The organism is Ferdinandcohnia sp. Marseille-Q9671 (assembly GCF_976954385.1).
Genome location: NZ_CDRJTA010000003.1, coordinates 173,014 through 230,684 on the forward strand (window position 1 = coordinate 173,014; position 57,671 = coordinate 230,684).

A 57,671-nucleotide genomic window follows, 5' to 3' on the forward strand; every position below is an offset into this window, starting at 1 on the left:
AAACAGCAAAGCCTCTAACGGAGGAAAAATTTGAAGAACTTCTGGAACCAGGACATCTTGGCCAAATGACATTTACAGGAACACACTTAGAATTTGCGCCACCACCAGAGCATAATCATGGTTCCGATGATTCAGATGCTGAGTCCCATGAAGGGCATGAAGAACATGGGGAAGATCATTCCGAACATCAAGAACATGATGAAGATCATTCAGAGCATAGTGGTCATTAAGAATTGGAAAAAAGTTTTATAAAAGACATAACTTACGTTGTGATGAAGAAAAGTGTATTTGATACTGTGTCTCAAGGACACACCGCATGCTTGAGAGTTGCGAAATGTCTATGAGAGCGGGTCTTAAGGACAGAACACATGATTGAGTGAATTGAAATGTTCATGATACCGCTTCTCAAAGACGAACCGCATACTAAAGAGGTTAGAAATGTCTTTGATAAATCGACTCAAGGACAAACCGCACGCTCGAGTGAATTGAAATGTTCTTAACACCATATCTAAAAAATATAAATTCGAACGGAAATATATACTTCAATTGAAAGGAGTAACAACGGATGGAATTCTTTGAACGATTTGCCATACCACATCCTAGTCCCGCCATATATGCAGCAATGGTAGCGATTGGACTTACTGTAATTGGGATAGTAGCCGGTTTAACCTATTTTAAAAAATGGGGTTACCTATGGCGTGAATGGTTAACAACTGTTGACCACAAGCGTATAGGGATAATGTATTTAATTTCCGCATTACTCATGCTTTTCCGTGGTGGGGTAGATGCGATAATGATGCGTGCACAGCTAGCTGCACCAGAAAATAAATTGTTAGATGCACAGCACTATAATGAGATTTTTACAACACATGGTGTTGTTATGATCCTTTTTATGGCGATGCCGTTCATAATTGCCTTTATGAACTATATTGTACCTTTACAAATAGGTGCCCGCGATGTGGCGTTTCCACGCCTAAATGCCCTTAGCTTCTGGCTATTCTTTATGGGGGCAATGTTATTCAACATCTCTTTCGTTATTGGTGGATCACCTGACGCAGGCTGGACATCTTACTTCCCACTTGCAGGGAATGATTTCAGTGAATCAGTTGGAACGAACTATTACATGATTTCGATTCAGATTGCTGGGCTTGGTACTTTGATGACAGGGATCAACATGATTACGACGATCATGAAAATGAGAGCACCTGGTATGACATTAATGAAGATGCCAATGTTCACATGGTCTACGTTAGTTGCTAACTTAATAATCGTAACTGTTTTCCCAGTATTAACAGTTGCATTAGCAATGGGAACTATGGATCGTCTATTCGGAACACATTTCTTTACAAGTACAAACGGCGGTATGGATATGCTATGGGCCAACCTTTTCTGGGTTTGGGGACATCCTGAGGTATATATCTTAATCCTGCCTGCGTTTGGTATCTATAGTGAGATTATTTCTACATTCTCAGGTAGAAACCTGTATGGTTATAAATCAATGGTCTTTTCAATGGTTATTATCTCTGTTCTTTCCTGTTTTGTTTGGGCTCACCATTTCTTTACAATGGGCCAAGGTGCTGCAGCTAACAGCTTCTTCTCCATTACAACAATGGCGATTGCAGTACCAACAGGTGTTAAGATCTTTAACTGGTTGTTTACACTTTGGAAGGGTAAAATACGTTTCACCGTTCCAATGCTTTATTCAGTAGGATTTATTCCACTATTCACAATTGGTGGGGTAACAGGGGTTATGCTTGCGATGTCAGCGGCTGACTATCAGTACCATAATACAATGTTCCTAGTAGCTCACTTCCATAACACAATTATTCCTGGTGTAGTCTATGCAATGCTTGCAGCCTTCACCTATTATTGGCCGAAAATGTTTGGCTTTATGTTAAATGAACGTATTGGAAAATGGACATTCTGGCTACTTTCAATCGGATTTGTTCTTGCATTCTTCCCGATGTACATTACGGGTCTAGACGGTCAAGCACGACGTATGTACACATATTCTGAAAGTACTGGATTTGGTGCATTAAATATGCTTTCCTTCGTGGGTGCAGGTATTATGGCAATTGCTTTTGCTCTAATCGTGTATAACGTGTACTACAGTATCCGTTACTCTCCGAGAAACATTGGAAGTGACCCATGGGATGCACGTACACTTGAGTGGGCAACACACACACCAATTCCAGAGTATAACTTTGCAATAACACCAAATGTGAATTCATCTGAACCATTCTGGGATGACAAGAAAAAGAAACATAAGCTTTTCCCAGGTAAAATTGAAAAAATTCACATGCCTAACAACAGTGGTGTACCGTTTATCATGAGTAGTATTTTCTTTGTATGGGGCTTCTCGTTCGTTTTTGCGATTTGGCCACTCGTTATCATTTCAACCATTGGAATTTTCGCATGTATGGCGTACCGTTCTGTCGAGAAGGATCATGGTCGATATATTTCTGTTGAAGAAGTGAAGGAAACGGAAGAAAACTTAGGGGGTGCTAAACTATGAAACTAGATCACTCGCAACCTCTTGAATATAGCACGCACCAAAATCAGTTAAATATTTTTGGATTCTGGATTTTCCTAGGTGCTGAAATTATGCTTTTCGCAACATTATTTACATCTTACTTTACACTAGAGAACCGGGTTGGTAGCGGACCATCAGGTGCAGAAATATTTGAAATAACACCTGTACTAATCGAAACGCTATTGCTTTTAACAAGTAGTTTTACAATTGGTCTTGGTATTCATGCGATGCGCCTAGGTAGACAAAAGGCAATGTTAGCTTTCTTTTCAATTACATTGCTGCTTGGTCTAGCATTCCTAGGGGTAGAAATATATGAATTTGTTCACTATGTACACATTGGGGCAGGGCTTCAAACAAGTGCATTTACAGCGATTTTATTAACCACATTAGGAACACACGGAGCTCACGTAACATTTGGATTGATTTGGGGATTATTTATCATCCTTCAAATTAGAAAAAGAGGGTTAACACCTGAAAATGCAGGTAAATCATTTATCTTTTCATTGTACTGGCATTTCTTAGATGTAGTCTGGATCTTCATCTTCAGCTTCATCTATCTGAAAGGAATGATGTAAGATGAGAGAATTATTTCCTGTAAAACAAATCATGGGCTTTGTCTTTTCGTTGGTATTAACTGCTGTTGCACTTTCAGTGTACTTCTTAGATCTCTCTTTTACAGCAGGTCTAACCATCCTTATCATTACAGCGTTTGTTCAAGCATTGCTACAGTTAATTGTGTTCATGCATGCTGGTGAAACGAAGGATAAGTGGACGATATACGGTAATGTTTATTTTATGATTTTTATTGCTTTAGTAACAATCTTTGGTACGTTATTCCTGTTTATTTGGGATATGTAATAGGTTTGTTGAAGGGTGTCTGATCTCAGGCACTCTTTTTCTATGGCATATAGCAGCAACAATACTATAAGTATATGTAAGGAATCAAAAAATGAGGGAAGAGGTGGATACATGCATGCTTCATTTCTTGTCCGTTTCAAAGCCTTTATGATTGATTACCTTCTCATTCTTGGTTATTTAATCTACCTTTTTTGAGTGTAGATCAAAGAGGCACACTTTTGTGCAAAAATAAAAGCTTAGCTCATTTAGGCAGCTAAGCAAAAAAACGTAACGTTTATATAGTTATTCTACTTTTGTCCGTTGTGTTTTAAGTAGGACCTCTTCAGAAGCAATTAAAAATAGCCCCATTAAAAAGATAAAGATTGCTCCCATTACAGTTCCGATACCAATTGGTGTTAACAAACTGGAACCGTTACCAAAGAATCCTAGGCCAAAAAGAATGATCCCAACTATAAGCACTGTTCCCCCAAAATACTTAACAGCCTCAAGCATATTTGATTTCATTTTCCTCATCCTCCTACTATATATTATTCACTTTGTTCACAAAAACGTCAAATATTTTTCACAAAATGTTCGAAAAATCAAATTTGGGCTGGCAGGAGATGCTCGAATCCCACATTTTTTGCTTGTATGTGGTTCAATTAAATCACTCGTGATACACGATCCGTCGCAAACCACCGAAGGATGTACCGCTAGGGCATTCTTGCAGTACACGCTCAAGCAGAAACTGCCGAAGGATGTACCGCTAGAGCGGTCTTACAGTACACGCTCTGGTGTAAAAACTCCTCACTATGTCCCATATGCCAACCAAAATTACCAAATTTATTGTAAAAGACACAGACCTTACTGAATGTTGCCATCTTCAAAAGGGAAAAGTATACCAAAGTCTTATGGAGAGCATTTACAGAAAGCATATGGTACGATAGTGAAAAATAACCAAAATGAGGTGTAAAATATGAAAATTGAGGTATGGTCAGATTTTGTATGTCCATTCTGTTATATAGGTAAACGTCGTCTTGAGGAAGCATTAGCACAGTTTCCGAATCGTGATCAAGTTGAGGTGGAGTTCAAAAGCTTTGAATTAGACCCAAACGCAAAAGAATACTCTGGTAACAGTATTCATGAATTGCTTGCATCTAAATACGGTACGAGCGTTTCACAGGCAAAGCAAATGAATGAGAATGTTGGGCAGCAAGCTAAAGAACTCGGGCTTGATTATAATTTTGATGAAATGAAACATACAAATACATTTGATGCACACCGCCTTGCAAAGTATGCGGCTACTGTAGGTAAAGAGAAGGACGTAACAGAGAAGCTTCTTCAGTCTTACTTTGTCGAAGGTAAACTTATTAGTGACCATGAAGTATTGGCAGATATTGCTGAGACAGTGGGAGTAGAGCGCCAGGCAGCGTTAGATGTGTTGAAGGACGAAACGAAATTTGCCAATGATGTACGAATTGATGAGTCCATTGCTCAACAAATTGGTGTGACAGGGGTTCCGTTTTTTGTTATTAATCAAAAATATTCTATCTCTGGAGCGCAACCAACTTCTACATTCCTGGGCGCCCTTCAACAAGTTTGGAAAGAAGAGAACCCAGCGCCAAAATTACAGGACCTTTCAAGTAGTGAAGGTGCGATTTGTACAGATGAAAGTTGCGAAATTCCAACTGATAAATAATGCAGGTTTCAAAAAGTGCAGGCCATTGGTTCTGCACTTTTTTGCTATTTTTAAAAAAGGAATTGTACACCTAATTCAGAATATAGTAATGTAAAACAAAAAGGGGTGGTACCAATTACTTTTAATTTCGATTTTGATATAAACCTCGTTTCGTTTATTAGTTTAGTGATAGGCTGGGGCACAATCTGTTTTTTTGCCTATCGAATTTATAAAAAACAAGATGTAAAACCGAAATTTTGGAAAATCCTACTTGTTTTAGTTGTTGGCCTTTTTACGTTCTCTTTCAATATGAATATGTTTGAAACACTTATTAAGCTCCCAATCTTGCCCTTAGGTGTATGGATTCTATATTTTTTCCTTAGGTCAAAAGAGGGTCGTTGGGAAAGGTTCCGGCGATATGCGTGGTTAGGCTTCGGTGCAAACTTTCTTTTTCTCGTTTTAACGATTGCTTCGGTTGGATTGCAGAACGTTATATATCCCCCTAGTAATATAGCCACCTATCTTTCTTCTGTAGAAAATGCCAAAATTATTCATACACATCCATCAGCAGACGATATAACATTGCAAAAGAAAACATTGATGAATCATTTGTCTTCCATGAAACAGACAGAGTTTTTTAGTGATCAATGGTATGACGAAACGTACATGAGTGGAGACACAAATACAAGAAAAGAACGATTTCCTTACCAAGTTGTTGGGGTAGAAGGAAAATGGGGTAGTGGAATCCCTACGACTATTTTCATAGAAGAAGATGGAAAAGGTATATTAATAGCGACTCCAAAGAAACAGTATTATTTTCGCTCCGAAGATGTATTTTTGGAAGGAGTGAAAAATTAATGGTAAAGAAAGTAGTAATTGGGACTTTAGTGTTTATAGGTATAGCAATTTCAGTATATTATTTTTACTTAGCCAAACCAAGTAGCTTTTTACCATCAGAAAAAGTATTGGCAGAGTTAAATAGATATTCATATGATTCCACTGTTACTGAGGTACTTGATGTAATTGAAATAGATGAGCGACGTGTCTATGTGCCATTTATAACAGATAAGAATAAGTATGGAACTAGCTTATGGATGTGGGAAAAGCATAAATGGGAACTAGTTGCCGAAAGCGATACTGGAGCACCAAAGGTATGGAAAATTGATACTAAAGATCCGAATAGTTATCAAGTATTTTGGAATATTCATCCGGAGGATCAAATAAGCCATGGAGAATTTTATTTTCTTAAGGATCGAAATTATCATATCACAGCTAATGAACACACCTATTTTCCACGAATTCAATTGAAGTCAATCATCAATTTTAAAGAAAAACCATATGGAATGATGAAGCTTCCAAAAGATTGGCGAACTGTTATGGGAGCGTCAATAAAAGTGGAAAAAGACAGACAGCCTGATTCATTTTTCCCGGACTTCTTTCCTGTGTTACAAGATATGTATTTTGGCTGGATTCCTTATAATCAAAAACATGAGCGACAAGATGCTGATGCAACAATGGGTGGAGGTGGTTCTGCTACTGGAATCGACCTGCATTATGTGATGTATTTGAACGAGGAAGAGCTCGAGTATCTAGATGTGGAATAGTAGAAAAGTTGAAGGAGTACGCATTGGTTACATTTTCTTCTATATTTTTCTCGAAATGAACAAAGGGTTGGAGTATAATATTATTTGTTTCGAAATGTAAGTACTAGAACGGTGGCATTTCCTTCATGGAAGTTTTGAAGAAATCGAGGCTTACAGTATAATAAAATCAGATTTAACATTTGAAAGCGAGTGTTCAAGATGGGACGTAAATGGAACAATATTAAGGAAAAGAAAGCGTCAAAGGATGCAAATACAAGTAGAATCTACGCGAAATTCGGACGTGAGATCTATGTTGCAGCAAAACAGGGTGAGCCTGATCCTGAACTTAACCAACATTTAAGAGTCGTTCTTGAGCGTGCGAAAACATACAATGTACCAAGAGCAATTATCGACCGTGCGATTGAAAAAGCAAAAGGTGGTTCAGAAGAGAATTATGACGAGCTACGTTATGAAGGCTTTGGACCAAATGGATCAATGGTAATCGTTGATGCACTTACAAATAACGTAAACCGTACAGCTTCTGAAGTACGAGCAGCTTTTGGTAAAAATGGTGGAAACATGGGTGTTAGTGGATCTGTAGCCTATATGTTCGATGCGACAGCTGTGTTTGGTATTGAAGGTAAAACTGCAGATGAAGTTCTTGAGCTGTTAATGGAAGCAGATGTTGATGTACGTGATATTTTGGAAGAAGAGGAATCTGTAATTGTGTATGCAGAGCCAGAGCAATTCCATGCTGTACAAGAGGCATTTAAAAATGTAGGAATTACTGATTTCACCGTAGCAGAATTAACAATGCTTGCGCAAAACGATGTAACCCTTCCTGAGGATGCACAAGCGAAATTCGAAAAAATGATTGATGCATTAGAAGACCTAGAAGATGTTCGTCAAGTGTACCACAATGTTGATTTAGGTGAATAAATTGAATTGCAGACCTTTCAGATTAATGCTGGAGGGTCTGTTTTTTTATGGGAAAATGAAACCTTCTTGATTTGGTATGCGTATTCATAGTTACAAAGTAAAGGGGGGAAGGGAGCATGTATCCAGGAGAAATGATGTTTACTATTGTTCCAGTTCTTGTAATGGTGGGCTTTATCATGGTTATTGGACTTATTCTGGTTAATGTCGGAAAAGGGGTTAGTCAGTGGAAGAAAAACGAGGATTCCCCTAAATTAAGTGTTCCTGCAATAGTAAAAACAAAGCGTACTCATGTTAGTAGACATACTCACCATCACGGGGGCGATGTTCACCACCATCACCATTCATCACAAACAAGCTATTATGCCACCTTTGAGTTTGAAAGTGGGGACCGGTCAGAATTCAAAGTAACGGGTAGTGAATATGGTCAGCTTGCTGAGGGAGATATGGGAAAACTAACGTTTCAAGGAACGAAATATCTAGGATTTGAGAGATATCCAAGATAATAGAAGAGGATATTGTCGATATTTCTAGAATAATAGGATATATGTGAATAATGAGGAGGGGTACAATATGACAATCGAGCAATTCTTAGAGGAACAAAATAAAACGGTTAGAGAGTTACATATCAAAAGTGCAGAGGCTTCTTGGATGGCCGCAACCACCGGTGAAGAGGAATGGAATACGAAGGCTGCTGAAGCTGAAACAGCATATACGGTTTATTTTTCAGATGCTGAGCGCTTTGAGGAGGTTAAGAAATACCTTCAGGGAACCGAAGACAAGGTACAAAAACGCCAACTCCAGCTTTTGTATTCAAGTATGGTAGAAAATCAGCTTCCAGAAGAAACCCTCAAAGAAATGGTACAGCTTTCTACTGAATTAATAGGGGTATTTAATACATATCGTGCAACTTTGAATGGAAAGCAAGTGACTGAAAATGACATTCGCCAAATTTTAATCAAAAGCAATGACCTTGAGGAACGTGAACAGGCATGGCGTGCGAGTAAGCAAATTGCAAAAGAAATTGAGGAAAAGTTACTGACTTTGGTTAAGAAGCGTAATGAAGCTGCACGTCAATTAGGATATGATAATTTCCACCAAATGAGCTTTGAAGCGCAAGAGCTTGATCGTGATGAGGTCTTTTCTATTTTCACAAAACTAAAGGAAATCTCTGATGAGCCATTCCGTGAAGTTAAGCGGGAAATGGACGAAGATTTGGCAGAACGTTTTGGCATAAAGGTGGAGGATCTACGGCCTTGGCATTATGCGGACCCATTTTTCCAAGAAGCACCTCCTTCTAAAGAGTTGGACCTCGATCCATTATATGAAGGGAAAAATCTTGAGGAGTTAACAAGCCAGACATTTGCGAAAATGGGTATGGATATATCCGATATGCTTGCTAAAAGTGATTTATATCCAAGAGAAAAGAAGAACCAGCATGCATTCTGTACAGATATTGACAAAGATGGAGATGTTCGCGTCTTATGTAATAACGTATTGTCTGATTACTGGTCTGCGACTATGCTACATGAATATGGGCATGCGGTTTATTTTAAATATATTGATAGTAGCCTGCCGTTTCTATTACGTAGTCCGGCACATACGCTAACTACTGAGGCAATTGCCATGCTTTACGGTCGTTTTGCTAGGAATCCAAAGTGGCTTCAACAATTCTTAGAGTTAGACCAAGAGAAGGTGGATGAAATCACACCACTTATTGAGAAGTCCTTGCGTCGTCAAATGCTCATCGCAGGACGCTGGATTATGACCTTCTCCTTCTTTGAGCGTGAGCTTTATGAAAATCCGGATCAAGATTTAAACCGACTATGGTGGAAGCTTGTGAGTGAAATTCAATTACTAACACCACCAGACAATCAGGATTATCCACATTGGGCTGCTAAGATTCATTTTACATTGGTGCCAGTGTATTACCAAAACTATTTACTAGGTGAATTAACAACCTCTCAATTACAGCAATATATTGAAAGTAATGTATCGAGTGACCTCTTTACTGAAAAAGTAGGAGAGTACCTGTTGAATGACTTCTTTAAACCAGGTGCTTTGTATACTTGGAACGAAAAAATTGAAAAAGCCACTGGTGAAAAATTAAATCCACAGCATTTTGTCGATCAATTTGTAACCGTGAAATAAAATGAGAGAGTTTTTCTCTCATTTTTTATCTTCAAAAAGGAGGAGGAAAGTATGTCATTTTTCTCTTTTTTTGATAAGAAATGTATAATTTGTAAAAGGAAGAGTAGACCATTGCGCAACTATATTGACGATAATGGGAAAACAATTAAGGTATGCATTCCTTGCTCAGAATATGCAGAACGAAGAGCATACAAAATTAGAAATTAAAAGGATGAATCAACTTGTATTTAACAGTGAAAGAAACAGCAGAATACCTATCAATTCCAGAAGAATTGGTACAAAAGTTAATTCAAGAGAAGAAGGTACGTGCCCTTTTTGATGGTGAACAGTACCTTTTATACAAAGAGCAATTCAATACGCATCTCGATCAACTTGCAAAATATAAAAAGCTATACGAGGAATGGCTTAACGAACCAATTCCTGAGGATATCGATGTTAAGGATGAGGATTAAAAATTTACGTTTTGGTAGGAGAGACAGATGGCAAAGGAACAATATATCTACACTCTAAAGTTGATTCCGCGTTTACTCGATGAACAAAACTGGACAGATATCGAAAATCAGATTGTTCAGAAGCATTTTATGAAGTTGAAGGCCTTATTGGAGGAAAACATACTGATACTAGCAGGCAAAACTCAAACACTTGATGAATCGACATTTGGGATTGTCATCCTTCAGGCTGATTCGGTACAAGAAGCTCGTGAGATTATGGAAAATGACCCTGCAGTTAAGGAAGGAATTATGACAGCAGAGCTCTATCCATATCGTATTGCCCTCTTTAATAATGGTTTTCATGAGTAGCTGAAGATATGATTATCGGGAGTCATGGTTTCTGGAGAAGAGTATCTGAAACAGTCCCAATACCCCTAAATCAAAAAGAACCCATGGGATTCCATGGGTTTAACTGTTTAATACCCTTTCTTATAATCAACTACATTATGAGGTAACGCTTCACCACGTACATAGTTTTCAAGATTCGGTATAAAAATATCCTCAATTACACGCTTTGTATAATGTTCAGTAGACCCAGAGGTATGAGGTGTTACGATTACATTTTCAAGATTCCAAAGCGGGCTATCCTCCTGGAGAGGTTCCTTCGTAAAGACATCAAGGCCGGCTCCTGCAATTTCTCCAGATTGTAATGCCTTACTTAACTCTTCTTCAACGACAATCTCGCCTCGTCCAATATTAATGAAAAAGGACGAAGACTTCATCTGTTTAAATTCTTCTGCTCCAAACATATGGTGGGTTTCCGAGGTTAGCGGTAGAGTCACAACGACATAATCACACGTAGGCAGCATATCTGATAATTGATCAGGTGTATACATCTTATCTACAAAATCTACATTTCTACCGGAATGTCTCACTCCAAGTACAGTCATACCAAATGCCTTTGCAATTTTAGCCGTTTCTTTTCCAATTGCCCCGACCCCAATAATACCAATCGTCTTTTCGTGAATTTCAAGTTTCATGTCAGCATGATGCCACTTTTTCTCTTGCTGGTTTCGTACATATGTATGTATCTTTCTCGTTAATCCAAGCATAAGAGCAAAGATGGTCTCAGATATCGGATAGGCATGAACGCCATTCGCACTCGTTAGTAGAATATCTCGATTCTCCATTTCAGCGAGTGGCATACTATTCACCCCTGCACTCCAGCTTTGTAACCAACGAAGCTTCGAATCAGATAAAATGCATTGATCCGCAATTTCCTTTTTCCAGCCAACAATAACCTCAGCATCTCCTAAATGATCCAACCAAACAGATGAATCCCTCCCAGCAACAATTTCCCAACTCGGTACAATAGCCTTGATTTGCTCCAAATGAGACTCTTCAATATCCTGTGTAATAACCAGTTTCCTCATAGTATTCCTCCATTCCAGTGGGACAGTTACCTTGCCCTGGGACAGGGGGACAGGCACCTTGTCCCACCATATTTTTACAGGGACAGGGAACCTGTCCCCGTGACCCATTTGTTTCTAGTATACATAGTATTGAAATTCCAATCTATGTTAAAGTTTGAAGAGTATTCCTAGTTGATATTTTGAACAGTTTTTGAATTAATTGTGACGAAATTTAGTTTTTATATATATTGTGAAATTTTTCACATGATATTTCGTGGAAAAGGGTGTATGATAAGTTTGTAAGGAAGTTTGCTCAGTAGTGAGCAAGATGAATTTAATCAATCAAACATATAAATAAAACCTTGTAATGGAGGTCTTTCATGATGAAAGCATGGACTGGTTTTAAAGAGGGTAAATGGCAAAACGAAGTAGATGTACGTGATTTTATCTTACAAAACTTTACACCTTATGACGGTAATGATGAGTTTTTAGTAGGTCCTACTGAGGCAACTTTAACTTTGTGGGAGCAAGTAATGGAATTAACCAAACAGGAGCGCGACAATGGTGGGGTTCTTGATATGGATACGAAAGTTGTATCTACCATTACCTCACATGGACCTGGATATTTAGATAAAGAGAAGGAAAAAGTAATTGGATTCCAAACAGATAAACCATTTAAACGTTCTCTGCAGCCTTTTGGCGGAATCCGAATGGCGGTCGATTCTGCTAAATCCTATGGATTTGAAATAGATGAGGAAATTGTAAAGATCTTTACTGAATACCGTAAGACCCATAATCAAGGTGTTTTTGATGCCTACACACCAGAAATGAAGCTCGCTAGAAAAGCGGGAATTATAACAGGACTTCCAGATGCTTATGGACGAGGTAGAATTATTGGGGATTATCGTAGAGTAGCACTCTATGGTGTGAACCGTTTAATTGAAGAAAAGAAGAAAGATCTGCTTCATACAGGTAATGGTGAAATGTCAGATGATATTATTCGTGATCGTGAGGAGATTTCTGAACAAATCCGTGCCCTTCAGGAATTAAAAGAGTTAGCAAACTCTTACGGATATGATATTTCAGAGCCGGCAAGCAATACAAAAGAAGCGTTTCAATGGTTATATTTTGCCTATTTAGCTGCTATCAAGGAGCAAAATGGAGCAGCAATGAGTTTAGGACGTGTCTCAACTTTCCTAGATATATATATTGAAAGAGATATAGCGAACGGTTTAGTAACAGAACAGGAAGCTCAGGAGATTGTGGATCATTTTGTTATGAAACTACGTCTTGTGAAGTTTTCAAGAACACCTGATTATAATGAACTGTTTAGTGGAGACCCTACTTGGGTGACGGAATCACTTGGTGGTGTCGCACTTGATGGACGTCCATTGGTCACAAAAAACTCTTTCCGTTTCTTGCACACATTAGATAATTTAGGACCAGCACCAGAACCAAACCTAACAGTCTTATGGTCTGTGAATCTACCGGATAACTATAAAAAGTACTGTGCAAAAATGTCTATTAAAACGAGCTCAATTCAGTATGAAAATGACGATATCATGCGCGAAACCTATGGTGATGACTATGGTATTGCATGCTGCGTATCTGCAATGACGATTGGTAAGCAAATGCAATTCTTCGGAGCAAGAGCAAACCTTGCGAAAGCTTTATTATATGCTATCAATGGTGGCGTTGATGAAAAGCTGAAGATTCAAGTTGGACCAACCTATGCACCAATCACGTCTGAGTACTTGGATTACGAGGAAGTAGTCGAAAAATATGATGTGGTACTTGAATGGCTTGCTGGACTTTATGTGAATACACTAAATATCATTCACTATATGCATGATAAATATAGTTATGAGCGCATAGAAATGGCACTACATGACAGAGAAATTCTCCGTACGATGGCATGCGGTATTGCCGGTTTATCTGTTGTGGCGGATTCACTTAGTGCAATTAAATTTGCCAAAGTACAAACAGTAAGAGATGAAAACGGTATTGTTGTAGATTATAAGATTGAAGGGGATTTCCCTAAATACGGTAACAATGACGATCGGGTGGATGACATTGCGGTTGAGCTTGTAAAACGCTTTATGAATAAAATTAAAAAGCATAAAACATATCGTAACTCTGTTCACACTCAATCTATTTTAACAATCACGTCTAATGTTGTATATGGCAAGAAGACTGGTAACACACCTGATGGACGTAAAGCTGGTGAACCATTTGCACCAGGTGCAAACCCACTTCATGGCCGTGATACAAATGGTACCTTGGCATCTCTAAGCTCTGTAGCGAAGCTCCCTTATGAGTATGCGTTAGATGGAATTTCTAACACGTTCTCAATCGTTCCAAAAGCATTAGGTAGAGAAGAAGAAACAAGAATTAGTAATCTAGCAGGTTTACTTGATGGATATGCAATGAAAAAAGGACATCACTTAAATGTGAACGTGTTTGACCGCGAGACCTTATTAGATGCGATGGAACATCCTGAGCTATATCCACAATTAACAATACGTGTATCTGGATACGCAGTAAACTTTATCAAGTTAACAAGAGAACAACAAATTGATGTGATTAACCGGACATTCCACGAAAGCATGTAAGGAAATGTCTCTGGTGGCGAATCCCTCATGCCCCGATTGTTCTAAGGGAGGTTTCCCTGCAGTTATTAACAGTACACCTTTACAGGGAAACTGCTAGTAACTGTCTTACAAAATCGGACGCATTAAACGGTGGCGCATTTGAACATTTAGGAGGACGATGAACATGAACGGACGCATTCATTCAATAGAAACCTGTGGAACACTAGATGGGCCAGGATTACGATATGTCATATTTACACAGGGGTGCTTGCTCCGTTGTCAGTTTTGTCATAACCCGGATACTTGGAAATTAAATATAGGGAAGGAAATGAGTGTTTCAGAGATTATTAAGGACATCAGTACCTACCTACCTTTCTTTCAAGCTTCAGGCGGTGGTGTTACTGTTAGTGGTGGTGAGCCATTACTACAGTTGGATTTTTTAATAGAGCTATTCAAAGAATGCAAAAAACTCGGCATTCACACCACTATTGACAGCTCTGGCGGATGCTTTAATCGGACTCCTCATTTTATAGAACGTTTAGAGGAATTACTTACACTCACGGATTTGATCCTACTAGATATTAAGGAGATCAATCCCGTTACCCACAAGGAATTAACAGGGATGAGCAACGAACATATACTGGACTTTGCTCACTACTTATCTGAAAAGAAAGTTCCTGTCTGGGTTCGTCATGTGTTAGTTCCAACAATTAGCGATAATGATGAGGACCTTACCAAACTATCCGAATTTATCCGGACCCTGAATAATGTAGAAAAAATCGAGGTTCTTCCTTATCATAAACTCGGAATTTATAAATGGGAAAACCTCGGCCTAGAATACAAACTAAAAAATGTTGAACCACCAACAGACGAACGTGTAAAAAACGCAGAAAGAATCCTAAGAGGATAAGTAGTCACGGGTGGGTCACGGGGACAGGTTCTCTGTCCCACCATTTTTTTACAGTCGTAAACAAATAAGATGGTAAAATACAAAAGCAGTAAGAGAGAACGTAACGTTTTTCTCTTGCTGTTTTTTTTTGTTTAGCAGCTCATGTGTCTTGATTAGCAGGAAAAGTGTGGATGGAGACGAATTGAACTGTAGAAGAGAATAAAAAAGTTTTTGAAAGTGTGAAACAAAAGTACCTTTGAAACGACTTATTCATGACTGGGGGCGAGGCAATGGAGAGTGAGACGTTAGATATAGAACAAATTTATGACATGTACTACCGAGATGTTTATCATTTTGCACTTTTCTACACGAATAACCGTCAAGAGGCTGAGGATATCACGCAAGAAACCTTTATTAAAGTGATGAAGAAGCTCGGTACCTTACAGCATCCTGAAAAAATAAAAACTTGGATCTTTTCGATCGTAAAATACACGGCCATTGATAGGAAGCGAAAGCAGAAATTTTTACAATTTCTCCCGGATTGGTTTGTTGAGAATGAATCGGAGGAATTATCACCTGAAAATCAAGCCATTCAAAAAAAAGAGTGGGAAGAACTCCAAGAGGCATTGACAAAGTTAAAGCCTACGTATCGTTCAGTAGTAATTTTAAGGAGCTTAAAAGAGCTATCAATTAAGGAGACAGCAGAAATCATGGGATGCAGCGAGAGAAAAGTGCGAGTCGATTACCATAGAGCACTTCAGCAAATGAAAAAGCATGTTCAAGTGAACGAAGAAAGGTGGGGACTGCATGAACAATCGAAATGAAGAAAAATGGTTGGATGCATTAAAAAATCGTCCGGATCTTGAACCAGAGCCAATGTTTGTGAGAGAACTAAAAATAACCCTTAAGGAAGAACAGTTGATTAAAAGAAGAAATTTTTCAGGCTTGAAGGTATGGATCCCGCTGACAATGGCAATCATGCTGTTTTCCATTATTACTGTGTCCTATGTGACAAACACACCTAAACAGGGGCAGCAACTACCAGTCGACACTGAGGAGCCATCAAATGCAATCAACTCAGACTTTGATACTTTGTTAGCTCTCAATCCTGGATATAAACAAATTTATGAGTCGGTATTTAAGGTTACGGGTCATGATGTAGCAAGTAAAATGGTGGTCAAATTCTTTGAGGCCCTGCATGTGGAAGATAAAGAGTTTCTTAAGAAACAAGTGTTTTTTGTGGCGAATCCTGAAAAAGAGGTTCAGGTATTACTCGATTTTTATAAAGGGATCGATGTTCAATCGATTCAAATTCAATCCTTTAATCAAAGCCAAGCAGAACCAAGTGTGGAAATAGTCTTTTCATATTTCCAAAATGGTGAGGAAAAACTTCATCACATTCATGTTACCTACTGGGAAGAAGAAATAGCGGAAATTTATGCACCACTCGACGAATATGTTCCAGAGATCAAAAATGACATTGAGCTTAACGAGCAAGAAAGAGCAGCATATGAAGAATTCAAGATTGATCATAATCCTGAGGCGCTAAGAGGAATGGAGCCAATTAGTGTAGCAAAAATATATATCCAGGCAAATGCAGATGGTGACCAAGTAACATCGTATGCCTTATACACAACAAGAGAAGATATGGTCATGTGGTCAAAAGAAGAGGATAAGAAGTACTGGGAGGAAGAAAAAATGGACCCAGAATCATACAAGAAAGCATTTTACGGTTTAGGTTCTGGAATCTTTCATCAAACAAATGAATATCAAGGCTATATCTCCTTCCGAAACAGTACCGGACAAATGGGCTTCCAAATGATAAAAGACGAAACCGGAATATGGAAAGTAGCCTTTATGCCGATTCAATAAACTGGGTCAGGGGGACAGGTCCCTTGACCCGCCATATTTTTACAGGGACAGAGTACCTGTCCCTGTGACCCAAAGAAAGCCTCAACTGAGCCAAAGACATCCGCATCTGGACCAACTTTGTCCCATTATTTTAGTCTAAAACGTTCTTCAAACATGTAATCTTCTGCTTCGTCGTACGTGGCAAAGGCTGCTTCTAGGTTTAGTCCGGAATAGATGTTCCACCAGTCATCCTCAAGGATAAGTATAAGTGTTTGTCCAGCGTCATTAACCCAGCGCTCCTCATGACCATCTCCAATTATGGCACTCTCTCTTGCTGCATCTGAATTGGCTGAGAGTGAGTGAATGGATTCCTTCACGATTCTCCGGAGGTCATCTTCAGAGAAGTCCCGAATATTTACAAAGCCCTTTTCATCCACCTCATAGTTTTGAAGATGCCCAGCATAGACAAAGCCATTTCCATTCGGATGAAGATGTTGAACAACCACCTTTTTGTCAAAAATACTATCATTATAATGAAAGTTTACTCTTTTTAAAGAGACATCCTTTCGCTCTAACTCAGGGAATGATTGAATAATCTCTAATTTTTCTTCAAAGGATAACATGTTTCTGTCCTCATTTCTAAAAGTTTTTGCACCTAACTTACCCTATTATTTCCTTCACACGTCCAACCTGACCATCTTCTAGTCGAACTTTAATCCCATGAGGATGAAAGCTAGACTTTGTTAAAACATCCTTCACAATACCTTTCGTTAGAATACCGGTCCGTTGGTCTTTCTTTAATACTATTTGCACCTGAATTCCAGGTTTTATATCTACGCGATTTTGCCCATTCATAGTGTTGTCCTTCCACAATATATTTATTTCTATAGTTTACCTTACTTTGGGAGATTTATCTTAAAAACGGAATAAATAATCATTGGATACGTCCATGGTTGAACCGAACGTCTGTGAAAATAGCACCATATTTAGTTTGTGAATTAGTATAAAAGGTTGATATACATGGCTTGAACTTTGTGGCAATTTTAAAGTGCGGACAGGATTTTACAATTTTCGAAATATGTAAAAGTTTTATTTAACTTCTGTAAATTCCATTGACCGTGTTCAAGTGTACCAGTATCTTGAAAGCGTACCAAAATCATTTTAGGTAAGGGGAGAAGAATGTGAAAAAGGGCATAGTAAGAAAGTTTCTATCATTATTATTTGTTTTTAGTTTAATAGTGCCTACGACTCTATTAAACTTCGCGCCTCCTGTACATGCTGCAGAAGGAAATGCTGTTGTAACTGAAGAACAATCATCTTTTATTACAGTAGCAGAAGCGATTGCAAATAATACTGGGAAGGCTACAGTACAAGGTTATATCGTGGGGGCGGCTATTAGTGGAACAAATTATGATCAAGTCGCACCATTTGATATTGCCACAAATCTAGGTTTGGCAGACGATCCAAATGAAAGTGATCCTGCTAAAATCTTACCTGTACAGTTACCAAATACTGATATTCGCAAAGAGTTAAACTTAGTAGATCACCCTGAAAACTTTCAAAAGAAAGTAGCTATATCTGGTAGCCTTGAGAAGTATTTTAGCGTACCAGGTTTAAAAAGTGCTTCTTCTTATGAATTTCTTGACGGTGACACCAATCCAGAACCTGAACAACCAACAGTAATTAGCATTGCTGAAGCACGTGCTCAGGGAACAGGTGAAGCAGCAGTTAAAGGTATTGTTACTGCCGTATTAAAAAATACAATTCACATTCAAGATGAGACGGCTGCAATTGCTGTTCGTCCAACATCATTAGACGTTACACTTGGTGATGAAATCACTGTAAGTGGTTCATTACAGGAATATAGAGGATTACTACAATTAAATTCTGCAACGTTGATTGAAAAACTAGAAGACAAAGGCGTGCCGTCTCCAGTTGAATTATCAGGCGCAGCAATTACTGAAGAAAATGAATCTAAACTAGCAATTGTAAAGAATATCGAGCTTGTAAATGTGAATGAAGGTAGCGGCTGGGCTAATTTCACAGCAAAGGCTGAAGATGGTACTGAGTTTTTAGTTCGTGATGAAAATGGTTCATTGGAGTTATCAGTTGGAACTACGTATGATTCAATAACAGGTATTGTTCAACAGTTTGATACAGACTATCAAATTATTCCGCGTGGACAAGCTGATATAGTGGAAGATGCAACAAAAGTGCAGAAAGTTAGTGCTTCTCATCCATCAGGGACAATCCCAACTGGAACGGAAGTAACTCTATCCACAACAACTGAAGGTGCAGACATTTACTATACAATTGATGGAACTGAACCAACAGTTGAAAATGCTCATAAATACAGTGAACCGATTACGGTGGAAGAAGACGTAACAATTAAAGCATTTGCAGTAAAAGCTGGTTTTACTGCTAGCGAAGTAAATGAATTTACGTACAAAGTGTACGATGTAGAAGACATTAAAATCCATGATATTCAAGGCGAATCACATGAATCACCACTTACTGGTACAACAGTTAACAATGTTGAAGGTATTGTTACCTATACGTATAAAATCAGTGGGGCTAACTATTTCCATATGCAAACACCAGATGACCAAAAGGACAACAATCCAAAGACGTCTGAAGGTATTGTCGTATATACAGGCAACCAAGCAAATGTAGAAGTAGGTAATGTAGTGAGTGTAACGGGTACAGTCGATGAATACCATATCGATGGCTATTATGATTCAAAAGCTGAAACGGACTTAGCGGTTACACAAATTAATGCTCGTGATGACCGTGGGGGTATCGTTACAGTTATCGAGGAGAAGGTCGAATTACCTGAAACTACTAAAATTACGAGTGAAAACTTACCAGGTAATGTAATCGATAATGATAGCTTAGGAGAGTTTGATCCAGAAGAAGATGCAATTGATTTCTGGGAAAGTATAGAAGGAATGCTTGTTGAAGTAGGGACAGTGAAGGCTGTATCGCCTCAGGAGCATGGAGATTTAATAACTGTATTGGAAAATAGAGAAACTGATACAATCCATGGTGGCGTTTTATTAACGGAAGACAACGCAAACGCTGACCGTATCCAATTCAAATTGTACGATAACAATGCTGCGAGAGACTTTGAAGTAGCGACAGGGGACAAATTTGAAGGACCAATCACAGGTGTAGTCAATTATGGCTATCAAAACTATAAGATATATGCTGATTTGGAAGACATGATATCAAAACATGTTGTTGGTGAAACAGAACCTGAGACAACAACAATAATCAAAGCGGAAGATAAACTAACAATTGCTTCTTATAATCTAGAAAACTTTTCAAATAATACGTCTGAAACATCAAATGATAAGGCTCAAAAACTAGCAAGAGCTTTTGTAAAAGACATGAACAGTCCTGATATTATTGGCGTCACAGAAGTTCAAGATAACAATGGACAAGATGCTGGAGATTCAGCTGCAAATGAAAGCTATGAACGGTTAATTCAGGAAATTGTGGATGCTGGTGGACCTGAATATGAATACCTAAACATCGATCCTATCAACAATGAAGATGGTGGAGCGCCAAATGCAAACATCCGTGTTGGATTCTTATATAACCCAGATCGCGTTTCCTTGCCAGAAGGAATTCCAGCCGGTGATGCTACAACAGCGGTTGGTTATGCAGAAGGCAAATTAACTCTTAACCCTGGTCGTATTGATCCTACAAATCCTGCATTTGATAATAGTCGTAAACCGTTAGCTGCACAATTTACCTTCAAAGGTGAAGATGTTGTGGTAATTGCAAATCACTGGAACTCTAAATCTGGTGACACTCCATTATTCGGATCTACACAACCACCTGTTTATGGTAGTGAAGAACAACGCAAACAAATTGCAACGATCGTGTATGACTTTGTAGAAGAAGTAAAAGCGGATAACCCAGATGCCAATATCGTATCGGTTGGTGACTATAATGATTATCAATTCTCTGATGCAATGAAATTGTTTGAAGGTGAATTGATGACTAACATGATTAACTATGTAGATGAGAGTGACCGCTATACGTACTTGTTCCAAGGTAACTCACAAGTGTTAGACCATATTGTTGTTTCAAATAACTTAGTACCTGGAACAGAAATTGATATTTTACACATTAATGCTGATTTTACTGACATGGCTGGTCGTGCGAGTGACCATGACCCGGTATTGGTTCAAGTTGACCTAAAAAAGAATTTTGAATTATCCGTTATGCATACAAATGATACACATGCTGCTTTGGATAATATGCCAAAAACAGTAACTGCAGTAAAAGAAGTAAGAGAGGTTAAACCTGATTCGTTACTTCTTCATGCAGGTGATGCATTTACAGGAACCTTATATTTCAATGAATTCCAAGGTGAAGCAGACTTAGCGATGATGAACCTAATGGGCTTTGATGCAATGACATTTGGTAACCATGAATTCGACTTAGGTTCTTCAGCAGAGGGACATCAAAAATTGGCGGAATTTATTCAAGGTGCACAATTCCCATTTGTTAGTGCAAATGTTGATTTCTCAAAGGATGCTACATTTGATGGACTATTCAAAGAATCTATTGCAGCAGATTTTGAAAATGGACAAATATACAATGGAATCATCAAAGAAGTAAACGGTGAAAAAGTAGGTATCTTCGGTTTAACAACAGAAGAAACAGCTGACATCTCAAGTCCAGGTTCCATTGCTTTTGAAAACTATCTTGAAGAAGCAGAAAAAGCTGTCGAAGCTTTTGAAGCAAAAGGTGTTAATAAGATTATTGCATTAACTCACATTGGATATGACGATAACGCAGCTATTGATAACGATTTACTTCTTGCTGAACATGTAGAAGGTATTGACGTAATCGTTGGTGGACATAGTCATACAACGTTGGATGAGCCTGTAGTTGTTGCAAAAGATGCAACGCCAACTGTAATCGTTCAAACTGGGAATGCAAACAGTAACTTAGGCGTTTTAGATGTTGTATTCGATGACAATGGTGTAGTCATTGAACATGCTGGGGAATTAATTTCAATTGGTGACCAAGCCGAAGATCCTCAAGCTGCAGAAATACTTGCCCCTTATAAGGATAGAGTAAATGCTGTTGCTCAAGAAGAAATTGGTGTATCAACTCCAATTGAATTAGAAAACCCACGTACAGACGGTGATAATACAAAACCAAGTGTACGTAAAAACGAAACGATCTTAGGGAACTTAATTACGGATGGAATGCTTGCGAAAGCAAAGTCATTCACCGGTAAAAATGTCGTAATGGCATTACAAAACGGTGGTGGTATCCGTGCAGCTATTAACGAAGGATCTATCACAGTCGGTGAAGTAATTACTGTTCTTCCATTCGGTAATACGTTAGCGACAATGGAACTAACAGGCGCTGAACTGAAAGAAGCTTTCGAAATTTCGGTGAGCAGATACCCTGGTGAAAATGGAGGCTTCTTGCATGTAGCTGGAGGAAAAGTAGAATTTGATTCTTCAAAACCTGCAGGGGAACGAGTAGTTGACGTTTATATCAACGACGATAAAGGAAACCCCATCGCAGTTGATGATTCTACTACGTACACAATCGCAACCAATGCCTTTACTGCAAAAGGCGGAGACGGCTATGATGTATTTGCAAAAGCTTATGAAGAAGGCCGTGTAACTGACTTAGGACTATCCGACTGGGAGAACTTCCGAGATCATCTAGTAAGCATAGGTAGTGAAGGAATTTCAACAGAAACTGAAGGTAGAATTGTAGACATTCATACAACTCCAGGTGAGGAAGAACCACCAGTTGAAAAAGAGCCTCAAGTCGTAGTGGTGACTCCAGAAGTCAAGAATGGCAATAAATATGAAGTTAATGCTGACGATCTAGGGCAATTACAAGATGGAGCTACTGTTATCGTAGAAGTTCCTGAAAAGAAAAATACAATTTTTGTATCATTACCTGCAGAAACGATTGCGAAACTTAAAGCAGCAAATGCAAATCTAGTAATCTCAAATGGGGTTGTAGAACTTAAAATCCCGGCTTCAATCCTGCCTGATGGTGTAACGGAAATTAAAGTAAAAAAAGACAACCGTAAGGATGCTTTAGTTGCTTATGAATTTACTATCAAGTCTGAAGGAAAAGGATATCACAAGTTCAAAGAGGAAGTCACAATGACTTTTTCAGTTGACCCTAAATTGGTGAAGAATGAAGATAAAGTCAAAGTCTTCTATTGGAACCCAGAAAGTAGAGAGTGGGAAGTAATCGGTGGGGAACTGAAAGATGGAAAGATCACTGCCACAACTGATCACTTCAGTACATTTGGTGTCCGAGAAGTTGACGTTGAGGACAAAAAAGAAGATGTAGATACTGATGAGATTATTTCTGATGAAAAGGATGTTCAAGGTGGGAATAAGCTACCTGTTACAGCGACTAATCATGCTAACCTGTTAGTTGCAGGAATTGTACTAATCCTTTTGGCAGCGAGTATCATCTATTTGAGCAGAAGAACACAGCTGAAAAAAGCATAACTACAAAACAAAGACCATAGGATTTCTTCTATGGTCTTTGTTCATTTTATTTATGGAAGGAGGAATCCCCTTTACCTGTAATTAAAAGAGTTGAATCGGGTGCATCGAAGACTCTAATGCCTCAAATTGATATCCTTGATCACGTAAATAGTCTAATAGTTTCGGTAAATGCTCGAGTGTTTCAGGTCGTTCGTGTAGTAAAATAACAATTGGTTCATTGACCCGATTGAGCTTATTTAACTGTTCAATCACACTGTCGACATAGCGGCTGTCTCTAAACTGCCAATCACGGCTATCAATATTCCAATCCCACAGTTTATATCCCGATGCATCAACGGCTTCCTTATAAGCATCAGTCATATGTGGAGCGCTTCCAAACGGTGTGCGTATTAAATCCGTTTCAATACCTGTCAGCTCCAAAATCGTCTGTTGTGTTTGGTTCATCTCACCTAAAACAGATTGAGAAGATTGATAGAATTTATGCTTATCGTGGGTTACTCCGTGAAGACCTAAACTATGCCCTTTATCGACCATTTCCTTGACTGCTTCTGGATACTGTTTGATATTATTGTCTAACATAAAGAAAGTTGCTTTCGCGTCGTATTGATCTAATAAAGCTAAAATGTCTTTTGAAACCTTATGAGGACCATCATCAAATGTTAGATATACTGCTCTCGATGGCGCAGCTGGTGTTTCTTTTGGTGCATCCTGCGTATCGTCTGTTTCGGGACTTGGGTGTTTTGCAGTATTCGGTTCCGGAGTTGGACTGACTTCAGGTTCTTTTGTGGGTGTGGGTTCCTCGATAGTGGGTTTATCTACTATTTCATTACTTTTCGGTTTATCGTGCACGCTCAAATCATCATCCTTGGGTTCAGTTTTTACTGGTTTCTCAACAGTCTTTTCAACACCTGCAACAGATTCAGAGGCATCTGCTTCAAGAAAAAACTTAGATTGTAAGAGAAAAAAAGAATACAAGAGTAATAGGACAGTAAAGGCTAGAAAAGCGATAATCTTAATAATGTTTCCCTTCCTTACTTTTTTCGCACTCCCCATTATGCATACCTTCTTTGCTGAGATATTCTTCACTATATTTGACGTATATGTTGCAGAAATGTTTCACTTTTATTACGAAATTTACAAGCTATATTATGGTACCACACCAAGAGAGCGTACGGAAGGAGAAAAGTAGGAAAAAGGTAATGGGAGGCTCGTAGGCTAATAGTCTGTTATAACAAGTAGAGGATGCTAAGAAATCCTCTGAGCATCCTCTGTAATTTATTTATTCCTCACAACTAAAAAATATTTACTATTAACAACTAATAAAACAACTGCCATAAGGATTATTGAAAATGTCTGTGAATGATCCCCAGTAACAGAGTAGACAGTAGAAAGTGTAATTGCAATAATTAGGGAAATGTTTAATAAGTTGTATGATCTATACAGCCCATCTAATATGACATGTTTTTCACCATCGTCTGCATAGTTTAGGAAGTTTTGAGCATATTCTGGGTCGGAAGCACTTGGTATATTCCGCTCTGGGTTACTTTGTTTCATAAAATGTGTCATGTATTGAATCATGAAATAGGCAATGATAATGAGCCCAATTGCAGCTAACTTGAACAGTAAGTTTTGATCCGTTATTAAACACAAACTAAGCAACAGTATAGAAAAAACGAAACTTGAGTTTGTAAATAGGGAATAATCTGCTGCTAGTTTATATTTTCTATCCTCGACTTCATCCTCTTCATCACCACTAAATGTTTGTTTGTTTAAGGATTTAATCTGTTGAATCCTAAACAAACTCAGGGCAATTAGAATGATAGAGATTACAAGTAAGCTGATAACTGTAATTTCTCCTGAGAAAGTAAACTCAGAAAAATTCATCAAAGCATACGCGACAACGAAACCAACAAGTCCTCCAACTATAAACTGCAAGATAAGTTTCATTTATAATTCCTCCTCTTCAAATTGAAATACATTCTCAACTGGTTCATGAAAAATACGTGCAATTCGAACGGCGATAAGTAGTGAAGGCATATATTCTTCGCGTTCAATTAAACTTATCGTTTGTCTAGATACTTTTGCGAGCTTAGCAAGCTGAGTTTGATTATAGCCATCACGTGCCCGAAGCTCTTTTAAGCGACTTCTCAAACAACATCACCTTCAATTCTTTAAATCTTATTTGTATTGTAAAATATATTTATTAAAATGTAAACTATTATTGTCAAAAATATAATAATTGTAGTCAAATAGTCGTGTGACTAATACAAGCTGTTTTGTGATTTCGTTACACACTTTGCTTGTTATGGCGTAGAATGAAATCATTAACGAAAAGTACCAAAACAATTTACTTGTTAATAATATAAAAATATATAATAATCCACTTATAACAAACTTAGAATTAAAGGGGGATCTCAATTTGAAAATAAGGGTTTCAGCCGTTCAATATCATCTTCATACAATTGGTTCATTTGAGGAATTTGCTTCACAAGTTGAACATTATATAAAAACAGCAATGGAGTTTGATGCAGAATTTATCTTATTTCCTGAATTCTTTACAACTCAGCTTTTATCGATAGGTGGCGAGGATGGTAAAAGCCTTACAATAGACGACCTGCCAAATTTTACTGAACAATACCGAGAGCTTTTTTCTAATCTTGCCAATCAATACAATGTCCACATTATTGGTGGTACACATGTCATTCGAAAAGGGAATCACCTAAATAATGTGGCTCATTTGTTCTATCCAGATGGTCGAATTGGAGAGCAGGCAAAATTACACATTACCCCTACAGAAGTGAACGAATGGAATATGTCACCTGGTGAGGATTTTAAAGTGTTTGATACAGATAAGGGACGTATTGCGATGTTAACCTGCTATGATATTGAGTTCCCTGAAATCGTAAGAATGGCTAAAGCAAAAGGTGCGGATGTCATTTTTTGTCCATCTTGTACAGATGACCGTCATGGATTTCATCGTGTTCGTTATACGAGCCATGCAAGAGCAGTGGAAAATCAAGTTTATGTGGTGGGAACGGGAACAGTTGGTTCTCTTCCAACAGTTGATTTTATGCGTGCTAACTTTGGACAGGCGGCAGTACTTACGCCAAACGATATCCCATTTCCACCGAAAGGGATATTAGTAGAGGGCGAGATTAATAATGACATGATCGTAACAGCCGATCTAGATTTAGACCTTCTATATGAGGTTCGTGAACGCGGATCTGTTACAACGTGGCGAGATCGAAGAACAGACCTTTACCCAGATTGGAAATAAGAGAAAAAGGAGTGAATGAGTATGGAGTATAGAAGAATAACAAGTATCAATGATCCGTTGTTTTTTAAAATGCATGAGCTTATGAAAGAGGTTTTTCCGAAAGAAGAAGTGTTAGATTTTGAACTTTGGAAGGAACCTTTGGAAGACCCAAGTATTCGTGTATTCGTTGCAGTATTGGATGATCAAGTAGTAGGAGCAACGGAATATCGCTATTATCCAGATTGGAATATAGCAATGACAGACTTCACAATTATAGGTCAACCTGGATTAAGCATTGGTCGCTTCTTAGCTCAAAATCGTAGCGTAGATTTACAGGAGCTTGCAAAGGCAAACGGAAAAGAGTTATTTGGAATGTTTGCAGAAATCTATGATCCTTATAAGGTAGCGCACTATGAATTTGGAACAGTGAAGCCTATGGATCCGTTTGTGCGTCGTGAGGTATTGTCACACCTTGGCTATAAACGGTTAGACTTAGCGTATGTTCATCCATCTTGGAACAATGATGGAGAGGCAGTAAAGGGACTTGATTTATGCTTTATGCCCACTGATGACAGGGTAAATGAGCTTCCAAGTCAATTGGTAGTCGACTTCCTGACAACCTACTATACTGTTCTTCCAAACAAACCAACTGAATGGATTGAAATGGTTAATGAAGTAAGAGAGAAAGAAACGATCGGTTTATTACCTTTATAAAAAGACTACGTCCATATTTAATCGTGTATCAATCGGTTAGATATGGACTTTTTATGTCCACTTTTTGTCTGAAAATCAACATGTGATATAAATCATATACCTAAAGGAAGGTAGGAATTACAATGAATATATACATGTGTGTTTAAAGAAGAAACCTCGTTGTTGAAGCTCTATAACACTCAAAATAACGACTATCCAAAAAGTTGGTGACGAGATGATTAGTCAGATATTAGATGGTTTTAGTTTTCACGCCCAATGGAATGGCGGAATTATCTTTTTTACATTGATTTTAAGTGTATTGTATATGTTCTTATTACCTACACCTCAAGGACACAAATTATATAAAACGATATCCTTTGTTGGGAGTATGTTACTTATCCTTTTAGCCGTCGGAAGTCCGCTCAATCTATTAGGACGAATGTTATTTCGAGCCCACATTATACAGATTGTCGCAATCCTTCTAATAGCAGCCCCTTTACTTGTAGTTGGAGTAAAGACTGAATTACTACAAAAGACGTTAACAAATAATGGAATCAAAAAAATATATCGTTTTTTCACTCATCCTCTTTTTGCAATTGTACTATTTCACGGTTTGTTTATTGGATATCACATACCGGTAGTGTTTGATTGGATTCGGACTGGGTATTTTACAAATTATTTCTTTTTAATAGGATTGATTGTAGCTGCGGTGTTCCTATGGTGGCCGATTATTGGACCGATACCCGAACATGATCCATTGAGCCTACGTCAAAAGCTGACGTATATTGTGGTGAATATTGTATTGTTTGTACCAGTGACTGTATTCCTATTGCTTGCGAATGGTGAACTATATACTGTATACAGTGATACTAGCCAAATGCTAGCTGCTATTGCATTGTGTATGCCACTTGGAGAAGAGGTTCCACCAGATCTACTGGAAACGCTACTCCCATATCCGCCATTAAGTGAACAAAAAAATGGGGCGATTATACTCTTTGTTTCACAGGCTTTAATCTTTGGGTTGAGTGCAATCTGGTTAGTAATGAAAAATAGAAAAAAAGCATAGTAAGAAGGCAGAAGGGCGAATGCTCTCCTGCCTTTTTGCCTCTAGTCGAGTTTTCCAATGTAGGCTAAATCTTTAACATCATGTGAGTCAGTTGTGCCATCGAGAATTTTACGAATATCCTGTAAGGAGTCTTGTAAACTGATCGTTTCTCCCTTTTTACCTGTGAAGGCTTCAGCTACATAAAAGGGCTGTGTCAAATATGCTTCCAAGCGTTCACCTCGATTATAGGTTTGTACCTCTGTTTCAGGGAGTTTTTCAACTCCATGTACCGTAACGAGGGAACGAAGCTCGCGGTATCTTCGCAGTAGTTTCTTTGCTCGTTGTTGGATGGTAAAATGTGTTTGGTCAAGGTGTGCAAGGTGTGCCCCTTCAAGAACAGAAGAGGTTGAATAAACTGGGTTAACGGCAGGATATTGATGTCTAGCAGTGAGGTCAGCGTCAAATTGCCACAGCGTTTCAAGAGGTCCATATGGAACGTCGTCGTCTACAACTTCTCCTTTTAAATCTACCAGAATAGTCGTGACAGAATCAATTCCAGCATTATGAAGTTTCTCCTGTAAGCTTTGGATTTCTCCTGTAATAACATGGGTACGATCAGCTGCAAAGGCAACTTCTTTGGATGCATCAAGCTTTGCAATTTCTTCATATGCTTCGTTGATTGTTCTTACTTGGATTTGAACTTCATCTAAAAGATCATTTACTTCTGGATGATCTCCATCTGGCAATAGCAAAACGGTGGTAAAATCATTCTTACGTAGGCGATGGAAAAGTTCAGCTAGCACAACAAGTTGCCCCATCCCTGGACGTGCCACAAGTCCAACTGTCCCCCCTTTTGCTAATGGAGCAAAAACATCAAGCGTTTTAATTCCAGTTTCAATCATTTCAATCTTCTCCCCTCTAATAAGCAATTCATCCAAACTACATTCAGCTAAATCGGCAAGTGCCACCAAGGTACGTACTTCCGCACGACCAACCGGTATTTTTCCAGTACAAAGGTTAGAAACTGTTGCAGGACGTAACCCAACAGCACGCGCTGCAGTTGTTAAATTTGGTACTTTTCTACGGAGTAAAGAAACATTTAATCGAATATCTTCCAAAAATTTCACCTCCTGTTACTTTTTAGAGTAAAATATTTTGCTTTTGAATGCAATAAGTAATTTCGCTTTGAGGTAATTTTTTTTACGTTTGAAGATTATGGACCTCCTAAAAGTCCATAACAAGGAACATTGTTTAAAAAAAGATTGAAGTCATTTTCGAACCTTCAAAATCAAAAACGGATCAAGTGACGGTACGCAAACGCAGTAATCGTACCTTCAAAATTAAAAACGGAGCAAGTGACGGTATGCAAATGCAGTAATCGTACCTTCAAATTGAAAAACGGATCAAGTGACGGTACGCAAATGCAGTAATCGTACCTTCAAAATCAAAAACGGATCAAGTGACGGTATGCAAATACACGTAATGTACCCTCTTAAACCAGATTCACAACTAATGATGGTATGGAATCCCGATCCCTGCTACAAATCATACAAGCTAACATAACAAAGAATACATACCGTCCTATACACGAATAATAAACCAAAATGCCTAAATGGAGTTGAGTCCCATGAACCCAATCCTACCTGAATCATTTTTCCATCAACCAACATTAGAACTCGCAAAGGCGCTTCTCGGCTGTAAGCTTGTAAAGCGTACAGAGGATGGTCTCGCATCGGGCTATATCGTCGAAACCGAAGCCTATAAAGGGCCGGAAGACCGGGCAGCGCACTCCTTTGAAAACAAAAGAACGAAACGAACTGAGGTAATGTTTGGTGAGCCTGGGTACGTATACACCTATCAAATGCACACTCATACTCTTGTTAACGTAGTAAGTGGTGAGTTAGATAAGCCTGAGGCAGTGCTAATTAGAGCGGTTGAACCTGATGAAGGCATTGAACTCATGTATAACAGAAGAGGGAATATAGACAAGCGCAATCTTACAAACGGTCCAGGTAAGTTGACGAAAGCGTTAGGGATTTCAATGGAGGATTATGGTCGTCCCTTTTTCGAGCCGCCTATTTATATTGAAGAAGGATATACGCCTCTTGAAATTTCGACTGGGGCACGAATTGGCATTGAAAATACTGGAGAGGCAAAGGATTATCCATGGAGATTTTGGATTACGGGAAACCCTTTTGTTTCGCGAAAAGATAAGGTCTACTCACATTGAGTGGACCATTTTTTATGTGAAGCTTATCTCTCCTAAGCCTGAAGTCTTAGTGAAAAATATATCTGGGGCTCATTATGACGAAACGCGATACAGGATAAGATGGAAACATGAAAGGAGGAAGTAAACATGAAAAAATTCGGATTGTTTATTCTTGGAGGTATCGCAGCGATTGTGCTTCTATCACAGCTTGGCCCAATGATTGGTTTGGTGATAAGCCTAGCGATCCTGTACTTCGCATTTAAGAAGTTTGTAAAATCAGATTCTATATCAAGCAAGGTGCTATGGGCAATTATTGGAGTGATCGCATTAACAGCTTCCGCTTCAAATGTACCAGCAATCTTAGGCATCGTTGCAGCATACATCCTTTACGTAGTTATTAAAAACTGGAAAAAAGAAAAGCAAGAAGTTATCTCTGATACAGCAGACCCGTTCACAAATTTTGAAAAACAATGGGCTGAATTAAACAAACAGTAATCGTTATAAGAATCACCCAGTTAATGGTAAAAGAAGGACGTATTCAATGGTAAACCCGTTCAAAGAGATGTTCAATACCGAGATGAAGGGCTATTCCAAGTAGTCACAGTCCCTAAGGACTTAATACGAGACTAACAATATAGATAATTTTTTTAAAAGGAGAATGATACAAATGGCAAACCTATTTACTCGATTAAAGGATACAGTTATGGCAGACTTTCATGAATTACTAGATGAAAAAGAAAAGAAAAATCCAATTGCATTGCTCAACCAGTATTTACGTCAATGTGAGGCAGAGGTAGAGAAAGTACGTAAGCTTGTGGAACGTCAACATTCGCTTAAGGATCAGTTTGCAAGAGAACATCGTGTAGCAGTTGCACTTGTTGAAAAGCGTAAACACCAAGCAAGTGTCGCACAAGAAGCTGGAGAAAATGAACTGTATGAGTTTGCAATTCAAGAGCAAACTGCCTATGAAGAACGTTCAGCAAAATTGCAGGAAATGCTAACGAATGCAAGTGCCAATTTAATTGAACTTGAAAGAAAGTATGAAGAAATGAAACATAAGTTAAAAGACATGCATATCAAGCGTATGGAGTTAATGGGTCGTGAAAATATAGCTCGTGCTAACCACCGAATGAACCAGGTACTTGATACAAATGCATATACAGGTAAAGCTTCAAGAACCTTTGAAGAGATGGAATATTATTTAGAGCGCCTAGAGCATCAAGTTAATTCCTCTTACCATCGCAATACAATAGATGCTAGGATTGCTCAGCTTGAAAAAGAAGGAAAAAAAGAAGAAACTCATTCAATTTCCTAGTAGAAACATGGTATTCTAAGAAGGCGTAGACTATCTACGTCTTCTTATTCAAATCAAATGAACTTTGGCTTTTTTGGCCAAACACTACTTACGGTTAATAATCAATATATTCAATGTGAGGGGAGGCCAGCGCCTTGTTAGATAAAATGAAGTCAGACTATCTTAATGTTATTTTTCTTCTCGGAATCATTCTTTTAATTATCGAAGTTTCCTTTTTTGATGGCGGGATCCTCTTTTCTTTAGTCATTTCGATTGGATGTATTTATATTGGTCGTAAAAAGCTTCCACGAACATTTGGCAAGATTCTTTTCTGGTTCGGCTGGATAAGCTTAGCTCTTACAATCTTTAGCATGATGACAGTGAAGTTTTTTCTACTAGCTATTTTTATCTACGTATTAATTCAATTTTTTCAATCAAAGAAAAATCCAGCATATATAAAACCTGATATAAAACAAACGGTAAAAACTTCCGTTCAGGAACCTGTATTGAAGCGTAAACCGTTGTTCCAAAATCTTATCTTTGGACAGCAAAAGACGCCTGAGTATGTCTATGAATGGAATGATGTAAATATCCAATCAGGGATTGGAGATAGCATTATTGATTTAAGCTATACGGTTCTTCCAAAGGGTGAATCAGTCATCTATATTCGGAATCTGATTGGAAATGTTCAAGTATTTGTTCCCTATGAGGTAGAGGTTAAGGTGAGTCATTCTGTCCTATATGGCTCTACAACCATTTTCGAAAATCATGATTTAAAAACCTATAACCAGGCTCTTCAGTATCAAACCGAACAATACGACAATGAGGAATACAAACTGAAAATCATAACCTCAATTGGAGTGGGAGACCTTGAGGTGAAACGAGTATGAGTACAATACAAAAACAAATTGTAGTTGGACTATGTGTTTCTGTATGTTTATTTATACTTTCTCATGTTATATCGTTCATGGCTTTCCCTCTAGCAAATTGGTCGGCCTTATGGCAAACAGAATTGATGGATCTTCCCTATATCATACTTGCAATAAGTTTTAGCCTATTAGGTGGGCTGATTTTTGGTATTGTATCAGGTGTACTTTGGAGAAAACAACTGTTAACAGTTTCTGATGCGATTTATCAGATTGAGCAAGGTAGAACTGTTACGCATATACCTGAAAATCAATCAGCAGAAATGAATACGATATGGGAACGAATAAAAAAGGTTCAAACCCATATCTCAGAACAAATCAAATTGTCTCAGAAGTTGGCTAATGAAAAGGCGGAAGATCAAGAAAAACGGATCCAGAAAATTGTTTCAGAGGAACGTAACCGATTGGCGAGGGAACTCCACGATTCGGTAAGTCAACAATTGTTTGCTGCATCCATGTTGATGTCAGCAATCAATGAAACAAATCCGCCGGCAGAAAACCGACAAACGAAACAGCTTAAATTGGTGGAGGAAATGATTCATCAATCACAATTAGAAATGAGAGCCCTCCTACTTCATTTACGTCCTGTAGCGTTAAAAGGAAAAACATTACAGGAAGGAATCAAGGAGCTACTAGTCGAATTAGCACAAAAGGTTCCTGTAACAGTGGAAACGAAAATTGAGGACTTTCCAATTGATAAAGGGGTAGAGGATCATTTATTTCGTATTCTTCAAGAGTCTGTATCAAACACCCTCCGACATGCAAAAGCAAATCAATTAGAAGTCCTATTAATTAAAAGGGATGATTTTGTCATTTTACGTATTGTGGATGATGGAATTGGCTTTGATGTGGAAGTTGCAAAAGCAGGTTCATACGGACTTCAAAATATGTATGAACGTGCAGTAGAAATTGGTGGAACGATGAGAATTGTAAGTATCAATAATAAAGGAACAAGGATTGAAGTCAAGGTTCCTATGCTAAAGCTAGAGGGTGGAGAAGATGATTAAAGTATTATTTGTCGATGATCATGAAATGGTGAGAATAGGTGTTTCTTCCTATTTATCAGCGCAATCGGATATTGATGTCATTGGAGAAGCAGATGATGGAAAAAGGGCGGTCGAGCTTGCTTTAGAATTACGACCTGACATTATTTTAATGGACCTTGTGATGAAGGAAATGGATGGAATAGAGGCAACTAGGCAAATCATTCAAAGCTGGCCCGAGGCGAAGATCATTATCGTAACAAGCTTTATTGATGACGAGAAGGTATATCCAGCATTAGAGGCGGGAGCAACAAGCTATATGCTCAAGACATCGAAGGCAAGTGAAATAGCGGAGGCTGTTCGTAAGACATACCATGGTCAATCTGTACTAGAGCCTGAAGTTACAGGTAAAATGATGGTTCGTATGAGACAAAAGGATACACATCTACCACACGAAGAACTAACAAATAGAGAAATGGAGATCCTACTCTTAATCGCTGACGGTAAAACAAATCAAGAGATAGCGGATGAACTGTTTATTGCGTTAAAGACTGTGAAAGTACATGTAAGTAATATACTAAGTAAACTAGAGGTTCAGGATCGAACGCAAGCGGTTATCTATGCTTTTAAACATTCACTTGTCAAGTGAGAATATACCATAAAAATTTCAAAGAAAAAGCACAGAAATTGTATCTGTGCTTTTTTGTTATGTAGGAAATACTCTCTATATAGGTATTTATACCTATATTATGTTTTCCAGTATTTATATTATTTAGGAAGAATTTTGTACCTAATTAACTATTTAGTTTGTGGGTCAAATGGTTTATAATTGAAAAGTCGATATTTGACGAATCTCGTCTGAGACTTTAGTACCTTTTTTGTAAAAATTAAAGGTTTTTTGTGTGTTTATATAGAAATATTAGAAAAAATGGGGAAAAATGTGATGCAGAAAATGAATAAAAGCTCGGCATTTTTATATGAAGAAAAAAGGACTGTTACTTGGTTTAGTACATTATTTTTTATCATACTATTTGGCTATGATATCTTTTATTATTTTATTTATCCTAGTTATGATTCTGTAGTATCTTATGGATTCCCTACTGATTTTGTATACGTAATGTATTTTTTTCTATTGTTACTTCTTCCTTTAATATTTTTTAATAATAGGAGAGATAAACAGCATTATACTAAATACTATTTTTTCTTTACTTATGTAATTCTAAGTCTTATAAACGAACTCTTTATTTTCTGGAATAGACCAGAATCCCTATCTACAGGTAATGCAGTAGAGGTTTTCTTCGTATTGTTTTCTCCAATTTTTGTGAATAAAAAGTATTTCTGGACAGTTGTAATAGGGTTGGTCGTAAAATACGCATTATTAGGTGGAATGCTCCTAAATATATTAGTAGCTTTTCCAATCGTAATCACAATTGTACTCGCAATAATAGCTTATATATTCTTAAATAGATTCCAAAGTTATATCAATGCTTTAAGTACCTCTTATGATCAACAAATGGAGGGAATTGTAAAAGGTGTGATTGCAGCACTTGAATTAAAGGACCCTTATACAAGAGGTCATAGTGAACGAGTAGCAAAGTATGCAATGGTACTGGCAAAAGAGATAGATGTATTTTCGAAGGATGAATTGAAGTCTTTTAATTATGCTTGTTTACTACACGATATCGGTAAAGTGAATATTCCCGATTCAATACTTATGAAGCCTGCTAAATTAACAACTGATGAATATGAGGTTATAAAAACACACCCAGTTGTAGGGGAAGAAGCTGTAAAAAGTGTTGAAGGTCTTGGTACAAGCTTAAGCATAATAAGATCACATCACGAAAGATGGGATGGTAAAGGCTATCCTGATAAACTTAAAGAAAATAACATTCCATTAAAAGCTCGAATAGTAGCGATTGCAGATGCTTTTGATGCAATGACATCTTCTCGTTCATATCGAGGAGCACTGCCAGTGGAAGAGGCCTATAATCGAATTCTTCAAGGAGAGGGAACCCAATTTGATCCCGATCTAGTAGCAAGATTTAAAAAAGTGTACCCTCAATGGATTGATATACAACAAAAATCTTGAAAAATAAGAAAAGGAATGCGGAGGTGAGAATATGCAAATCAAGAAGCTAAAAAGAATTAAAGCTACTTGCTGGTGGTGTATATTTGTACCAGGAGGCCCAAGAGGATAATCAATAGATGAGTAGGATGCTTTCTTTGAATAGAGCATCCTTTTATTATGAAAAAAAGTAGGTGTGAACATGAACTTAACAGCTGAATCCACTTTACAATTACATGAGTTGGAGATTCATAAAGACAATAAGAATTATATTATTGAAGATTTGATAACTCATGAATTTTATGAAATGTCAGAGGTATGTATAGATGGTATTCGCTTAATTAATGATGGTTTGTCACTTGTTGAAGTAGAGCGCCTGCTGATTGATAAATATCCAAATGAGAATATAAACTTACTAGATTTTGGTCAGCAATTACTGGAACTAGAACTAGTTGACATGATTGATGGTACAAAAGTAAGTATAGAAAATACACGTAATTATGAAGAACTAGGACTAAGATGGATACCTGCTAAATTAGGAAAATTTTTCTTTAATAGATTTACTCGTTTTATCTATCCTTTATTATTATTAAGCAATATCATTCTGTTCATTACTAATACAAGTCTCTTTCCCGGCTACAAAGATATATTCGTTTTTAATACAATGATGTTTAATATCCTTTTATACGCAGGAATATCGGTGATTCTATTACTTGTACACGAAAGCGGCCATATTTTAGCTATACGTTCATTCAATCTTCCTACACGATTACAAATAGGAAGTCGATTGTTCTTTGTAGTCCTTGAAACAGATCTTACACAAGCATGGAAGCTTTCCTCTAAAGAAAGAATCCTCTTATTTCTAGCGGGAGTTTATTTTGATAGTGTACTTCTTTTTATAGCCTTATTCTTAAAAACGATAATCCCGTTCTCTTATGTAATAGTAGACGGAATACTAGGTCTCATCGTCTTTGATATTGTAATAAGAATCATTTATCAATGTTGTATCTATATGAAAACAGATCTTTATTATGTCATTGAAAACAGTACAGGGAACTATAACTTAATGGAGAGTGGGAAAGAACTTATTAAAAGTATTTCCAGGCGTGTTAGAGTTTCTGTAGAAAATAGGGTGATAGTACTTTATTCTTTTCTATATTTTATTGGCCTTGTAATGACTTTTACGGTGTTTATTATTTACTATATTCCTCAACTAGTATATATAATGAAAAAGGTTCTTCCTGGGTTTTCGGAATCAATCTCTTCTCTTCAATTTTGGGATGCAGCCATTTTTAGTGCGCAGTTATTGCTTTTTATAGTACTTTTACTTTATTCATGGGCAAAAAAATATAAGGAGAAGAAAAGTTATAGTACAATATACCCAGGTGAGGAAAATAGTATATAATGATGACATTATGTCCTTTTACTAAGTGAGGAAAAAATATGAAATACCCAAATTTAAATCCTAATTCTCAGCTAATCCATGAAGAAAAAAAAGCCCTTCGTATATATATATTATTGTTTTATAGCGTGTTAATGCTCTATGATGTTTTTTATTACTTTTTGTATCCTCTATTCATTACTCAGACCGAGGTTGGTTTACCTACAGTAGCAGGTTATTGGGTATATTTAATCTTGTTTTCATTAATACCTATATCGTTTTACCTTTTCAAAATGAATAAACTTCATGCAATAAAATATATGTATGTGATCGTATATTTATCTGTTACTGCCTTAGATGATATAATTTCCTTTTTGGGAAGAGATATAATATATCAAAATGGAAATGCTGCTGAAATTGTTTTTTTGTTATTTTCACCTATTTTTATAAATAAGAAATTCTTTTGGACTATCTTCTTTTCGCTAATTTTTAAATATGGATTAATTGGTATAGTGTTAAATACTGTAAATACCATGCTGCCAATTCTATTAGTTGTAATTTTCTCTATCGTCGCCTATATCCTATTAACCAGGTTTTCTTCTTATATTGAAGCTTTAACAGATACACACGAGGAGCTTCGGCATAAGGAGAAGCTTGCATTTGTTGGGCAAATGGCCACGACGATTGGACATGAGATACGCAATCCGCTTGCTTCTCTCAAGGGGTTCACACAGCTTCAGCGGGAAAAGCATAAAGAAGATGAAGCTCATTACTCGATTATGGAGCAAGAGATAGATCGGATTGATTCAATCTTGAATGACGTACTCGTCATTGGTAAGCCGAAGAGTTTACATGTTTCCCAATGTAATCTAGAGGAACTCATTAATTATGTTATTTCCATAACGGAACAATCGGAACAGGGTAAAAATTGTGAGATAGACGTGCAAATTGAAAACTCCCTGCCTCTTATTGAATGTGATGAGAAACAGATGAAGCAGGTGTTTCTAAACCTGATTAAAAATGGTGTAGAGTCAGTTCCTGATGATGGAAAATTAACGATTGAATGTCGAAATGAATCAAATAATTGGGTGTTGATTCGCATTTGTGATAAGGGTTGCGGAATACCTAAGATTGTACAAGAAAAACTGTTTGAACCATTTTTCACTACCAAGGATTATGGAACTGGGCTAGGTCTGATGGTTTCGAAGAAAATTATTGAGGATCACCATGGAACAATTCAAATTGCTAGTGAAGAAGGAAAAGGGACTGAAGTTACAATTACATTACCCATTACTCAATAGACAAAAAAGCTGACTTCAAAGGGAGTCAGCTTTTGTTCGTACAACTATTTCATTTCAGCTTCTGTTTCTTCAGCGCTCTTGTTTTCATGCCACATTTTGAGATGTGTTAAAATCGAGAAGGCAAAAAAGAAATTCATTGCGAGAACGCTTAGTAAAAGCTGCAGATTTCCTAAATCAATAGCTGTATACCCTTTTATTTTCATAACAATAAAGCCTTCAAAAATAAGTAAAAAGAAACTTAAGAACAAGGCTATCCCCGTCCGAATCATTGTATGATCCCCCTATGTAAACCAAAATGTTTTATTTTTGAACAAATTGTGAACTTAGTTAAATTATACAATATGAATGTTATTTTCGAAAGATGGAAACGCTTAATTAAATGTGAACTTTTTAGAGTTAGATCATCCAACAAAGGAAAAAAATGGGTTGCTATCGCTGCAAGGCTATACTATAATCAAAAATACGTCTTTTACATAAATCAAATAAAACTTTGTTCTGTTTACACACATACATTCACCATGGATTTTTATTGATTCATGGTCTTTTCATTTTTTCATAGGCTCAGGAGGTGTTATACCAAATGGTAGAGAAACATAAGGATTTTGAAACTGAGGCAGAGAGATTGGAATTCACAAAGCAGTATATGGAAATTGTCATTCGTGCATCTGAGTCGACCGAGGAGAACTTCCGTGAAGATTTGAAGGGTGCGCTTGAAGGGACGGACTTCAAGGATAGTAGTTTAAGTTATTTAAATATGTTAACGAATTCAACTTTACTAAGAAGGACTCATGAAGAGGTCCGTAATTTAAAACGAAATCGCAGCAAACCTTATTTTGCCCGGATTAATTTCAAAAGGGATGAAACGGGTAATGAGGAAGTCTTGTATTTTGGAAAAGTATCACTCTTTGACAAGGAAACTCAACAGCCAATTATCGTTGACTGGCGTTCCCCTGTTGCCAATCTGTATTATGATGGACGGTTAGGCGAGGTTTCTTACGAGGCAGAAGGTGAGGAATATAAAGGATATTTGTCCTTAAAGCGTCAATTAATAATCGAACAAGGAGAGCTTGAGGAAATTAGGGATGTTGATTTAACAACAACAGATGAACTTTTGCAAAAATCTTTGTCCGAAAGCGCGAGCAACCGATTAACAGATATTGTCTCAACGATTCAGGAAGAGCAAAATAATATTATTCGTGCAGACTTAAATAAGCCAATCATTGTACAGGGAGCAGCAGGAAGTGGAAAAACCACAATCGCTCTTCATCGAATTTCTTATTTTATCTATACCTATGCAGAGTATTTTACCCCTGAGCAACTAATGATTCTTGCTCCGAATAGACTTTTCATTGATTATATTTCTGAGGTACTCCCTGAATTAGGTGTTGATCACATTCTACAAACTACGTTAGTGGACTTCGTGAAAAAGTGTATTGGGAAACCGATAAAACTAACCAAACCAGAAGGAAAGCTACTAGGTTTTATACATGAAGAATATGAAGATCCTGAAATGATAGGATGGATTTCCTCTTTTAAGGGATCACTTGAATATAGAGATATACTAGAGCATTATATTGAAGATATTTTACAAACCTTATTACCTCAAGAAGACTTTTTTGTATCAAAGTTTCGTCTATACAAAGCCAGGGATATTCATCATTTACTGACCTATGAATATCGCTATCTTCCATATTACAAGCGAATAGAAAAGATAAAAAAGGTTCTACAAAATACGGTTCGTTTGGAAAAGAAGAAAATGCTTCATAAGGTATCAAACTTTTATGATAAGAAGCTTGATGATGTTCTATTCAAGACACAGATTGATCCTGAGAAGCGGCGCCGCTATGTGTCCAAAGCACTCGATAAGAAGGCAGAATTAATTGAAGAGATTACAAAGCAATCCCGCACAGCAGTAAATTCCTATATAAAAAAGATTCCACATCATGATATATTCTACTATTATAAAAAATTTGTAGTAGAACTTTTTCCTACCTATGCGTCAGGCATCATCACTGAAGAACAGATACAATTTTTTGTGCAGTATCAATCAAAGCTTCAAAAAGAAAAGCAGTATGAACTGGAAGATCTGGCATCGCTTTTGTACATTCAAGCCAAGCTATACGGAATTAAGAAGGAACTGAAAGCGAGAAATATTGTGATTGATGAAGCACAGGATTATAGCTATTTCCAGCTTGCTGCATTAAAAACAGCACTGGAAACGGATATGTTTACGATTGTGGGTGATTTGGCACAAGGGATTCATTCTTATCGTGGCATTAACAATTGGACCCCTGTTCTTGAAGAGATATTCCCAAGAGCTACCTACAAAACACTACAAAAAAGCTACCGGACAACAATTGAAATAATGAATACCGCCAACCAATTGCTTCAGCTTTTGCAGTTGGAATTACCTTTGGTGGAGCCAGTTGTTCGACATGGAGACAAACCTTCTTTTCATTATACGAACAACTCTGAAAAAGAAACCGTGGTGGCGATATCAAAGGAGATTTGCGCTCTCTATCATGAAAATATGAAAACAGTAGCCATTATCGGTAAGACGCATAAGGAATGCCAAAAGCTTGCAAAAGCATTTAAAAAATATAGCGATCTCCCAGTTCAACTATTAATAGAGAATGAAGAAATTAATAAGGAAGAAGTAGTCATTGTAAGTTCCCATTTATCAAAGGGTTTAGAATTTGATGCTGTCATCATTTATTCCAACGATGAAAGGTTTACGAAAAATGAAATCGACATAAAGCTTCTTTATGTATCCATGACAAGGCCATTACACAGGTTGCATTTTTTTGGAAAGGATATTAGGGATTTTTTGTTGGATGAAGTTGACTCGGAGTTATATCTTGTAAAATAGAAAGAAACGCAAAACACGTCATATGTTTTGCGTTTCTTTAATTTTAAAATACCTTTGTTGTCCAAGACTCAACATTCCAAACATCTGTTACAACATCTTGGTAAAATTCTGGTTCGTGGCAGATTAGAAGCATACTGCCTTTGTATTCTTTTAATGCACGTTTTAATTCGTCCTTTGCATCCACATCGAGATGGTTTGTTGGCTCGTCGAGGAGAAGGATATTTGTATCTCTGTTAATTAATTTACAAAGACGAACTTTTGCTTTTTCTCCACCGCTGAGAACTTCCACTTTGCTTTCGATATGCTTCGTTGTAAGACCACATTTAGCAAGTGCTGCGCGAACCTCATATTGATTAAAGGAAGGAAATTCGCTCCAGATTTCTTCAATACATGTATTGTAGTTAGCCTCTTTGATTTCTTGTTCAAAATAACCGATTTCTTGATTTTCACCAAGTTCAACCATTCCAGAAAGGGGGTTATTCATCCCGAGAATGCTTCGTAACAGAGTTGTTTTACCAATCCCGTTAGCACCTACTAATGCAATTTTTTGTCCTCTTTCCATACGGAGATTAAGTGGTTTTGAAAGTGGTTCATCATAGCCAATGACAAGATCCTTTGTTTCAAAGATAAGCTTACTCGATGTTTTACCAATTCTGAAATTAAACTCGGGTTTTGGCTTTTCCTTAGCAAGCTCAATAACTTCCATCTTATCAAGCTTCTTTTGTCGAGACATCGCCATATTTCTAGTAGAAACACGTGCCTTGTTACGGGCAACAAAGTCTTTTAGCTCAGAGATTTCCTGCTGCTGCTTTTTAAATGCCGCCTCTAATTGTTGCTTTTTCACTTCGTATACCTTTTGGAAGTTATCATAGTCCCCAACATACCGATTAAGTTCTTGATTTTCCATATGATAAATCAGATTGATAACACTATTCAAGAAAGGAATATCATGTGAAATGAGGATAAAGGCATTTTCATATTCTTGAAGATAGCGTCGTAACCAGATAATATGCTGCTCATCTAAATAGTTAGTCGGCTCATCCAGTAATAGAATATCAGGCTTTTCGAGTAATAGCTTCGCAAGCAATACCTTTGTACGCTGACCACCACTTAAATCCTGCACATCACGTTCAAGGCCAATATCCTCTAAGCCCAATCCTCGTGCAATCTCATCGACCTTCGCATCAATAATATAAAAATCATTATTAGTAAGTGTGTCTTGAATGGTCCCAACATCCTCAAGCATTTTTTCAAGCTCTTCTGGCGTTGCGTCACCCATTTTTCCATAAACTTCATTCATCTCAGCTTCCATATCAAAGAGATATTTGAAAGCAGTGTTTAATACATCACGTATTGTCATTCCTTTTTCAAGCACAGTGTGTTGGTCAAGGTAACCGACACGTACATTTTTTGACCATTCGATCTTGCCTGCATCAGGCTCAAGCTTTCCTGTGATGATATTCATAAAGGTTGATTTACCTTCACCGTTCGCACCAATTAATCCGATATGCTCACCCTTTAAAAGACGGAACGACACATCATTAAAAATAGCACGATCCCCGAATCCATGGCTCACATTTGATACTGTTAAAATACTCATCTATAAACACCTTTTTCATAAGTTAGTATGTTTAATCATTTACCGAAAAAAATTACACATATAAAGATTATAAACGAGAAAACAAAGGGTTGGAAAGGGAACATTTTTAGTAGTACAGTAAAAATTTTCTTTTGTCCAAATAATCTACGGACTTGTCTCATATTTATAGAGTATCGAATTAAACAGATAAGGGGTTACAAGATGAATACATTTTTTAAAGGAACGTTGTTATTGGTAATTGCTGCATTTATTGGGGAATGTGTTGAGTTTTTAATCAATCTTGTCCTAGCAAAAGAGCTCGGTGGGCACGGGATGGGATTATATATGACAATATTGCCTTCCATCTTCCTTGTTGTTATTTTAGCAAGCTTAGAGCTGCCAATTTCAATCTCCAAATTTATTGCTGAAAAAGAGGAAAAGTACCATCGAAGTATGCTAAAACATGCGACAGTCTTAACGACTGTATTTGCTGCAATCGTTATTTCGTTTTCATTTGTGATTTTGCCGATTATACCTGTCTTTGATGATTATCATCCATTCGTCAGATGGCTAGTGATTTTATTTATACCAATCGTTTCGTTTTTGTCGATTGCAAGAGGCTATTTCATGGGGATTCAGTCAATGGGGCGGATTGCGTTTGCGAACTTTTTGCGTAAAGCCGTTCAATTAATTTTATTGGTTTTTATTTATCAATTATTAGATTTCGAGTTACATACATCAATCCTTATTGCCTTGTGTACCATAGTAGCAAGTGATTTAATTGTATTCGGTTATTTAGGCATTGAGTATATGATTCATTATCGTAGATTAGGGCAGAAGCCTGTTTCAAACTTAAGTGGAAAATTGGTTCGACGAAACCTTCTTGCCGTATCGTTACCAACTACTGGTATGAGGATTTTTCATGCTATATCTCACGCCGTACAGCCTTTCTTAATTAAAGCAGCACTTTTAAAAGCGGGACTACCAGCAGCTGTAGCAACGGAGCATTTTGGGTTAATGACTGGGGTTGCATTAACAATTGGATTTTTCCCAGCTTTTATTGCACATTCCTTACTTATTGTATTAATACCGACCGTTTCTGAGGCTTATGCCAAACGTGATATTCCGTTACTTCGAACTTTGCTTCAGCAGGTAATGAAGATGACAATTTTATACGGTGTCCCTGCGTGTGTGATTTTCTACTATTTTGCAGAGCCGTTGACTCATATATTCTTTGAATCTGCGTCAGCAACCATTTATTTGCAAATGCTTTGGCCATACTTCTTGTTCCATTTCTTTTTAATCCCGATGCAAGCTTATCTAATCGGACTTGGACTCGTTAAGGATGCGTTTATTCACAATGTGTTGTCGACAGTCGTTTCATTTTCAATCATGTTTGTACTAGGCTCACTCCAAACCTTACAGATGGAGGGAATCATTATTGGGATGAACATGGGAGCAGTGTTACTAGCCCTACTTCATTACGTAACTATTTGTAGAAAGATAGGTATATCGGTGTTTCTAACAAAGGTTTTACATCCCATTACGTAATGGCGTTATAGCTAGAATTGATTTTAATTGTTTAATAACAAACTTCGTGATATAATGAGCAAGATTAACGTCTAGCTGTCGTTATTCTAACGATTTTTACAAACTTAAATTTAGCATATTAAATGTATATTATACCTTTGAAAATGGTAAATGGTAGAATAATAAAATGTCTAACCGTGGCCTAACTTCTAAATATTATATTTGGAGGCTAGGCCATTTTTTATTGCACTTAGGGGGATTAAGGTCCAATGTCAAGGAGTCATGTTGCAAAGCAGGAAGAATTAACGCATATTAGCAGTTTCGTGAGCAAGCTTATCAAAACTAAGTTTGGAAAAGGTCCGGAAACATGCTTTACAACCATTTCTGATCACTATATTTTGGTCCACATAAAGAAGTTTATGACAAAGATAGAATTCGAATTGGTAAATATGGATGATATCGAAACGGCTAATCTGATACGTACGAAGATTATGAAAGACTTGTTTGATCCATTACAAGAAACGTTAGAGGAGCTATGTGAGAAGAAAATTTCTCACCTTTATCAAGATTGGGATTTCGAAAAAAATACTGGTGTATTACTTCTAATAGTCGATGTAGGTGAAAAGGTTAATACGGAAAACACTCTTGAGTTTATGTTGCTTCGAAATGAAGTTAGTAGACAAAGTGAGTTCTATCAGTATCAGCCCAATGATTTAGATATGGTGAAAATTGGAGCAAGCGTTTATATCATAAGATGCTCTGGCTACTTACTTCCGATTGAACGATTACTCATGGAAAAGGGTATGCATCTATTGGAAGAGAGAGAAAATAACGTTCGGAAAAACTACCAAACCAATATTACTCGATTTAATAAAATTATCAACAAGGAAATTGATGATATTTTTATGATTTGGGATTATGAGAAAGATGTTAGCTATAAAATTTTTTATTGTAAATAATGTTGTTTTGATAATTTCTTATTTAGTTACACAAACTATATGGGGAATGATGGAAAGTAAGGGGAAATCATGCTACGATAAAAGAGGCTGATGAATAAAAGTCATTGGTTATTGTGGTTTTTCCCTAAAGGTGGGAACAACATGAATTTACAAGAAAAACTTACATACATAAGTAGTTACACAAGTAAACTGTTACGAAATAAATTCGGACGAGGACCTGAATCTTGTTTTGCAGCTACTGCAGATCATTTTTTAGTTCTACATATTCGCGGTTTTATTTCTCCTATGGAAGAAGTACTATTGGAGCAACACCAGCATATTCACGTAGACATTGCTAGGAATATTGTGATAAGTAGTATTATATCCGAGTTAAAAGGTGTGTTTCAAGTTACATTGGAATCAGAGATACGTACCTTTTATCATGATTGGAACTATCCGAATAATACGGGTGTAATTATAGCTGTTTTAGAAAACTCGTTGAATAGTATGGAGAAAAGTACTGAAGTTGATTTCTCTCTTCTTGAATCAGAGGTAGTTAGAATAAGCACAGAAGTCCAGAAACCTCCTCAAGAGGTTACTAGCTTTCAGATTTCTCCAAGGATATGTATTGTTAAACGTGAAGGTATCTTAGTACCGATTGAAAAGGCACTTATTGAAAATGGCTTCCAAAAAGAGCTTTACTTTACAAAGGATGAACTCGAAAAAGGCTATTTACACAGACAAGGCACTTTCGATCAGGTGTTTCAAAAGAAAGTTGCAGACATCTTTGTCGACTGGGATTTTAAAGAAGATAACAGTTTAATTTGTTTTATTTTAAAATAAATAAAATTATGGTAAATGTGCGGATGTCTCTTTATTCTAGACAAGCCGTCAACATGGCCTAACTTCTACTATGAGGTTAGGCCTTTTCATTTTACGTAATAGGTTGGGGGATGAAATGGGTAGAAAAAGATGGAAGGCATTAAATTTTGCTGTTCTTTTATGTTGTATTGTCTTAATAATTGGCCAAGTGTTTTACGTGAGGACAATGAATCAGTGGGAAATATATATTTTACTATTGGCTTTACTTGCTTTGTTGATAATGTTTCGTGAAACAAGAAAAAATAGAGAATTCCGCTTTTTGGTTGAAAATGCTCCATACGCAATTATTCTCACAAAGCAAAGTGGTGAAATAATGTATATGAATGACACAAGTAAATACTTACTTGGTGCTTCAGATGAAAGGTCCGTTATTGGCCATTCAATGGAGGAATACGTTCAATTTGATTCTAAGGAGCCTACGCGTAAAACTGAAAAAGGACATAAATTCAAAAGGATATCTGAGGCTAAAATCAATCATCCGAAATTAGATGAAATATCAGTTGAAGTAAAGTCAATGCCGATTACATATCGAGGAGAATGTTGTCAATATATTGTGATTCGAGACATAACCGAGGTTAAGAAAAGCCAGGAGCTCATTCAACAAACGGATAAGTTGTCAATGGTCGGGGAAATGGCGGCAGGAATTGCACATGAGATCCGTAATCCGCTGACAAGCTTAAAGGGATTTGCTCAACTGTTGCAAAGTGAACATACACCAAAGATGATAAATGGATATTCTGACATTATGGTGTCAGAAATAGACCGAATAAATGGAATAGTGGATGAAATGTTATTGTTAGCTAAGCCAAAGAAGCTTAACCTGCATAAACAAAAGATAACCACTATCTTAAACGATGTTGTCTTTTTACTAGATACCCAGGCCATTCTTCATAATATACAAATTCAGACAGAGTATCATGAAGCATGTAAAAATATCTATATACTCTGTGAAGAAAATAAACTTAAGCAGGTATTTATAAACCTCCTTAAAAACAGTATCGAGGCAATGGAAAGTGGGGGGCTCATTGATGTTTCGTTGTATCCAAGAGAGAAGAATATGATTATACGCGTTACTGATAATGGATGCGGTATTCCAAAGGAGAAACTTGAAAAGCTTGGAAAGGCATTTTTTACTACAAAGGAAAAAGGCACGGGATTGGGAATCATGATATGTCAAAATATTATTCATGAGCACGGCGGAGAAATGAAGATAGACAGTGAAGAAAATAGAGGGACAACCGTGGAGATTTTATTGCCAGTTTACAAGAATTAGGGTGATATATAGGAAGGGTAAGGACCATTTAGTAATGGATCCTTACCTTTTGCTGTTTTATATACGATTAATCCTGTTTATCACTATGTTTTACGACTTTCAATCCGTCATCAGCGTGGTTCTCAGCTATATGCTTTAATATAGAAAGTTTGTTACCCCAGAATTGGTCAAAATAGGATAACCACTCATGGAGTTCAGAAAATGAATCGGGCTGGAGACGATAGCGTTTTTCTCTGCCTACTTTTTCACCAATTACTAAATTAGCCTCGGATAAAATATGGAGATGCTTTGCAACAGCCGTTCGACTCATTGAAAAGTGTCCCGTGATTTCAGAAATCGGAAGCTCCTGTTTAGAGAGGATTCGTAAAACCTCTCTGCGCGTTGGATCAGCGATGGCTTGAAATACATCATATTTTTGTGCAGATTCTCCCACTAGTTAACAGCCACTTCACGAAGCTTTTCAAGGATGCCTGTCCAACCGCTATTCATTGTTTCACGAATCTCAGCAGCACTACGTTGTGCTTTTTCAACTTTTTCTTCGGAATCCTTCCAACCACCATGAACAAGAGTGAATTCTGTTCTTCCCTCGATTTCCTTAAGAAGAAACTCTACAAACCAGCCGTCTGTATCCCAAGAAAAGGTAAGGCGATTTGGTGGATCTACCTCAAGAACCTTACAAGGAGACGGGCCGAACGGTGATTGGATATGGAATTCATGACCTTCTTTTGGTTCTAAATTATTCGGCATGAACCAAGTTCCAATTCCTTCTCCAGTCGAAACTAGCTCCCATACCTTTTGAATTGGTGCATCAATCACAATTGTTTGTTTTATATCTTGTACTTTTGCCATTATAAATCTCCTTCTCGTTAAAAATAGAACCATTTGGTTTCACTTTTGATTATATAAAACCAAATGGTTTCGTGTCAACTTGGCTCAGACATAGTTTACCCCAGGATTCCTTTGGATAATTCTGGAGACTTTTCATACAAGATTCTTGTAACAATAAATTGAAAATGGAAAAAAAGAGGAGTACTATTAGTAGGTAATGAAATTTTACTATTTTACTATATTTATAGTTGAGGGGGGATTGACCCTATGGATATGCTGAACATACTTGGACTAGCCATATCTTCAGGAGCTACAATCGCTTTATTAAAAATTATTGCAATTGATATTATTCTATCTGGGGATAATGCTGTTGTGATTGCTATGGCAACCAGAAACCTTCCAAAGGATCAGCAAAACAAAGCAATATTTTGGGGGACAGCCGGTGCTGTTATTTTACGTATCTTGTTTGCAGCGATCATTGTTTATTTACTCAAAATCCCTTATGTAAATGTAATCGGCGGAGTATTGCTTCTTTTTATTGCCTATAAGGTATTAGTTGAGGAAGAAGGGGACGCTCATATAAAATCCTCAACAGGCTTATCAGCAGCAATTGGCACAATTATCATGGCAGATGCTGTCATGAGTCTTGATAATGTTGTTGCAGTTGCTGGGGCAGCAGACGGTCACATTGGCATGGTTGCGCTTGGAGTTGCTATTAGTATTCCAATTATGATTTTTGGTTCCAAATTTATCGTAAAGGCAATGAACAAATATGCTTGGATATCTTATATTGGATCAGGTATTCTTGCGTGGACAGCTGGTGAAATGGTCATGAAGGATAAGGGCTTTACTGAATTCCTTCATATTCAGCATGGACCAGTTTCATACGTAATTACTGCTGTTATAACAATTCTTGTCTTAGGTCTCGGGTATCAAAAAAATAAAAAGATTGCTGAAAGACGGGACAAGCTTCAACAATCCGCTTAGTAGAAAAACACCATCCGAGGATGGTGTTTTGTTATTTTGCAATCTTATGCAGTTTATTAATAATACTTAAGGAGCGACCTGTACCTATCGCAACAGATTCTAGTGGGTTTGGTGCAAGGTGTACAGGAACAAATATTTCTTGACTAAGCCACTCCTGCATTCCATTTAACAACGCACCGCCACCTGTTAGAATTACACCACGATCAACAATATCACCACTTAATTCAGGAGGGCAATCCTCTAAAGTTGCACGGATAGCTTCAAGAATGTGTAGTAAAGATTCGCGTAATGTTTCTTGAACTTCAGTTGAACGTAATGTAATAGTTTTTGGAAGTCCAGTGACCAAATCACGTCCGCGTATATCCATTGTTTTTTCTTCATGATCAACAAGAGCGTATCCAATCTCAATTTTCACTTGTTCTGACGTATGCTCACCAATGAGTACATTGTATTTTTTACGTACATATTGAATGATGTCTTCATCAAACTGGTCTCCACCAATTCGAACAGAATTACAGGTAACCACTCCACCAAAGGAAATAATGGCTACCTCTGTATTTCCTCCGCCGATATCTACAATAACATTTGCAACTGGCTCATCAACAGGTAAATCAGATCCGACTGCTGCTGCAACTGGCTCTTCAATTAGATAAACCTGTTTTGCTCCACATTGTTTAATGGCATCCTGAATCGCCCGGCGCTCGACTGACGTTGAACCTGTAGGTGTACAGATAACGACATTAGGCTTACGAAGTGAATACCCTAATTTCTGGCTTACCTTTTTCATGATGTGTCGAAGCATATCTGCTGTTACATTGAAGTCCGCAATCACTCCTTTTTTTAAAGGGCGAATCGCTACGATTTTTCCTGGAGTTTTCCCGATCATTCTTTTTGCATCAGAACCGACAGCTACCACTTGGTTGTTTTCTGTATCAATTGCAACAACTGATGGTTCATCGATAATGATGCCTTTATTTTTACTATATACCAAAATATTTGCAGTACCTAAGTCAATTCCTATTTCTACATTTGAGAACATGTTATTATCTCCATCCTTCAAAGAGTTTGGGGTTATATATCTAGTAGCCTAGAGTATGTTTGTCCAATACATAAGAGGCTACATAATAAGGCCATTTTTTGATTATGTGTAGTCAATTTAACCCACTTCACATTATAAGGTTCATGAATTTATGTCGATTTTTGGGGGTTGTTGTCACAATGTAACAATTGAAATATAGGAGAAATATAATAGTTCAAATGAAGGAATAGATAATTGATAGAAAAAACCGTAAAATATAAATAGATAAATCACTCCATAGAAGGAGATGTTGACCATGGATTTTTCAAGCATTGTCTCTGAGGATAAAATTCGTAAGGCGTACAAAGACGGAGAATTTGAGAATTTACCAGGATACGGGAAACCACTAAAACTTGATGATGATTCATCGATTCCAGAGGACCTCCGGATGGCCTATCGAGTCATGAAAAATGCAGGATTACTCAATGAAGAGGTTGAAATTAAGAAAGAACTCCTTACGATTGAGAATTTACTAGAAAACTGCCAAGACGAGGAACAACGGGTTATCTATCAGAAAAGGTTAAATGAAAAGCAGTTTCGCTTAAACCAAATTTTAAAGAATCGAAAGACGTCACATACGTCTGCTTTCAAAGACTATCAAATGCAAATGCATAATAAATTTAAGTAAAGATAGGGTATGCATTAGTAATGCTCTTTAAGTCGTTATAAAGATACAAATAGCAGAACAAGTTCTAAATCGGAGGTATGAAGTCCCGAACGGAAGCGGGGGATTAACGAAAAGTCCTTCAACGAGGTGATGAAGACTCGAACGAGGAAGGGTCACCTGTGAAAAGTCCTTCATCAGGGGTATGAAGTCCCGAACGGAAGCGGGGGATTAACGAAAAGTCCTTCAACGAGGTGATGAAGACTCGAATGAGGAAGGGTCACCTGTGAAAAATCCCCATCCGATTGACATAGACAATATGAGCAAAAGAGTAATCCGAAAAGGCCAAAACATTGCGTTTTGTCCTTTTCTTTTTAGAAAGGAGAGAGCATGATCAAAAATTTGGTGCTAAAAAGAATATATGAACAAGCTAATGAGGAGGATGGAAAACGGATCCTAGTAGACCGTATTTGGCCAAGAGGGATTTCAAAAGAATACGCGAAACTTGATACTTGGATGAAGGAGATAGCGCCGAGTACGGAGTTGAGAAAAGAGTTCAACCACAAGCCGGAGAGGTTTCAAGATTTCAAGGAGCATTATATAGAAGAGTTGCGTAGTGAAGTTGAAAAGAGACAAGCTATTAACGTTGTCTTACAAATGTTGAAGGATGGAAAAGTTACTCTCCTATACGGGGCGAAGGACGAGAAACATAACCATGCGACAGTTTTGCAGGAAGTCTTACAGGAGGAAAAAGAGAATTTTTAGCGAGATTCAGTTAGTGACAGTAAATCTCGGCTTAGTGACAGTATTTCAAGAATAGCAGCTGTATTTTTTATATAGTGACAGTATTTTGGAAATAGTGACAGTAAGCATACTGCCTCCAAGCAAAAATCACCTGGGTGTCAGACATTTTGCGCTGTGTGGGATTAAAAACGGCATAGTATGATTTAAATGAGTTACTTTATACAACCTGTAACCCGAAAATTGCTCACCCATCGGTAAGATGGAAGCCCAATCGACAAGAAACCTCAAAAACGATCACTCATCTCTTAATTCTGTAACAAGAGTATACAACAAAACGTACACAGCCTCCCCGTAGAACACAAAAATCGTGTTGCCAATACGGGGCTTTTTTCATTTGACTAACTTGTATATACAAGTTAAACTACTAATGATTCTAAATAACTTCGCTTTGTTTATGAAATACTAACTGAAGTATATACATTGTAAGGTAGAATTCCTTCAAATTACATAACTGAATAACATTTTAGATGGTGGTGTAGGAAATGAAACAACCTTGGTGGAAGAAATCCGTGGTTTATCAAATTTATCCGAAGAGCTTTAATGATACGACAGGCAATGGTGTTGGTGACATACAAGGAATTATTGAAAAGCTAGATTATCTGAAGACATTGGGGATTGATGTTATTTGGTTAACGCCTATTTATAAGTCTCCTCAGCGGGACAATGGGTATGATATTAGTGATTACTTTGCTATTCAGGAAGAGTATGGAACGATGGAGGACTTTGATCGTTTGCTTGAAGAAGCACACACGCGTGGCATTAAAATTATCATGGATATCGTTGTTAATCATACGTCGACAGAAAACGAATGGTTCGTCGAGTCGCGAAAATCAAAGGACAATCCATACCGAGATTTCTATATATGGAAGGATCCCAAAAATGGCCATGAGCCAACCAATTGGGAGTCAAAATTTGGAGGCAATGCGTGGGAATACGATGAACAAACAGGACAGTATTATCTTCACTTATTTGATGTGACACAAGCTGATTTGAATTGGGAAAACGAAGAGGTTCGTAAAAAGGTTTATGACATGATGACCTTTTGGTTTGAAAAAGGCGTAGATGGTTTCCGTCTTGATGTTATTAATCTTATTTCAAAAGATCAAAGCTTTCCTGACGATGATGGATCGGTTCCTCCAGGGGATGGGCGTAAATTTTATACGGATGGACCACGTGTCCACGAGTTCATGCATGAAATGAACCAGCAGGTGTTCTCGAAATACGACAGTATGACAGTCGGGGAAATGTCGTCGACGACAATTGAAGACTGTATCAAATATTCAAATCCAGAACGTGAAGAATTAAGTATGACCTTCAATTTTCATCACTTAAAAGTGGATTATCCGAACGGAGATAAATGGACAATTGCTGACTTTGATTTCCTTGCATTAAAGAGAATTCTTTCAACTTGGCAGGTAGAGATGCACAAGGGTGGCGGTTGGAATGCGCTGTTTTGGTGCAACCATGACCAGCCTCGGATTGTATCGAGATATGGAAATGATGACAAGTATTTAATAGAATCAGCAAAAATGCTTGCAACGACCATTCATATGATGCAGGGAACTCCGTATATTTATCAAGGTGAAGAAATTGGGATGACAAATCCGAAGTTTGATGATATTTCAGAGTATCGAGATGTAGAGTCGACTAATATGTACAATATAAAAAGAGAACAGGGTATGAGTAACGAGCAGATTATCGAGATCTTGAAACATAAATCAAGAGATAATTCTCGGACACCTGTACAATGGGATTCAAGTGAACATGCAGGATTCACTAGCGGGACACCGTGGATCAATGTAGCATCAAATTATCAAACCATCAATGTGGAAAATGCATTAAAGGACAAGAACTCCGTATTTTACCATTATCAAAAATTGATCAAGCTGCGTAAAGAGCACGATATTATTACGTATGGAGATTATGAGTTGCTACTTGAGGAAGATTCTAGGATCTTTGCATATGTACGTAATGGTGAAAATGAGAAGCTCCTAGTGGTAAACAATTTTTACGGGGAAGATACATTGTTTGAAGTTCCACCAAGCCTAGATATCAAGGGGTACATACCCGATTTATTACTTTCCAATTATGACGATTCACAGACAGACCTTTCGAAAGGACTTACACTACGTCCATATGAATCGGTTGTGTATCATCTGAAAAAATAATGAGCCAAACCTTTTTAGGTCTGGCTTTTTTTGTACTCATTATTTTTTTGTTTTCGGAATTGGGTCTATTCTTTTTGAATCATCGGTATCCATCGACGACGAAATGAAGTAGATAAAGAATCCGGCAGAGATAAAAAACAATACGGACATTCCAATGAGTGTTAGCCAAAGTCCTACCAAGTGTATTCCCCCTTATCGATGCTTGGTACTTGCACAAAGCAGTTTGACCAAAAAAAGAGCCTCTTGTAATACATATATGCAGAACGTAAGGGTTATTGACTGAAATTTCGGAAATTAAATTCCAACCAAAAAAATAGCGACCATAGTTGGCCGCCTTTCGTATGTATTATTTATTTTTACGTAAGTTTCCTAGTTCTTCTACAAGTGCTTGCATTTCGTTTGGACTAAACGAGTTTTTTCTCATAACAAGGTCATAAATATCTTTTAATTCCTCATACATTTCCTCATCAAAATGTGATGGTTTAATGGCACCAAGATTAAGCACTTTTAACTTTTCTTTGATCGTTTCAATCATAAACTCTACGTTTTCAACTGACTTATGTGAGAGATCCATATTCTCATCCTTTCGGTTTTCATTGTAAGCTTATTGTATCACGTTTTTAAGAGAATAATATCCTTTGCCTTAATTTCTTACTCATTAATAGCCCGCTTCCATAAGTATTGGAATGGGTGGGTTAAAAGTATACAATGGAATGGGGCAAGTATACCGGAAAGACTTACATAATGAATATAGAAAAACAACAAATGTAGGAGGATTTTGACCATGATAAAAGTATTGTTCGTATGTTTAGGAAATATTTGTAGATCACCAATGGCTGAAGCTATTTTTCGTGATTTGGTAAAAAAGGAAGGTCTCTCAGAGTACATTCAAATCGACTCTGCGGGAACTGGAGATTGGCATATTGGCAGACCACCGCATGAAGGAACACAGACTATCCTTACAAAAAATAATGTATCTTTTGAAGGCATTAAAGCTCGTCAGGTGACGAAAGAGGAACTTAGTCAATTTGATTATATTATTGCAATGGACTCTGAAAATGTAGGGAATTTGCGAAAGATGGCCGGCCTCGAAAAAACAGGAAAGATCCAAAGATTACTCGACTTTGTTGATGAAAGTAAGGTTACGGATGTTCCGGATCCATATTACACTGGAAATTTTGATGAAGTGTATGAGCTTGTAAGTAATGGCTGTAAACGGCTGTTAGAAACGATCAAAAAGGAAAATTTGGTTAAAGGGGAGTAGATTCCATGACGAAGCGAAACAAAATGGTGGAAGGTATGTTGATTGGTGCTGTAATTGGTGCTGCGATTTCTTTATTCGATAAGGAAACAAGAGAGTCATTTTTACATACTAGTAAAAGAGTTAGTAAAAAAACTGTAGATGTCCTGCGAAATCCTCAGGGCTATACAGAACTTGTAAAGGAACAATTCAATACTGTTCGGACGACCATCGAACAGGTCGCCGAAGATGTCCGTATCGTCACCTCTAAGGTCAATGAAATCGTTGAAACAACACCTGAACTTGTAGAAGCTGTAAAGGATACCAAGGACGCAATTATTCATAAAACGGAGGTAATTAGGGACGATAATATAGAGAGGTGAAAAAATGGCCCAAATTCGGACTTTAGATTTGCGGTTTATTAAAGAATTATTTTTGCGGTATAAGGAAGATGAGGTAGGGGGGCTTTCAGCTGAACTTGCCTACTTTTTCTTGTTGTCCTTATTTCCGTTTTTACTCTTTCTAGTTACGTTAATTGGATATTTACCAATCACACAGCTTGATGTTTTAGCCTTTGTCAGTCAATATGCTCCTGAGGGAGTAATGGAACAAATAGAAGAAACACTTACTGTTGTTGTAGGTTCCAATAAGGGTGGGCTTTTATCCGTAGGGATCATTGGTACACTTTGGTCTGCTTCCAACGGTATCAATGCAGTTGTTCGTGCTTTTAATAGAGCGTATGATGTAAAAGAAACTCGGAATTTCTTTGTGACAAGGGGACTTTCGGTTTTATTAACGTTTGGTATGATTTTTGTCATCATTGTGGCTTTATTGTTGCCTGTCTTCGGGAAACAGATTGGAGTGTTTATTTTTTCAACTATGGGGTTGTCTGATGAATTTTTAGATATCTGGAATGGTATTCGCTGGATTGTGAGTGCTGCCATTTTATTTATTGTGTTTACATTTCTATATTGGGTCGCACCAAACCGGAAATTGAAATTGAAAGAAATTATTTCAGGTGCCTTTTTTGCAACCTTTGGCTGGATGTTTGTGTCCCTCGCATTTTCTTATTATGTGAATAGTTTTGGCCACTACTCAACCACATATGGAAGCCTAGGGGGTATCATTGTCTTAATGATTTGGTTTTATTTATCTGGTATGATCATCATCCTCGGAGGCGAGATTAACGCCATCATCAATTGCAAAAGAGTTCGGTCTGGACGTTAATTACCGTAAGTTACCGTAATGGAACCATTCATAGCGAGGGATAATAAATGTGCAAATAAGTTTTCACAAGGAGGCATTTATGATGTCCAAAAAAGACGGTGGAACAAAGCAAAAGGGAAAGAAAAATAGTCCAAAGCAAAAAACAAGTGGATCTGCTAACGGTAGCAACGGGTACCACTAAAAGAAAAAGGACTTGACCATGTATTAGGGTCAAGTCCTTTTCTTATGATTTTAAAAGTCGAAGTCCATTCAAGATTACGAGAATGGTGCTTCCCTCATGTCCAATGACACCGAATGGAAGGTCGATAAATTGAAAGAAGTTCGATAGTATTAACAGCATAATCACGCTAATGGAGAAAATGATATTCTGTTTGATAATTCGATTCATTCTTCTTGAAAGTTTTACGGCTTCAGCAATTCGTGGCAGATCATTTTTCATTAGGACCACATCAGCTGTTTCAAGAGCAACATCTGTACCTTGACCCATCGCAATTCCAACACTTGCAGTAGCTAATGCGGGTGCGTCATTAATTCCGTCACCGACCATGGCCACCGTATTATATTTCGAAATAAGCCCCTTAATGTGGTTCACCTTTGCTTCAGGTAAACATTCAGCGATATGTTGATCAACATGACTTTCAGCAGCAATTGCTTCAGCTGTTTTTTCACCGTCACCTGTTAGCATAACTGTGTAGATGCCTAATTCCTTTAAATCAGAAACTGCTGAGACTGTATCATCTCGGACTACATCCTTAAGGGCAAGAATCCCTGAAATCACGTTATCACATTTTACATATACGATTGTTTTTCCTTCTGATGCTAATTGCCTTGCAATTCCTTTTTGAAAGGATTCCGCTGCTTCTTTTCCAACAAACTCAGATTTACCAATTAACCAACTAGTCCCATCGACCGTGGCTTTCACTCCATATCCAGGCATGTCCTCAATACCATCTATTGGCAGAAGACCTAAGCTATTTGTAGCTTTTGCATGTGACACAATCGATTGTGCAAGAGGATGTGTAGATTGATTTTCAATGGAAGCAACTATTTGTAAAAATTCATTTGAATCCATTGAGTCCATCGCAATTACATCAGTTACAACAGGTT

At 37.4% G+C, this 57,671-nt stretch carries 57 protein-coding genes (2 of these 57 only partly in view); 41 read left to right on the plus strand and 16 right to left on the minus strand.

The annotated features are described in order from the left end of the window. From qoxA to qoxD, 4 genes are all read left to right on the plus strand, one after another. On the plus strand, positions 1-230 hold the 3' portion of the coding sequence (qoxA, locus tag ACWNMY_RS13585; protein ID WP_449538802.1) for a cytochrome aa3 quinol oxidase subunit II. It extends 706 nt beyond the left edge of the window; 230 of the gene's 936 nt are visible here — the last part of the coding sequence; its start codon lies beyond the left edge, outside the window; the stop codon is at positions 228-230. A 335-nt stretch (positions 231-565) separates the two neighbouring features. Next, positions 566-2,515, plus strand: a complete 1,950-nt coding sequence (gene qoxB, locus ACWNMY_RS13590; RefSeq protein ID WP_449538803.1) for a cytochrome aa3 quinol oxidase subunit I — start codon at positions 566-568, stop codon at positions 2,513-2,515. After that, the gene (qoxC, locus tag ACWNMY_RS13595; protein ID WP_449538804.1) at positions 2,512-3,108 is read left to right on the plus strand and encodes a cytochrome aa3 quinol oxidase subunit III; all 597 of its coding nucleotides are present in this window, start codon (positions 2,512-2,514) and stop codon (positions 3,106-3,108) included. The genes qoxB and qoxC overlap by 4 nt, the downstream gene beginning before the upstream one ends. Before the next feature lies 1 nt (position 3,109). Then, a complete protein-coding gene (gene qoxD / locus ACWNMY_RS13600; protein WP_449538805.1) occupies positions 3,110-3,391 on the plus strand; it encodes a cytochrome aa3 quinol oxidase subunit IV in 282 nt (93 codons plus the stop codon). 282 nt (positions 3,392-3,673) lie between these two features. Here qoxD and ACWNMY_RS13605 read toward each other — a convergent pair whose 3' ends face one another. After that, complete coding sequence (locus ACWNMY_RS13605; RefSeq protein ID WP_449538806.1) at positions 3,674-3,895, minus strand: hypothetical protein; 222 nt, start codon at positions 3,893-3,895, stop codon at positions 3,674-3,676. A 451-nt stretch (positions 3,896-4,346) separates the two neighbouring features. Here ACWNMY_RS13605 and ACWNMY_RS13610 point away from each other — a divergent pair, with 451 nt between their 5' ends. The 8 genes from ACWNMY_RS13610 (at position 4,347) to ACWNMY_RS13645 (ending at position 10,518) form a co-directional block, all read left to right on the plus strand. Beyond that, complete coding sequence (locus tag ACWNMY_RS13610) at positions 4,347-5,069, plus strand: DsbA family oxidoreductase (protein WP_449538807.1); 723 nt, start codon at positions 4,347-4,349, stop codon at positions 5,067-5,069. A 105-nt stretch (positions 5,070-5,174) separates the two neighbouring features. Beyond that, on the plus strand, positions 5,175-5,906 hold the full coding sequence (locus ACWNMY_RS13615) for a hypothetical protein (RefSeq protein WP_449538808.1): 732 nt from the start codon (positions 5,175-5,177) through the stop codon (positions 5,904-5,906). Further along, entirely contained in the window at positions 5,906-6,652 is a 747-nt protein-coding gene (locus ACWNMY_RS13620; RefSeq protein ID WP_449538809.1) for a hypothetical protein, read from the plus strand. Before ACWNMY_RS13615 ends, ACWNMY_RS13620 begins: the two co-directional genes overlap by 1 nt. A 198-nt stretch (positions 6,653-6,850) precedes the next feature. Further along, complete coding sequence (locus ACWNMY_RS13625; protein ID WP_449538810.1) at positions 6,851-7,570, plus strand: YebC/PmpR family DNA-binding transcriptional regulator; 720 nt, start codon at positions 6,851-6,853, stop codon at positions 7,568-7,570. A 116-nt stretch (positions 7,571-7,686) separates the two neighbouring features. Beyond that, positions 7,687-8,073: a DUF2500 domain-containing protein gene (locus ACWNMY_RS13630; protein ID WP_449538811.1), complete on the plus strand. Its 387-nt coding sequence runs from the start codon at positions 7,687-7,689 to the stop codon at positions 8,071-8,073. 67 nt (positions 8,074-8,140) lie between these two features. Next, positions 8,141-9,718 carry a M2 family metallopeptidase gene (locus tag ACWNMY_RS13635; protein WP_449538812.1) on the plus strand — a complete coding sequence of 526 codons (1,578 nt, stop codon included), beginning with the start codon at positions 8,141-8,143 and terminating at the stop codon, positions 9,716-9,718. Positions 9,719-9,939: 221 nt separating this feature from the next. Continuing rightward, positions 9,940-10,170, plus strand: a complete 231-nt coding sequence (locus ACWNMY_RS13640) for an excisionase family DNA-binding protein (RefSeq protein WP_449538813.1) — start codon at positions 9,940-9,942, stop codon at positions 10,168-10,170. A 27-nt stretch (positions 10,171-10,197) separates the two neighbouring features. Then, complete coding sequence (locus ACWNMY_RS13645) at positions 10,198-10,518, plus strand: YciI family protein (protein WP_449538814.1); 321 nt, start codon at positions 10,198-10,200, stop codon at positions 10,516-10,518. Between the two features lie 107 nt (positions 10,519-10,625). Here ACWNMY_RS13645 and ACWNMY_RS13650 read toward each other — a convergent pair whose 3' ends face one another. Next, positions 10,626-11,582 (minus strand): D-2-hydroxyacid dehydrogenase, encoded by a 957-nt coding sequence (locus tag ACWNMY_RS13650; RefSeq protein ID WP_449538815.1) that lies wholly within the window; start codon positions 11,580-11,582, stop codon positions 10,626-10,628. 362 nt (positions 11,583-11,944) lie between these two features. Here ACWNMY_RS13650 and pflB point away from each other — a divergent pair, with 362 nt between their 5' ends. The 4 genes from pflB (at position 11,945) to ACWNMY_RS13670 (ending at position 16,913) form a co-directional block, all read left to right on the plus strand. Further along, positions 11,945-14,173 (plus strand): formate C-acetyltransferase, encoded by a 2,229-nt coding sequence (gene pflB / locus ACWNMY_RS13655; RefSeq protein WP_449539128.1) that lies wholly within the window; start codon positions 11,945-11,947, stop codon positions 14,171-14,173. 163 nt (positions 14,174-14,336) lie between these two features. Then, on the plus strand, positions 14,337-15,062 hold the full coding sequence (gene pflA, locus ACWNMY_RS13660; protein ID WP_449538816.1) for a pyruvate formate-lyase-activating protein: 726 nt from the start codon (positions 14,337-14,339) through the stop codon (positions 15,060-15,062). A gap of 269 nt (positions 15,063-15,331) precedes the next feature. Continuing rightward, positions 15,332-15,865 carry an RNA polymerase sigma factor gene (locus tag ACWNMY_RS13665; protein WP_449538817.1) on the plus strand — a complete coding sequence of 178 codons (534 nt, stop codon included), beginning with the start codon at positions 15,332-15,334 and terminating at the stop codon, positions 15,863-15,865. Next, entirely contained in the window at positions 15,849-16,913 is a 1,065-nt protein-coding gene (locus tag ACWNMY_RS13670) for a hypothetical protein (protein ID WP_449538818.1), read from the plus strand. The genes ACWNMY_RS13665 and ACWNMY_RS13670 overlap by 17 nt, the downstream gene beginning before the upstream one ends. A 125-nt stretch (positions 16,914-17,038) precedes the next feature. Here ACWNMY_RS13670 and ACWNMY_RS13675 read toward each other — a convergent pair whose 3' ends face one another. Together ACWNMY_RS13675 and ACWNMY_RS13680 are read right to left on the minus strand one after the other, a co-directional pair. Beyond that, positions 17,039-17,515, minus strand: coding sequence for a hypothetical protein (locus tag ACWNMY_RS13675; RefSeq protein ID WP_449538819.1), 477 nt, complete (start codon positions 17,513-17,515; stop codon positions 17,039-17,041). Between the two features lie 37 nt (positions 17,516-17,552). Beyond that, positions 17,553-17,747, minus strand: coding sequence for a YwbE family protein (locus ACWNMY_RS13680; RefSeq protein ID WP_449538820.1), 195 nt, complete (start codon positions 17,745-17,747; stop codon positions 17,553-17,555). A gap of 326 nt (positions 17,748-18,073) precedes the next feature. On the opposite strand from ACWNMY_RS13680, the gene ACWNMY_RS13685 reads away from it, so the two are divergent. Beyond that, complete coding sequence (locus tag ACWNMY_RS13685) at positions 18,074-23,404, plus strand: 5'-nucleotidase C-terminal domain-containing protein (protein ID WP_449538821.1); 5,331 nt, start codon at positions 18,074-18,076, stop codon at positions 23,402-23,404. Between the two features lie 81 nt (positions 23,405-23,485). On the opposite strand, the gene ACWNMY_RS13690 is transcribed toward ACWNMY_RS13685, so the two are convergent. From ACWNMY_RS13690 to ACWNMY_RS13700, 3 genes are all read right to left on the minus strand, one after another. After that, positions 23,486-24,457, minus strand: a complete 972-nt coding sequence (locus ACWNMY_RS13690) for a polysaccharide deacetylase family protein (protein WP_449538822.1) — start codon at positions 24,455-24,457, stop codon at positions 23,486-23,488. Between the two features lie 222 nt (positions 24,458-24,679). Then, entirely contained in the window at positions 24,680-25,351 is a 672-nt protein-coding gene (locus tag ACWNMY_RS13695; protein ID WP_449538823.1) for a DUF3169 family protein, read from the minus strand. Continuing rightward, positions 25,352-25,555, minus strand: coding sequence for a helix-turn-helix transcriptional regulator (locus tag ACWNMY_RS13700; RefSeq protein WP_449538824.1), 204 nt, complete (start codon positions 25,553-25,555; stop codon positions 25,352-25,354). It abuts the gene before it with no gap. 268 nt (positions 25,556-25,823) lie between these two features. On the opposite strand from ACWNMY_RS13700, the gene ACWNMY_RS13705 reads away from it, so the two are divergent. The 3 genes from ACWNMY_RS13705 to ACWNMY_RS13715 all read left to right on the plus strand — a co-directional run bounded on the left by ACWNMY_RS13705 (position 25,824) and on the right by ACWNMY_RS13715 (position 28,419). Then, positions 25,824-26,681: a carbon-nitrogen hydrolase family protein gene (locus tag ACWNMY_RS13705; protein ID WP_449538825.1), complete on the plus strand. Its 858-nt coding sequence runs from the start codon at positions 25,824-25,826 to the stop codon at positions 26,679-26,681. Positions 26,682-26,702: 21 nt separating this feature from the next. After that, the gene (locus ACWNMY_RS13710) at positions 26,703-27,374 is read left to right on the plus strand and encodes a GNAT family N-acetyltransferase (protein WP_449538826.1); all 672 of its coding nucleotides are present in this window, start codon (positions 26,703-26,705) and stop codon (positions 27,372-27,374) included. A gap of 214 nt (positions 27,375-27,588) precedes the next feature. After that, positions 27,589-28,419, plus strand: coding sequence for a cytochrome c oxidase assembly protein (locus ACWNMY_RS13715; protein WP_449538827.1), 831 nt, complete (start codon positions 27,589-27,591; stop codon positions 28,417-28,419). A gap of 41 nt (positions 28,420-28,460) precedes the next feature. Here ACWNMY_RS13715 and ACWNMY_RS13720 read toward each other — a convergent pair whose 3' ends face one another. Continuing rightward, on the minus strand, positions 28,461-29,516 hold the full coding sequence (locus ACWNMY_RS13720; RefSeq protein WP_449538828.1) for an ATP synthase beta subunit C-terminal domain-containing protein: 1,056 nt from the start codon (positions 29,514-29,516) through the stop codon (positions 28,461-28,463). Between the two features lie 500 nt (positions 29,517-30,016). Here ACWNMY_RS13720 and ACWNMY_RS13725 point away from each other — a divergent pair, with 500 nt between their 5' ends. From ACWNMY_RS13725 to ACWNMY_RS13765, 9 genes are all read left to right on the plus strand, one after another. Beyond that, complete coding sequence (locus ACWNMY_RS13725) at positions 30,017-30,628, plus strand: DNA-3-methyladenine glycosylase (protein ID WP_449539129.1); 612 nt, start codon at positions 30,017-30,019, stop codon at positions 30,626-30,628. Positions 30,629-30,754: 126 nt separating this feature from the next. Further along, positions 30,755-31,102 (plus strand): lmo0954 family membrane protein, encoded by a 348-nt coding sequence (locus ACWNMY_RS13730; RefSeq protein WP_449538829.1) that lies wholly within the window; start codon positions 30,755-30,757, stop codon positions 31,100-31,102. A gap of 172 nt (positions 31,103-31,274) precedes the next feature. Next, positions 31,275-31,922 (plus strand): PspA/IM30 family protein, encoded by a 648-nt coding sequence (locus tag ACWNMY_RS13735; protein WP_449538830.1) that lies wholly within the window; start codon positions 31,275-31,277, stop codon positions 31,920-31,922. Positions 31,923-32,056: 134 nt separating this feature from the next. Further along, positions 32,057-32,791, plus strand: a complete 735-nt coding sequence (gene liaF / locus ACWNMY_RS13740; protein ID WP_449538831.1) for a cell wall-active antibiotics response protein LiaF — start codon at positions 32,057-32,059, stop codon at positions 32,789-32,791. Next, positions 32,788-33,834, plus strand: coding sequence for a sensor histidine kinase (locus ACWNMY_RS13745; RefSeq protein WP_449538832.1), 1,047 nt, complete (start codon positions 32,788-32,790; stop codon positions 33,832-33,834). The genes liaF and ACWNMY_RS13745 overlap by 4 nt, the downstream gene beginning before the upstream one ends. Next, positions 33,827-34,459, plus strand: a complete 633-nt coding sequence (locus ACWNMY_RS13750) for a response regulator (protein ID WP_449538833.1) — start codon at positions 33,827-33,829, stop codon at positions 34,457-34,459. The genes ACWNMY_RS13745 and ACWNMY_RS13750 overlap by 8 nt, the downstream gene beginning before the upstream one ends. Before the next feature lie 294 nt (positions 34,460-34,753). Continuing rightward, the gene (locus tag ACWNMY_RS13755; RefSeq protein WP_449538834.1) at positions 34,754-35,899 is read left to right on the plus strand and encodes an HD-GYP domain-containing protein; all 1,146 of its coding nucleotides are present in this window, start codon (positions 34,754-34,756) and stop codon (positions 35,897-35,899) included. Between the two features lie 178 nt (positions 35,900-36,077). Further along, positions 36,078-37,280, plus strand: coding sequence for a hypothetical protein (locus ACWNMY_RS13760; RefSeq protein WP_449538835.1), 1,203 nt, complete (start codon positions 36,078-36,080; stop codon positions 37,278-37,280). A gap of 38 nt (positions 37,281-37,318) precedes the next feature. After that, entirely contained in the window at positions 37,319-38,557 is a 1,239-nt protein-coding gene (locus tag ACWNMY_RS13765; protein ID WP_449538836.1) for an ATP-binding protein, read from the plus strand. Between the two features lie 44 nt (positions 38,558-38,601). Here ACWNMY_RS13765 and ACWNMY_RS13770 read toward each other — a convergent pair whose 3' ends face one another. Next, entirely contained in the window at positions 38,602-38,826 is a 225-nt protein-coding gene (locus ACWNMY_RS13770) for a hypothetical protein (RefSeq protein ID WP_449538837.1), read from the minus strand. A gap of 311 nt (positions 38,827-39,137) precedes the next feature. Here ACWNMY_RS13770 and helD point away from each other — a divergent pair, with 311 nt between their 5' ends. Next, positions 39,138-41,426 (plus strand): RNA polymerase recycling motor HelD, encoded by a 2,289-nt coding sequence (helD, locus tag ACWNMY_RS13775; RefSeq protein ID WP_449538838.1) that lies wholly within the window; start codon positions 39,138-39,140, stop codon positions 41,424-41,426. Positions 41,427-41,469: 43 nt separating this feature from the next. Here helD and ACWNMY_RS13780 read toward each other — a convergent pair whose 3' ends face one another. Then, positions 41,470-43,026, minus strand: a complete 1,557-nt coding sequence (locus tag ACWNMY_RS13780) for an ABC-F family ATP-binding cassette domain-containing protein (protein ID WP_449538839.1) — start codon at positions 43,024-43,026, stop codon at positions 41,470-41,472. 201 nt (positions 43,027-43,227) lie between these two features. On the opposite strand from ACWNMY_RS13780, the gene ACWNMY_RS13785 reads away from it, so the two are divergent. The 4 genes from ACWNMY_RS13785 (at position 43,228) to ACWNMY_RS13800 (ending at position 47,628) form a co-directional block, all read left to right on the plus strand. Beyond that, entirely contained in the window at positions 43,228-44,556 is a 1,329-nt protein-coding gene (locus ACWNMY_RS13785) for a polysaccharide biosynthesis protein (protein ID WP_449538840.1), read from the plus strand. A gap of 248 nt (positions 44,557-44,804) precedes the next feature. Beyond that, positions 44,805-45,494 (plus strand): Na-translocating system protein MpsC family protein, encoded by a 690-nt coding sequence (locus ACWNMY_RS13790; protein ID WP_449538841.1) that lies wholly within the window; start codon positions 44,805-44,807, stop codon positions 45,492-45,494. Between the two features lie 141 nt (positions 45,495-45,635). Then, a complete protein-coding gene (locus ACWNMY_RS13795) occupies positions 45,636-46,316 on the plus strand; it encodes a Na-translocating system protein MpsC family protein (RefSeq protein ID WP_449538842.1) in 681 nt (226 codons plus the stop codon). A 115-nt stretch (positions 46,317-46,431) separates the two neighbouring features. Continuing rightward, positions 46,432-47,628 (plus strand): ATP-binding protein, encoded by a 1,197-nt coding sequence (locus ACWNMY_RS13800; protein ID WP_449538843.1) that lies wholly within the window; start codon positions 46,432-46,434, stop codon positions 47,626-47,628. A 67-nt stretch (positions 47,629-47,695) separates the two neighbouring features. Here ACWNMY_RS13800 and ACWNMY_RS13805 read toward each other — a convergent pair whose 3' ends face one another. Together ACWNMY_RS13805 and ACWNMY_RS13810 are read right to left on the minus strand one after the other, a co-directional pair. Then, on the minus strand, positions 47,696-48,061 hold the full coding sequence (locus ACWNMY_RS13805; protein WP_449538844.1) for an ArsR/SmtB family transcription factor: 366 nt from the start codon (positions 48,059-48,061) through the stop codon (positions 47,696-47,698). Continuing rightward, positions 48,061-48,477: an SRPBCC family protein gene (locus tag ACWNMY_RS13810; RefSeq protein ID WP_449538845.1), complete on the minus strand. Its 417-nt coding sequence runs from the start codon at positions 48,475-48,477 to the stop codon at positions 48,061-48,063. Before ACWNMY_RS13810 ends, ACWNMY_RS13805 begins: the two co-directional genes overlap by 1 nt. Positions 48,478-48,723: 246 nt before the next feature. Between ACWNMY_RS13810 and ACWNMY_RS13815 the strand changes: the two genes are divergently transcribed. Continuing rightward, entirely contained in the window at positions 48,724-49,443 is a 720-nt protein-coding gene (locus ACWNMY_RS13815; protein ID WP_449538846.1) for a TerC family protein, read from the plus strand. Positions 49,444-49,474: 31 nt separating this feature from the next. Here the strand turns inward: ACWNMY_RS13815 and mreBH are convergent, their stop codons facing one another. Beyond that, positions 49,475-50,482, minus strand: a complete 1,008-nt coding sequence (gene mreBH, locus ACWNMY_RS13820) for a rod-share determining protein MreBH (RefSeq protein ID WP_449538847.1) — start codon at positions 50,480-50,482, stop codon at positions 49,475-49,477. Between the two features lie 295 nt (positions 50,483-50,777). Between mreBH and ACWNMY_RS13825 the strand changes: the two genes are divergently transcribed. From ACWNMY_RS13825 to treC, 3 genes are all read left to right on the plus strand, one after another. Continuing rightward, the gene (locus tag ACWNMY_RS13825; protein WP_449538848.1) at positions 50,778-51,149 is read left to right on the plus strand and encodes a DnaJ family domain-containing protein; all 372 of its coding nucleotides are present in this window, start codon (positions 50,778-50,780) and stop codon (positions 51,147-51,149) included. A gap of 366 nt (positions 51,150-51,515) precedes the next feature. After that, on the plus strand, positions 51,516-51,890 hold the full coding sequence (locus tag ACWNMY_RS13830) for a DUF488 domain-containing protein (protein WP_449538849.1): 375 nt from the start codon (positions 51,516-51,518) through the stop codon (positions 51,888-51,890). A gap of 521 nt (positions 51,891-52,411) precedes the next feature. Next, positions 52,412-54,097: an alpha,alpha-phosphotrehalase gene (treC, locus tag ACWNMY_RS13835; protein WP_449538850.1), complete on the plus strand. Its 1,686-nt coding sequence runs from the start codon at positions 52,412-52,414 to the stop codon at positions 54,095-54,097. A 39-nt stretch (positions 54,098-54,136) separates the two neighbouring features. Here treC and ACWNMY_RS13840 read toward each other — a convergent pair whose 3' ends face one another. Together ACWNMY_RS13840 and ACWNMY_RS13845 are read right to left on the minus strand one after the other, a co-directional pair. After that, positions 54,137-54,277: a hypothetical protein gene (locus ACWNMY_RS13840; protein ID WP_449538851.1), complete on the minus strand. Its 141-nt coding sequence runs from the start codon at positions 54,275-54,277 to the stop codon at positions 54,137-54,139. A 166-nt stretch (positions 54,278-54,443) separates the two neighbouring features. After that, positions 54,444-54,671, minus strand: a complete 228-nt coding sequence (locus ACWNMY_RS13845; protein ID WP_449538852.1) for a DUF1128 domain-containing protein — start codon at positions 54,669-54,671, stop codon at positions 54,444-54,446. A 210-nt stretch (positions 54,672-54,881) separates the two neighbouring features. Between ACWNMY_RS13845 and ACWNMY_RS13850 the strand changes: the two genes are divergently transcribed. Genes ACWNMY_RS13850 through ACWNMY_RS13860 form a run of 3 tightly spaced genes read left to right on the plus strand, consistent with a single transcriptional unit; the run spans position 54,882 to position 56,564 of the window. Further along, positions 54,882-55,361: a low molecular weight protein-tyrosine-phosphatase gene (locus ACWNMY_RS13850; RefSeq protein WP_449538853.1), complete on the plus strand. Its 480-nt coding sequence runs from the start codon at positions 54,882-54,884 to the stop codon at positions 55,359-55,361. A gap of 5 nt (positions 55,362-55,366) precedes the next feature. Then, positions 55,367-55,720, plus strand: a complete 354-nt coding sequence (locus tag ACWNMY_RS13855) for a YtxH domain-containing protein (protein WP_449538854.1) — start codon at positions 55,367-55,369, stop codon at positions 55,718-55,720. A gap of 4 nt (positions 55,721-55,724) precedes the next feature. Beyond that, complete coding sequence (locus tag ACWNMY_RS13860; RefSeq protein WP_449538855.1) at positions 55,725-56,564, plus strand: YihY/virulence factor BrkB family protein; 840 nt, start codon at positions 55,725-55,727, stop codon at positions 56,562-56,564. A 223-nt stretch (positions 56,565-56,787) separates the two neighbouring features. On the opposite strand, the gene ACWNMY_RS13865 is transcribed toward ACWNMY_RS13860, so the two are convergent. After that, positions 56,788-57,671 carry the end of a heavy metal translocating P-type ATPase gene (locus tag ACWNMY_RS13865; protein ID WP_449538856.1) on the minus strand. The gene runs 1,054 nt beyond the window's last position, so 884 of the gene's 1,938 nt are visible here — the last part of the coding sequence; the start codon falls outside the window, past its right edge — the gene reads right to left on this strand; the stop codon is at positions 56,788-56,790.

Bases quoted from the DNA above. Each gene is read 5' to 3' on its own strand.
- ACWNMY_RS13670 (WP_449538818.1), top strand. From the start codon at position 15,849: ATGAACAATCGAAATGAAGAAAAATGGTTGGATGCATTAAAAAATCGT.
- ACWNMY_RS13610 (WP_449538807.1), top strand. From the start codon at position 4,347: ATGAAAATTGAGGTATGGTCAGATTTTGTATGTCCATTCTGTTATATA.
- qoxC (WP_449538804.1), top strand. From the start codon at position 2,512: ATGAAACTAGATCACTCGCAACCTCTTGAATATAGCACGCACCAAAAT.
- ACWNMY_RS13680 (WP_449538820.1), bottom strand. From the start codon at position 17,747: ATGAATGGGCAAAATCGCGTAGATATAAAACCTGGAATTCAGGTGCAA.
- mreBH (WP_449538847.1), bottom strand. From the start codon at position 50,482: ATGTTCTCAAATGTAGAAATAGGAATTGACTTAGGTACTGCAAATATT.
- ACWNMY_RS13635 (WP_449538812.1), top strand. From the start codon at position 8,141: ATGACAATCGAGCAATTCTTAGAGGAACAAAATAAAACGGTTAGAGAG.
- ACWNMY_RS13800 (WP_449538843.1), top strand. From the start codon at position 46,432: ATGGGTAGAAAAAGATGGAAGGCATTAAATTTTGCTGTTCTTTTATGT.
- qoxB (WP_449538803.1), top strand. From the start codon at position 566: ATGGAATTCTTTGAACGATTTGCCATACCACATCCTAGTCCCGCCATA.
- helD (WP_449538838.1), top strand. From the start codon at position 39,138: ATGGTAGAGAAACATAAGGATTTTGAAACTGAGGCAGAGAGATTGGAA.
- pflA (WP_449538816.1), top strand. From the start codon at position 14,337: ATGAACGGACGCATTCATTCAATAGAAACCTGTGGAACACTAGATGGG.
- ACWNMY_RS13785 (WP_449538840.1), top strand. From the start codon at position 43,228: ATGAATACATTTTTTAAAGGAACGTTGTTATTGGTAATTGCTGCATTT.
- ACWNMY_RS13625 (WP_449538810.1), top strand. From the start codon at position 6,851: ATGGGACGTAAATGGAACAATATTAAGGAAAAGAAAGCGTCAAAGGAT.
- ACWNMY_RS13690 (WP_449538822.1), bottom strand. From the start codon at position 24,457: ATGGGGAGTGCGAAAAAAGTAAGGAAGGGAAACATTATTAAGATTATC.
- ACWNMY_RS13715 (WP_449538827.1), top strand. From the start codon at position 27,589: ATGATTAGTCAGATATTAGATGGTTTTAGTTTTCACGCCCAATGGAAT.
- ACWNMY_RS13710 (WP_449538826.1), top strand. From the start codon at position 26,703: ATGGAGTATAGAAGAATAACAAGTATCAATGATCCGTTGTTTTTTAAA.
- ACWNMY_RS13605 (WP_449538806.1), bottom strand. From the start codon at position 3,895: ATGAAATCAAATATGCTTGAGGCTGTTAAGTATTTTGGGGGAACAGTG.
- pflB (WP_449539128.1), top strand. From the start codon at position 11,945: ATGAAAGCATGGACTGGTTTTAAAGAGGGTAAATGGCAAAACGAAGTA.
- ACWNMY_RS13795 (WP_449538842.1), top strand. From the start codon at position 45,636: ATGAATTTACAAGAAAAACTTACATACATAAGTAGTTACACAAGTAAA.
- ACWNMY_RS13810 (WP_449538845.1), bottom strand. From the start codon at position 48,477: ATGGCAAAAGTACAAGATATAAAACAAACAATTGTGATTGATGCACCA.
- ACWNMY_RS13755 (WP_449538834.1), top strand. From the start codon at position 34,754: ATGCAGAAAATGAATAAAAGCTCGGCATTTTTATATGAAGAAAAAAGG.
- ACWNMY_RS13620 (WP_449538809.1), top strand. From the start codon at position 5,906: ATGGTAAAGAAAGTAGTAATTGGGACTTTAGTGTTTATAGGTATAGCA.
- ACWNMY_RS13830 (WP_449538849.1), top strand. From the start codon at position 51,516: ATGATCAAAAATTTGGTGCTAAAAAGAATATATGAACAAGCTAATGAG.
- ACWNMY_RS13665 (WP_449538817.1), top strand. From the start codon at position 15,332: ATGGAGAGTGAGACGTTAGATATAGAACAAATTTATGACATGTACTAC.
- ACWNMY_RS13845 (WP_449538852.1), bottom strand. From the start codon at position 54,671: ATGGATCTCTCACATAAGTCAGTTGAAAACGTAGAGTTTATGATTGAA.
- ACWNMY_RS13630 (WP_449538811.1), top strand. From the start codon at position 7,687: ATGTATCCAGGAGAAATGATGTTTACTATTGTTCCAGTTCTTGTAATG.
- ACWNMY_RS13780 (WP_449538839.1), bottom strand. From the start codon at position 43,026: ATGAGTATTTTAACAGTATCAAATGTGAGCCATGGATTCGGGGATCGT.
- ACWNMY_RS13855 (WP_449538854.1), top strand. From the start codon at position 55,367: ATGACGAAGCGAAACAAAATGGTGGAAGGTATGTTGATTGGTGCTGTA.
- ACWNMY_RS13650 (WP_449538815.1), bottom strand. From the start codon at position 11,582: ATGAGGAAACTGGTTATTACACAGGATATTGAAGAGTCTCATTTGGAG.
- ACWNMY_RS13745 (WP_449538832.1), top strand. From the start codon at position 32,788: ATGAGTACAATACAAAAACAAATTGTAGTTGGACTATGTGTTTCTGTA.
- ACWNMY_RS13770 (WP_449538837.1), bottom strand. From the start codon at position 38,826: ATGATTCGGACGGGGATAGCCTTGTTCTTAAGTTTCTTTTTACTTATT.
- treC (WP_449538850.1), top strand. From the start codon at position 52,412: ATGAAACAACCTTGGTGGAAGAAATCCGTGGTTTATCAAATTTATCCG.
- ACWNMY_RS13730 (WP_449538829.1), top strand. From the start codon at position 30,755: ATGAAAAAATTCGGATTGTTTATTCTTGGAGGTATCGCAGCGATTGTG.
- ACWNMY_RS13750 (WP_449538833.1), top strand. From the start codon at position 33,827: ATGATTAAAGTATTATTTGTCGATGATCATGAAATGGTGAGAATAGGT.
- ACWNMY_RS13735 (WP_449538830.1), top strand. From the start codon at position 31,275: ATGGCAAACCTATTTACTCGATTAAAGGATACAGTTATGGCAGACTTT.
- ACWNMY_RS13675 (WP_449538819.1), bottom strand. From the start codon at position 17,515: ATGTTATCCTTTGAAGAAAAATTAGAGATTATTCAATCATTCCCTGAG.
- ACWNMY_RS13815 (WP_449538846.1), top strand. From the start codon at position 48,724: ATGGATATGCTGAACATACTTGGACTAGCCATATCTTCAGGAGCTACA.
- ACWNMY_RS13765 (WP_449538836.1), top strand. From the start codon at position 37,319: ATGAAATACCCAAATTTAAATCCTAATTCTCAGCTAATCCATGAAGAA.
- ACWNMY_RS13850 (WP_449538853.1), top strand. From the start codon at position 54,882: ATGATAAAAGTATTGTTCGTATGTTTAGGAAATATTTGTAGATCACCA.
- ACWNMY_RS13760 (WP_449538835.1), top strand. From the start codon at position 36,078: ATGAACTTAACAGCTGAATCCACTTTACAATTACATGAGTTGGAGATT.
- ACWNMY_RS13860 (WP_449538855.1), top strand. From the start codon at position 55,725: ATGGCCCAAATTCGGACTTTAGATTTGCGGTTTATTAAAGAATTATTT.
- qoxD (WP_449538805.1), top strand. From the start codon at position 3,110: ATGAGAGAATTATTTCCTGTAAAACAAATCATGGGCTTTGTCTTTTCG.
- ACWNMY_RS13645 (WP_449538814.1), top strand. From the start codon at position 10,198: ATGGCAAAGGAACAATATATCTACACTCTAAAGTTGATTCCGCGTTTA.
- ACWNMY_RS13695 (WP_449538823.1), bottom strand. From the start codon at position 25,351: ATGAAACTTATCTTGCAGTTTATAGTTGGAGGACTTGTTGGTTTCGTT.
- ACWNMY_RS13790 (WP_449538841.1), top strand. From the start codon at position 44,805: ATGTCAAGGAGTCATGTTGCAAAGCAGGAAGAATTAACGCATATTAGC.
- ACWNMY_RS13825 (WP_449538848.1), top strand. From the start codon at position 50,778: ATGGATTTTTCAAGCATTGTCTCTGAGGATAAAATTCGTAAGGCGTAC.